Source organism: Microbulbifer sp. GL-2 (assembly GCF_007183175.1).
Lineage (GTDB): Bacteria > Pseudomonadota > Gammaproteobacteria > Pseudomonadales > Cellvibrionaceae > Microbulbifer.
This window is the reverse complement of the sequence record NZ_AP019807.1, coordinates 4,695,643-4,753,313: the sequence shown is the minus strand read 5'-3', so window position 1 is coordinate 4,753,313 and position 57,671 is coordinate 4,695,643. Positions and strand designations below refer to the sequence as shown.

Genomic DNA, 57,671 nt, shown 5'->3' with positions numbered 1-57,671 from the left:
GGGATAAAAAAGGCCGCTTAGATTTCCAGAGTAGAAAATTGCTTGTGTAACAAGGGTGGCAAAAAAAGACAGAAGAAGTTTATTGGTTCTGCTGTTGTAAATGTTTAATAATTCTCTCTAAAGTTGGACGGTTATCTTCAATAAGCTGGTCGGCATAGGCTCTTAGGTGCTCTTTAGAGTGGGCATCAAAGATGCCAACAAAAGGTTCGGCAATATCTATATCGAGATAATCATATTCGATGCGACCCTTGGATGAGAGAGATTTGGCAATTTCCAGTGTAAAAATTTGCTGGTGATCCATGGATATCTGAATATTGGAGAAAGCGTCCCTCAGCCAGCGTAAACGTCCCCAGTTTTTTATTTGGTCATAGCTGATTTTGGCACCCGCGAGAGGTGGGTTGCCAGCACCCAGGATCAGAAAATAGTAATTTTTACCAGGGAATTCTTTAATGATATCCAGCAGAATTAAGCTGGTAGGGTTATTAATGGCCATACCGGCATCAGCGAAAAAACGGTGTTTTGTCTCCCCGTCAGCTGCCCTGAATATCACTGGTGGAAACGCTGTCTCAGCACTTACAGAAGCTGTAACCAGCTGGTATGTGGTGTTGGTTGGCAGATCGGTGACCGAAGCCCCTCGATTTTTAAACAGGTGAATCTTCCCACTGTGTACATCCAGGGCGGGAATAATGACGTAGTTTTTTAGTTCGGTAAACGGCAGGTTTTTGGAGTAATGCTTGACCAGAGTCTTGTGTAGACGATCACCGAGAAAAGAAGGAGAAAACAAACCTCCAGCAGTAAGTAGCTTGTGGTACCAGGGAGATGAAAACACGTAATCGGTATCCTCTTGATAGACTTTAATCATGTACTCTGTGGCTGTTAGGTCACCACCGCGGTATTCGGGGATAGACTCGAAGGGAACGTTAATTCCGCTGGCGATTGCTGCTCCAGTGGAAACACCACTATATACGTCGAACAGCTCGCTAATTGGCTTGCCAAGGCGGGACTCCAGGTACTGGATGATATATAGAGGAATAAGCCCGCGGACCCCGCCTCCTTCAATAATCAGAATGTTAACCGTATCTTTTTTTTTGATATCTTCCGTGCTTTTTATAAACTCTTCAGTCACAGATGTCCTATCAAATATGGCTGTCTGAGTGAACTGAGTATTATAGATATATGCAATCGTGATATAGAGAGCGCCTAAAAAAAATAGACTGATCAGTACTTTTCTGGTCATAGTGTTTTCATCGAATCTTGGAAGTAAATATTCAGTATGCAACTCTATATTCAGCGTTGCTGCTAAGGTCTCCTTCACTTAAGCACTTGAATGGTATTCTGGAGTAGAAGCGTTAGTAAAAAAACTTCCCCGCGATCAATAGATATCCTGGGTGGTGAATGCAAAAGATGTTGAGGAGGGTATAAAGATCTGAGTAAATTTGTTTGGCTATACTTGCACCAGGATATATCATTCGCTTTTGACCGACCAAAATGCTTTTGCCTCCGCTGGTAAGGTGTCCAGCATTCGATCGAACACTTCTTCATTAACATGCTTTCTTAGCGCCCAGGCAACATCCTGGATAGCGGTGTCAGTGGAAAAGTTATGATCCGGGCGAAGGTTCCTGACCTCCTGCGTCATAGTCTGTAAATCTGCAAATGGTTTTTTCTTTTCTGTGACATCCCACTGTTCAATAAAGAGAGCGCGCAGGCATGGAGGAAGGGTTTGGGAGAACCTGATTGCATCCGCCAGGGATAGGCGGCGTCGGAATACTTGAAAGACACCTTGAGTCATTGTGAAAGTAACATGGGTGCTCCAGAGGTTGGCTTTATTCCGTGCATCGATAAGATACTCATAGAATTTATCGCGGGAACGTTGATATTCTGCAGGAACTGGCAAGTTCTTAGGCCCCCAGGGTAGAAATGGTTAGCTTCTTAAGAAGATTATACCGAGCAAAGAAGAGTTGGCCTCTTCGTTCCCCGGTATAATAATGCTTTGCAAGTATTAATTTAGACATCCTGGGTTGGCACTTCCAAACTGATTTCCTTCCCAAATATTGCTTCCTGTGCAATCGGGATCAAAAGGGTCGGATAAATCAAATTGTTCGTTGTTGAAAACTGTGTTTCCAATAATCTGATTCCCAGCAGCCTCGTCGCCTGTAATGACAATTCCGCCAAATTCCGCTGAAAGCTGTGATCCATTTTCAAGTATGGTGTTGGAAGTGATTCTGCTGCCCAGAGTGTTGCGAATGTCAACACCTATTTCCCCGTTAAACCTGATAATGTTTTGCCCCACAGTGGTAAAGTTGCCGTTAATTGTTACTCCACGATCAATATTATTTTGAATAACATTTTGAGTGATGTTGGAGTAATCTCCGTTTACTTCTATACCCTCTTCTTCATATCCAGAGATATGGCAGAAGGTAATATTGGTGTAATCTCCCAGGATTTCTATTCCTTCGTCACCATTGCCGCCAACTATGCAGTTGGAAATACTATTGTTATTCCCCTGCACAGAAATGCCGTCCGCTAAGCCTGAGCCGGCAAGCCCTGTAAGCATTACATTCGAAACCGTATTACGATTGCTGGCCAGGCGTATACCGTCTCGGTTAAAGTTGACAATCTCAATACTGGAAATCGAGTGACTTCCTTGCCCCTCAGCAGAAACACCATTCTCACAATTGGAGATCTTTCCTCCTGATACACTAGCGTTGATTCCCTTTAGAACTACGCCAAATGTTTCACTGGCAAGTGGGGCCTGAATTGAACATAAAATTTCAGCATCCTCTATTGTCAGACTGCCGAATGGCCCCATTACGGTTAAGGCGATAGGGTTTTCCTCTGTTAACTCACAGTTGAGATCTTGTGTGAGAATAGTGGGACTGACAATAGTGGCGCCGCATTCAACTGCTAGTGCTTGAGTGGAAGTGAAAAATACTGATATCAACAAGAATAAAGCGATAATTGGTCCAGGTAGGTTCAGCGTGTTGCTCTTCATGACAAGTTCCTTTTTAAATAGTCAGGGTGCTTAGGCCCTCACTATTAAAGAGTATCAATTGATATGTGGTTTCCTCGGGCCTATCAACACTGAGTTGATCGATATTATTATGGCTGTAAGTACGCCAAGCAAGACACGAGGGGTATAGTTTAGTTATTCCAAATAAGTAACAAATAACGCTACTATAACCGTAACCTGCAATGTCTTAGTCATCTGTGCTATCAGTCACTTGCACGGAATGGCTATTCTGTACTCCTTCGGCCTTGTTGAAAAAATTCCCTTCGGTAGAGTAGTTAAATCAGTGTTAACAGGTCCTAAGCAGATTAAAAAGTATCACGGCAAGTAAGTCTATAGTCAAATGCCTATATTTAGAAAGAATCTAAAAGCTTATCAATATATTTTCAATTGAATGATATATTGAGTGAGTCATTAAGAGTGGCTCTAGCACTCAATACTTGCAATATTCTTTTTATCTCAAAAATATAAGCTTGAAAAGAGTTTTCCATAAATATTTAAATTGATGATCCGGACGCAGGTTTCTAACTTCTTGTGTCATAGTTTATGAATTCTCAAATAGTTTTTCTTTTCTGTGAAATACTATCACCTAAAATAATTAGAGGATGGTGGGCGGAATGTGCATCGCGTGATAATCGATATTTCGTATCAGTTGGTTTACCCTAATGGCTTTAGATGTTTGGCGGTTATTAATTTTACATATAAATAGATAAGCATTTACCCATCTAGTGTAAACTTTACATTGAAGAATTTCACTTCTGATATTATGGGTAGATAAGAAATTGCACACCTTGCCCTAACTTGAGTGGTCACCTGCGGCCCAGTAAAGTAGCTTGCAAATCAAGTCGCGACACAAAAGACCAAAAAGGTAGAAGGATGCATCCAATATAAACCAAGGAACTAAAAAGCTGCCTAAATACTTCAACAAATTATTTTGATTTGCTTTTAGGGTATTGCATAGTGTCCAAGTAGCTGCTTATTGCGGCAGTACTATTACTGAATAAATATATTAGTCGCAGGAAGCATATAAAAGCAGTCTTAACTGACAAGGAAATTTATATGGAAACCATCAGAGCTTTATACTTCACTCTTCCTATTTTTGGTATAACCCTATCGCCCCTTGCCTTTTCGGTAAGCTGTGGAGATACGATAATTACACCCACAATCTTGACGGAAGATCTTGTGTGCACTTTGGACGCCAATAACCTAAATGCCTTAACAATAGTTGGCCCCACAGGCAGTTTAGTGATGAACGGTCATTCTTTAATGTGTATTTTGGACAATATACCTGTATTTTCAGACTCTGCTGGCGTTCGAATAGAGGGAATATCTTCGCTATTATCTAAGGGTGCAATTAGTAATTGTAACTACGGAGTTTTCGTTGTAGGGATCGGTCTTCACACAATAGATGATATGAAGATAGAAAATAATCTAGAGGATGGGATAGATTTGCGGAGCGATCAAAATTTTGCAATAAATAACTATATTAGCCATAACGGGGAAGATGGGATTGATATGCAGGGCGATTTTAATAGAGTTACTAACAACTATATTGAGTTCAGCGGTCGTGATGGTATTGAAGCTGACAACGACTTTGGCACAGTAACCCTAAATTATGTTACGGGAAGTGGTCGTGCAGGTATAGAAATGCAGGCTTCATCCAATAATTACATTTCTCAAAATATAGTAATTGGTAATGGTGATGGAGTTTCAGCAGACTCAGGAGGAATTGTAATCACTAGCCTTTCATCATCGAATAATGTTATTTCAGGCAATGTTGCAAATGGAAATACACCTTTTGATTTGGTAGACAGAATTGACCCTGATTGCACAGGAAGCAACATTTGGACTGGTAATTTTTTTGACACAGCAGATCCTTCTTGCCTGGATTAGGCCTGGAATTTTAATCGAATGCACACTGAAAGGCCTCTAGAAAATTAAAAAGGGGCCTGTAGTCTCACTTGGGCAGTTAACTTTTTCACTTCGCTTACACCTACCTTGGTTACCAGTGCCAGGGTATCTTGTTTGTACACCTCAGAGTATTATTTACGAGTGGTTTTAGTTGATTTACTTGATCTTGTCATAGGGCATCTCTGCTACGTAGTTTATCGCTTAAGAGAGTGTCCGTCGTTAGTGAGTAGGATCAAGCCTCAATAGCCGCGCTGTAGGAGTTGAACTTAGCGATGGAATAGATGTGGACGAAAACAACACAGAAATTCAAGGAAATTATACTGCAAGAGCTGAAGGTGAGGGTATAAAAACAGCAAGAGACAATATTTTTTCTTAGCAAATTACTCTGTAATTAATGGAGGTTAAGGGGTAGATATCACGAGCTACAATACTGTAGTAACAAACAATATTTCAAAGAATGATGCTGAAAGTGGAGTCAGAGTTTATGGAGAGCACAATGCACTTATTCAGAACTTAGTAGAAAAGAATAGGAAGACAGAAATACAAATAGGAGACTCTGGTATAAATGCCTCCGATAACACGGTTAACTCTACCTTAGGAAACGGCACGAACCCAGTGTCAAACCCAGGCGGAATTGTATTTAATGGAGAGGAAAGTGCTAATAATGGAATTATAAACAACCTCTCTCAGGGCAACTTTGAATTTGACTTATGGGATGACTTCGATCCAGGTGGCTGTAGCTCAAGTAATATCTGGCTACTGAATACAGCCTGTACAGCAGAGCCCTCATGCCTTAACTGGCTGCAATTATTTTAGTTAGACCTGACAGTTGCCAGTTTTCATAAGCTATGATCTCAGGTCTACACGGCTTTTGAAGACCCTAGATATCCTTACAAAGCTGTGCCTCTTCTGAAAGCAAAAGGAGGTGTAAATGAATTATTCAGAGCTTCCCTGAATCAATTACGCTAGTGATGGGTATTGCTTTACATTGAGAGTTGAAGAGGTGAAGAGGAAGCAGTTCACTTGCTAGGCGAGTAATAAAAAAAGGGCCTATATCCTGAAAACATAGGCCCTTTATAAACTGGCGCGCTCGGGAGGATTCGAACCTCCGACCGCCTGGTTCGTAGCCAGGTACTCTATCCAGCTGAGCTACGAGCGCGTCGAGGAGGCGCACAATATAGATAGATGGAATCGGAGTCAAGCTCTTTCTTCTTTCCAAGTTGAATTTTGACCTTTGGTGACCAAGTGCGTCATGTATCTCAATGTGTAGACTTCTAAGGGGTGGGTGGGGGGAATCATGTTCATGAGAGAGGAAGTAGGAAGCCCTGCTTTAAAGCTTCCTGGAGCGCGATGGGTGATTCCGTAGTAACTACTTGTTGATAGTACAGCTATTGTTTGATCCAAGCTGGTTGGTAGTTATACTGTTATTGAAGCCCTGAATCTGGGTTGCGTTCAAGCTGTTTTGATTTCCCTGCTGTAGCTGGACTGAATGATTGCTGGTTGCATCTATATGAGTCAGAGAAGATTGATTGTCACTCCCAGTTTGTAATAAATTGAAGGCGCTGTCCTGGGAATCCAGTTGGATTGCCGCAAACAGGTTCCCGCCACCGCTTTGTAAGATAGTCAGAGTTACTGTATTACTATTTTCCTGCTCTAAAGACACTGAAGTATTTCTATTACCAATTTGGATATGATTGATTACGCTTTTCTGGGTGTTGTTTAGCTGAGTGGCACCAGAGAAATTATTTGTTCCATTTTGAGTCTGAAATATCGTATTGCCTGAAGTTGAAGGGTAAGATTGATCTGCCATGGAGATATGGCCAATGCCTGATTGCTCCATGACAGAGGTATTGCTGTCCGCTAAGACTTGCATGCTGGTGGTAATAACTACGATTGCTGAGGCTAAAATCTTTGATTTTATGGTGTGCTTCCTTGCTTGCAGTACGTTGTACAGTTTTGATTGAGGTCAACGGGTATAAGTACACTTTAGGCAGGAGTGGTGGGGGTATCTTGGATTCGATGTGAGTGATGCTATTAGAGTTGCGGTTGAATACTACGGAGGAAGCTCCCCATCGATTGGAAGTCGTCACCGATGGACTGCAAATTTCCAGGCTCTACTTTTACTCTGTCAAATACCTCACGGGAGCACCATGGGTAACCCCGTTGTAGTCACCTTTGTTGCGATATCCTGATGAGGTCAATCGGTGTAGGGGAAGTGTTGTTGATGTGAGGCCAGGTTGCCATAGGAGGCAAGTGTCAAATCACTAGGAATAAAGTTTACATTTGGTGTGGTTTTCCGATAGTGATAGTGGCAAAGACTGCGGAATGGATAGCAGATAAGAAAATAGTCCCGGAACTTTCGGTATGGTTTTTAGTGTATGGCACACCCGGGAGGATTCGAACCTCCGGATATTTGGTTCGTAGGCTTGCGAGATTTAAATATTAGAATGATTAAGTAAGAGGTATTTTTGACCGTCGACCACGTGACGAGCTGTATTGTCGAAGTGGCAAACCGCCTGGCTGTGCATTTCGATAGCGTCTTTGGCGATCCCGAGTGGGTGATGAGGTCACCTCGACAGCATCTTATCCTTGAGGATCTCTTACTGCTTAAAAGGAGTTCTAGGTAAAAACAAGGTGACTATATCCAGTCTAGCCATGGATTTAGCACCTATCTATGAGAAAAAAATACCAAATATTTAGGAGTAAAGTTTACGCAATATTACATAGTCCCATATGAACAATTGTGGCTACCGCTCATAGATACCCGACGAAGAAACCCAGTACAATCCAGCTTCCCCATTAATGCAGCAACCATAAAGCCAGCAAGGCTATATTGATTCAATGCCGGCCACAAGCTGGTGTAATCTGGTAAATGCATTCCCACTAATATGTAGAGCGTCATTAATGACAATGCAGTTACTTAAATGGCTGCCCCGAAATAAAAATTTCTTGCGATATACATCTTATTTAGATATTGCATACTGCCTGTAGCCACCATTGATATAGAATGAAAGTCGGATGTTTTTGTTCTTCGGTGTTTTTCTGCCGCAGAACTATATACGAAATAGTTCTTCAGCTTCCGACCTTGACGTTATACATATCGTGCCTCTGTCCTGGGCGCATGACCATGGTGGAGCCAATTGGGCTGTTGAGCCGAAAAGACAGTTTGTGAAATACCCTGAGAATCTGTAGCTGGATGATGATTGGAGCCAGGTGGATGAAGCACGGTAAGCCTATTCGCCCGCCCAGGCCTTCTAAGTGCAGCGGTTTATGGCAATAGCGAGGAAGTATGGGTTGGCAGCTAGTGCATCATAGGAAACCGGAATTTGACATTGCTGAGGGTTGGCTCCTGGCTTGGTCGGTATTCGTATTAGATCCTATTTGGCGTACTTAACGTTCTGTCCCATTATAATTCCAAACTTTCCTCTCACTAATTTAGTTATTCCATCTCAAGATATTTGTCAGTTTTTGGGCAAGAATTACTTTCGCAGTTAATCAGGATTTGACTGTAAGTATCAAGTGTCCTCATTGATCCAGTATTGGGGTTGATAGGCGTTAATAATTAAGTGATGGTTGTATTAATTGTTACCCCGCTCTGTATGGCCTCTGGTTAATGATTGCTAAATATCTTTGCTAACACCTGACGTTTGGCATAACTCCTGGTAGATGGATAACTTATTACTGGGGATCATTATGCAAAACAAATTTCAGTGCAGGCATTGGGTTTTGAATAACTTACTCTCAAATCAGTTAGAGCAGATGGCACCTTCAGAGTAAATGTTAACAGCGGTAAAGGTTTTTATGAGAAAGTTAACCCCCCTGGCTACAGCCATGTTAGTCGCATTTAGTGGTAATGTTTTATCGGATAATAATACGTCGATATTAACTCAGGTTGGTTCCGGTAATTTGGCTAATGCAGATCAAGTGGACCCAACGACCCAAAATAATCTAATTGTGCAGACCCAAGTAGGCACAGCTAATGATTCTGTGGCATCACAAGTCACTGGCACTAGCAGCAGTGTGGCCACGCATTTGCAAACTGGGGAGCTAAATGTTGCGACATCTTCGCAAGCGGATAATACTCATCTTAGTGTTATTTCTATTAATCAGACTGGTTCTTCAAACGATGCTTCTATTGAGCAAGATGGTGCTATTACAAGCACGGCAATAATAAATCAAGCAGGCACAATGAATGAAGCTGATATTGATCAGGAAGATGAACCTATTTTAAGTGTTGCCATTATTAATCAGGTAGGTGTAATGAATGTGGCTGAAATTGATTACGATGGTGGTGTTGCTTCAAGTATCGCCAGTATTAATCAGATAGGCGAAATGAATGAAGCTTTTATTGAACATGATGACGCCATTGCGAGTACGGCATTGATATATCAAACAGGTACACTGAACGAAGCTGAGATCGAGCAAGAGGGCGGGCCTGTTGTCGCAAGTATCGCCACAATCAATCAATTAGGCTCTATGAATGAGGCTGAGGCTATTCAGGAGGAGACAACCTTAAGTAGTATCTTCGTCAATCAGGTAGGCTCTATGAATGAGGCTGAGGCTAGTCAAGAAGAAGTGAATGCAAGTAGCATCTTCCTTAATCAAGTGGGCTCCATGAATGAGGCTGAGGTTTCTCAAGAGGATGTGAATGCAAGTAGCATCTTCTTTAATCAAGTGGGCTCTATGAATGTGGGTGAAGTTAGTCAACCAGAAGAAGTGAACGCAAGCAGTATCTTCTTTAATCAAGTGGGCTCTATGAATGAGGCTGATGTTTCTCAAGAGGAAGTGAATGCAAGTAACATCTTCTTTAATCAAGTGGGCTCTATGAATGAGGCTGGGGTTGGTCAAGAAGATGAGGTGACCGCTAGTAGCATCTTCGTCAATCAATTTGGCTCTATGAACGGAACCGCAGTTTTTCAGGAGGGGGCAACCTTAAGTAGCATCTTCGTCAATCAATTTGGCTCTATGAACGTAGTTGAGGGTGGGCAAGAGGATGGGGTGACAGCTAGTAGCATCTTCGTCAGTCAAGTAGGTTCTATGAATGAGGCTGGGGTTGGTCAAGAGGATGGGGTGACAGCTAGTAGCATCTTCGTCAATCAAGTAGGTTCTATGAATGAGGCTGGGGTTGGTCAAGAAGATGGGGTGACAGCTAGTAGCATCTTCGTCAATCAAGTAGGTTCTATGAATGAGGCTGGAGTTGTTCAAGCTGGAGCAACACTTAGTACAGCAATGATATCTCAGGTAGGTAGCGGTAATAGTTATATAACCACCCAGACAGGAGTTGGTCAGACATCTATTGTTGTACAGATTGGTAGTGGCAATATGGGCTCTATCATGCAGTAGTAGCCATTATTAAACATCTCCCTATATATGGCCGCAGCATTACCTGCGGCTTTCTCTCTCCAGCAAATGAACAAAAAGAGGCTGCCCTTAGCCTTGATAAGCATTTAATAACCAATCCGCCCGCTACCTTTATGGCTCGGGCCAATGGCGGTGCTATGCAGGGGCGGCATTTTCGATCGTGAGACTCTCATTATTATCGTCTTTAACGCCAATAAGCGGCGATGTTCTAGTGGCTGTACTTGAAGGCCAGCTGACCTGCAAAAGACTAGAAAAACGCTGGAAGCAATTCATGTTCGCTAATGATAAGTACTTAACCAATTCCGGTATGGGAGGGGCAGGAGGCGATTCTGGGGGAGTGGTTAAGGCATCGATCCGGTACCATTGGGGAAGGTGAAGTGGTGCTATTTGAATGTGTGGGCTTTGAGTGATTGCCTATTTAATTTGCGCCATAACAAAAAAGGGCTTACGCCGTGAGACGTAAGCCCTAGATTTGTATGGCGCGCTCGGGAGGATTCGAACCTCCGACCGCCTGGTTCGTAGCCAGGTACTCTATCCAGCTGAGCTACGAGCGCGTTACGGGTGCGGATACTATAGAGGCGCTTCGCCTAAGTCAACTACTTTTTTACAAGAAAGTCTTTATAAATCATTGTCTTACCCAGTAAGCGCAACTAGCCGGTCGCTTTCAGGGGACAGGCTCTGGGAGTTGGGGGCCTGAGAAGGCTGCGTTGGCGTAGAGGTTGGGGGCTTGTTCAAGGGTTTGTAGAAAAGCGACCATTAAGAGGGGGCTCCCGGTATTAGACAAAGTTAAAGTAGCCGGGTACTTGTGATAACCATCAAAATCGGTAGTGGTCCTCCGGGAGAGGAAGCTATCCTCTATGAATATAATGCCGCTGATCACAAAAGTTTTGTAAATGCGGGTTTGCTGGCTTTACAGGAAGTTGAAAACCCAAGTCACTACAATGCACATTTATAAGAAGCTCTATCGTATTGAACGTAAGGCCAAAGACAGCCATCTGTCATTGATACAGAGGTACAAATTACGGCGGCAATAATCTAAACCCATTATAACTGCCTTTAAGTGCTGGCTGGATAGTGACCATCCGCAAGTACTACCCAAAACCCCGCTGGGTAAGGCTATAAATTACTGTCTGAAATATTGGAATGGCTGTGTGTATTTCTCAACGAAGGTCATTTAGAAATAGACAACAATTTAACTGGACGGGAAATCTGGTCCTTTGTGATGGCTCGCAAAAATTTTCTGTTCGCAACTTCCATCAATGACACTAAAGCACTGTGCCTGCACTTCAGATTGATTCGCACTGCCAAGCTCCACGGCCTGACTTCTACAGGTATTATGTGGAGATGCTTGAGCAGATTCCTCTCTGCCAGTGTGTTGAGGGTTATGAGGCACTGCTACCCTGGAATATCGGGCTTGCGAGAGTATGGTTGGCTGCCGCGGCGTAACTAAGAGCATAGCGTGAAAGCTTTGCACACCGTCACGCCTGCCGTTTGGCGATACGCCTTTTTGAACTTTCACCGACCGGACATTACTTACGATCTGGTAAGACCGCTTACACTCAGCATCAATGCCGTTAGCGAAGTAATACTCGCTCGACATTTTACTGGAATAGAGCGAGTTTTCACGGTGAATACCTAACCTGTATAGAAATCAGTGATAGTCTGCATTCTATTTTTGAGTAGTAAGTAACTCGGTGAAGACGTTGAGGAAGAGGAGGTTCTTTAAAAAAGAAGAACAATATTCAGCAGTGCTTACACAAATGTTTGCTGGGAAGCTTGCTATAGCGCCTCAATTAAATATCAGCCGGCCTCTCCATTGGCCAGCATACGTGCGTTGAAATCCAGAACTATATGTGGTTCGTCGGTAAACACCCCATCCACACCCTGTTCTGCCAGCAGTTTCAAGTCGCTTGGATTATTGACGATAAATATATAGTTTTTCAGTCCGCGCTGCCTGGCATCGATAAGCAGATCGGGGTTGAGGAAGTCCAGGGCAGAGTGTAGGGAATAGGCTTTAAGGGGGGCCGTGCAGGCGGCTAAGTCGAGAGGTATGCCAACTGCTATTACTCCGCGGCGTACCTCTGGCAGTAGGCACAGGCATTCATACAGCTGACGTTGATCAAATGAGGAAATAATATATTGATCAAATGTATAGCCCTTATCGGAGACAAATGCGCGAACTTCCTGTGCGAGCAACTCAGCACAATTGGGTCCTCTAATCTCTATATTCAGTTGCGCTCTGTCACCAATCAGCTCCAAGACTTCTTGCAAAGTGGGAATGATATTGCCGCAGGGAAGAGGTCTTTTCCTAAGGGTTTCTGGGCGCATACTGGTAATGAGCTCACTTCCAGGCTGTAAACGCCCCAGCCGCCTGTCGTGTGTGACCAGAAGCTGTCCGCCGACTTTCCAGATATCGATTTCAATGCCTCCCACCGCCAATTCCAATGCACAATCAATGGCTTGAAGGGTATTTTCGCTAGCCAAGCGCTGGTAGCCGCGGTGGGCGAAGCAGAAAAGAGTGCCTGGTGTCATTGCCTGGGAATCCGCCTAGTAGAGTTGCGTGAGTCTGCCAAGTAATTATTACGACAGGTTATACCGTTAGTATAGAATTTTTAAGTGAGAACTTTTACAGCATAAGTTCACCAGGGAATATTTGTTTCTGGGTTGGGGAGGCGGATATCAAGGGGATATCAAGATACTTAAAAAACCAAGCTGTTATGATTCAAAATAAAATTTCAGTAAATGTTAAATGAATTGCATAAATGATCATCTGATGGGATACCGCTATACCCTCTTGATTGAGGGTAGCCAGAAGACTTACCGATAAATACCCGGCGTATGTTTATACCGCGTAGTGGTTTCGGTGATTTGTAATCTTAAACGCCATATTCGTAGATTGTTTAAGGCGAGTCATATTATATGAGTTTGAGAATATATCTATTTTTTAAGTTCTATGATAAGGGTGGATATTGTATTGATTATGGAGTGGGAATGTCACGTATTTTGGTTACTGGCGGTGCGGGTTTTTTAGGGTCTCACTTGTGCGAGAGGTTATTGGAAGTTGGGCATGAGGTGTGTTGTACTGACAACTTCTACACAGGAACGAGGCGCAATATTTCACACTTGTTATCGAATCCTTACTTTGACCTGATTCGGCATGATGTACAACTCCCATTACACTTGGAAATTGATGAAATCTATAATCTTGCCTGTCCAGCTTCGCCGATTCATTATCAGCTTAATCCCATACAGACGCTGAAGACCAATATAAATGGCGCTATCAATATGCTGGGCCTTGCTAAATGTAACAAGGCTAAGATAGTCCAGGCTTCATCGAGTGAAGTTTATGGAGATCCCGAAGTACATCCTCAGCCTGAGAGTTATTGGGGTAAGGTTAACCCTGCTTGTATACGCTCATGTTATATCGAAGGGAAGCGTTGCGCTGAAACTTTGTTCTTCAGTTATTACCACCAGCATGGATTGCAAATCAAGATTGCGAGGATTTTCAATACTTACGGACCTCGAATGCATCCAAATGATGGCCGTGTGATAAGTAATTTTATTGTTCAGGCCCTGAAAGGTGACGATATCACTATTTATGGAGTAGGAGAGCAGACAAGGAGTTTTTGCTACGTTGATGATTTAATAGAAGGACTAATTGGCCTGATGGGGACACCGGCAGGGATAACTGGACCGGTTAACCTGGGTAGCCCTTGTGAAATTTCGATTGGCCAGCTGGCTGAGCGTATACTGGCATTAACCGGATCATCATCAAAATTGGTTTACCTACCACTGCCTCAAGATGATCCTCAGCAGCGTCAACCGGAGATTAGCCGGGCAAGAGCACTGCTTAATTGGCAGCCTAAAGTAATGCTCAATAATGGACTTAGGAAAACCATCAACTACTTTGAGCACCTGCTTAGCAAGGGAGGGGACGGTAACGTATAAGGAGGTCACCACAAAGACTCTGATGCCTCAGTATAAGAATATTTCCCATCGCTGTAGGTGAAAAAATTCCTACTACATTTGAGGTGAGAGCCAGGAAACATCAAATGAAGTAAGGTTCTTTTTCATACGTTTGAACGAAATAATTGTTGCTATAGCACCATTAATTTTAGATGAAGTGTCGTTGATAGAAGATACCAAAGAGAGTGAAGATACTATAAAGTTTTCTCGCCGATCTTCTTTGGGGGCCTCATATTTACTGATTTTCTTAGTCTATTTCTTTTGTGAGGTGTGGGGTAGAGGACTATCTTTGATAGTCAGCTAGGGCAAGTCTGAAGCTGTCTCGCATTTCATTCAGTCGTACAATTTCACTTGTTGATATTTACGAGGTTAAGTACGCCTTGAGAAAGGAGATAATGGCCAGTATCCACGCAGAGCAAAGTTTGCCACAATTTTTGCATTGTCTCCGAGGGAAAATATACCCTGGGAAAGTTGTTTGTTGAAAAATTCCGGTGGGATTTTATTGGTGATTACAAGTAACTGGGAAAGGTGGTGGCAAAGAAGGCTCTTAATGGATGACGGCATTGTATTCTATGGTCAGTATGGAGGAACACGCGATCAAAACCTGCCCCTCCCACTAACAGTCAGTTAAAAACGGGTTTCTACAGAAAGGTGTAACCCTTCGAGCTCTAGATTATCAATATCGATGGTTTTCCACTGTAGTTTGCCGGAAAAGCGCTCAGTAAATGCGTAGCTGGCTCCCACTCCGTAAGTAAATCCAGTTTCGCTATCTGAATGGGATATTGACGGGGCTTCACCGCCAAACCAGTAATTGTCAATGTCGGCATAGATAAAGCCGGCTAAAGCGAGGACTTTTAGGTTTTCAGCTATCGGATAGCTGAGGACGCTATTTAGGGAGAGAGTGTCAACCTCTAGTTCTTCCAGGTCGTTAGGTGCAGTTATAAAATCAACCGTAGGGTCAATATCGTAACGTTTTCTTGCCTGATCGTAAGTGTTGTAGTTGAGCTCTATAGAGAAATAGCTGCTGAACTGGTAACCCGCATATAGATCAATGGAGTTGGTGTCTTCGCTAAAACTTTGCCCGGAAGTGAAATAGGAGGGCAGTGCTTTATCACTTTCCAGTTCTGCAAAGCTATACCCCAGGCCCAAGTAGAATGGTTTTTCTTCGGCTTGAGATAGGCTAGATAGAGCCAGGGCGGGCAATAACCACAATACTTTTGAGAGTCTCATAGGTGCGTCCTTGCTTATGCTGTCTTATGTTTTTTAAAAAGGAATATTTCGTTAGAAGCTGCTTACATCCTGGTCGCCAAGAATTGTATCTAAGCTGTATTAAAGGTCAATCAGGACAAAATCTTATTGTGAGGTTGTTCTTATTACATTAAATACTGCGACAAAGTATCCCAATCAAAGCGCCGTGGTTTACCGTCACTAAACAGTATCTCTATTCGCTGGTCTTCCCATTTCAGCACGCGCCCGTGGCCGAGCTTGCGGTGGCGCAGGCCTTCGCCGGGTTCAGGCTTGCGTATGGGCGCGCGCGGGGCACTGATATTGGGGTTGTAATCACAGGCTTCCAGGTAGTGGAGCGCCTGGCGGGAGACGGGAATATCCGTGTTGATTTGCTCGGGACGCTCGTGCAGGGATTTCGCCATCAGTTTGCTCAAAGGCAGCTGCATCTCATTGATAAACAGTGATGGCTGGGAGGCCTCAGGGTCTTTTTTCTTTGCTGTATCTGTAGGTGTCAGCAGGAATAGTCTGCTTTTCGCCCTGGTCATGGCCACGTACATCAGACGGCGTTCACTCTCCAGGGAGGCTGGAGTGTTGAAATCCCGCTGGGGCTGGTAGGGCATATTGTGCTGGGTGAGGGTGGGAATAATCACCTGCTCCCATTCAAGCCCCTTTGCCTGGTGCATGGTTGTGATCTGGATAGCATCGGCCTCAGTTTGTTCGCCCTCGCGGTGCTGACGTTGCAGTTCCTGCAGGTGTGCCAGGGCTTCTATAGGGGGCTGCTTGAGTGTGTCCAAATACTGGCAAAAAGCGAGAATCGTTTGCTGTCGCTCCTCCCCCTGCTGACGGGTGAAGGCGTCATCGGCAATGCCAGTGAGAAGTTCCAGTTCGCCGATATGTCTGCGCAGCAACTCGCCGGCGTGGCCGCGCCAGTTTTCAATTTGCGTGAGCAGGTCCGCACGCTGGCGCAAGCGTTTGGTTTGCGGTTTGCTCAGGTTTTCAGGCAGCAGGGTGATCAGCTGTTTGCCCCAGCCTTTATCCTGGGCTGCAAGGGCAGAGCAAATAGGCTCCAATACTTTGCGAGGGATGCGTACATGGGGTGCAGTCAGCCATTCATAGAGCCCCTGCTGGCGCCGCTTGGCCGGTAGTTCAGCAAAACGACCTGAGGCAATATTCAAGCTCCAGAATAGTGGGCGTAATTCGCGGCGGGATAAAACCGTGTTGCGGCTGGCAGACCGATACGGAATGTTGTTGGCCAATAACGCCAGTTCAATGGGAGCAGCAATAGACCAGAGGCGCACAAGCACAGCGATATCATTGAGTGACTGCTCTTGCTTTTGGCAGCGGCGCAAATGCTCTACCAGCCAGTGGCCTTCTTTATCGGTACTCACAAGCTCGATTTCGGTGTGTCTCTCACCATCGGCGGAAACACAAAAAATATCGGCGCGGTCGCGGTTATTTTCGATAAAGTGGTTAGCGGCCAAAGAAAGCTGGTGGCCGTAGCGAAAGGTGCGGCTCAGGTGATAAATATTTGAGGGCGGGAAGTCACCGTCAAAAAAAGTGAGTAGGAAATCAGGCTTGGAACCGCGCCACTCGTAGATGGTTTGGTCCGGGTCGCCAATAGCGATTACGTTGCCGGATTTTCCATATAGCACGCGCAATAAAAAATGCTGTATTTCATTGATGTCCTGGTACTCGTCCACCAGGATATCTTCGTAATAGCTGCCGTATTGTTCTGCCATTTGTTCGTCAAGGCTGAGCAGCATGGCCGGATCGTAAATCAAGTCCGCGTAAGTGACGGCGCTCTGGCTGCGGCGCCAGGCCTCGAAGGTGCGAAATACCTGCAGAAAATACATGTATTCATCACCGAGTTTCAGCTCCTGGAATGCGCTGAGGTCCCCGGACAAAATGGTCTTGGTATAGTCGATAAAAAATTCAGCAGCTTCAATCTCCGACTGCTTGCGCGCACGGATTTCTTCCAGTTCATGGGTGGGGGCGCATTCCTCAATCGCTTTCCAGATTTGAAGTTGAACTGTGGATTGGGGCAGGGGGCTCAGGTTGGCTGCGGCGATGTGATCGTTAGCGATCATACGCTGGTACAGGCGGTAGCCCATGCTGTGGAAAGTATGCACCGAAGGAGTGTGGCCAGCAGCCAGTTGCCGCATACGGCGATCGAAATCTTCCCGTGCACTGCGGTTATACATCAACACCAGCAGCCGCTCCGGGGATACACCTGTATCCAGGCGGTTCTTCACATAGTGCAGCAGGGCGGTGGTTTTGCCAGAGCCGGCAACGGCAATAATCTTGGCGTGGCCACCAGCGTGGTCTGCGATTGCCTGCTGCTCGGAAGTGAGAGTATTGCCGCCCATAGCGTACTTCGCCCAAATACTGGATATTTTGCCAGTGTTTGGTTGGCGCTTACAAGTCTGTAGCTTTTGTTGTCAGGCGGGATCAGCAGGAGAGTTGGGTTCGTCGGCCTGGTTGTCATCGTGGATCTTGTGGTGGCGCAGGGCCAGCTCGGCGATATAGGAGGAAAGAAATACCCTGCCGCTCAGTTCCTGTAACAGTTTGGAGCGCCCCAGTCGGTCGAGTACTGGCCCTTTTACTTCTGCCAGGTGTAGGCAGATGTTGCGCTCCAATAGGTCGCTGTTGATTTGTTGCAAGCGTTCTATGGCAGTACTGTCGATACGGTTTACTGAAGAGAGGATCAGCACCATATCGTGCAGGTTGGGGTGGCGTTTGACCTCCGCCAGCAGACGTTCCTCAACGGCACTGATATTACTGAAAAACAAATTTTCGTCGATGCGCAGGAAGAGGATATCTGGCAGGGTTTTGACGGTGTGGCGCAGTACATTGCGGAATTGCTCAGTACCCGGCACTCGTCCCACCACAGCGATGTGGGGCCGACTGGTACGCCAGATCAGGGTGGCGAAGGAGAGCCCCACACCCAGGCCGATACCCGCTTCCACCCCAAATAAGATAACTCCCAGAAAGGTGCCGCCCATGGCGAGCCCATCGGTGCGATCGTAACGCCAGTGGTGGGCCATTGCACGCAGGTCGATCAGGTTGGCTGCCGCCACAATAATCGTGGCGGCCAGTACGCAGATTGGCAGCTCGGTAAAAACCTTGGTGGCATACAGCAATACCAGCGCGATTAAAATGGCAGCGATGATCCCACTTAGCGGAGATTTTGCTCCAGCTTCATCGTTGACCGCTGTGCGCGCAAAGCTGCCAGTGACTGCGAAACCGCCGGAAAAAGCACTGAGAAGGTTGGAGGCGCCCAGGCCGCGCAGCTCGGCATTCGCGTCGAGCTTTTCCCCCCGGCGCAGGGCAATGCTATGGGCTACGGATAAGCTTTCGACAAAGCCGAGCAGGGCGATAATCAATGCAGGCAGTAATAGCTGGTAGACCATGGCCAGATTGAAAGAGGGTACTTTTAGTGCCGGTAAGCCCGAGGGGATCACACCGACCACCGGCAGTTCTTTTTCCCAGTGAAAGATCGTGGTGAGGAGGATCGAAATCAGCACGATAAGCATTGGTGCCAGGCGCGAAAGCAATTTTGTACGTTGCGGGCTGGCCCCCATTTTACGTAGTAAGAATGGCAACCCCAGGCGTGCTGCAATCAGGCTGGCCAGGGCCACCAATCCCAGAAGCGCCGCTTCGGGATCTGTCATGGGGGAGTTACTCAGGGTGCTAACCAGGATTTCCAGGGCTGTGTGGCCCTCTCCTTCAATACCCAGTAGCGGCGCAATCTGCCCCACCATGATCAGGATTGCCGCGCCAGAGACAAAGCCGTCCACCACCGGTAGGCTCAACAGGTTGGAGAGACTGCCGAGACCGAGAAACCCCATAAGCAGCAGAATGATCCCACTGAGCAGAGCGAGGAGAATGGCGCCGCTGATATATTCAGCGCTGCCCGGTATGGCGATGGGGGTGAGGGCCGATGCTGTCATCAGTGCCAGCACTGCCACCGGGCCGACGGAGAGTACCGAACTGGAGCCAAACAGCGCGTAACCGACCAGGGGCAGCAGCCCGGCATACAGGCCCAGGTAGGGCGGCAGACCAGCGAGGGCGGCATAGGCTAAAGCCTGGGGGATCAGCATCATGCTGGCGAGGAGTGCAGCCACGGCGTCGCCCACCAGCCACTTGGGCTGGTAGCGTTTTAGCCAGGGTGGAATCAGGTGCTGTGCTCGCATTCCCTTTTCTGCTGGAGGTCGCAGCGGTGTCGCCTTGTTCCAACAAGATAGACGGCTTGTGCCTGGCGAGTGATTAAAGCGCTGGGTTAAATCTGAGCAACTGCATTTTTGCGTGAAGCAAACTGGAAAATCCCCATACCGGCGAGCATTGCCAGGGTAAAGACAAGGGCTTTTTCCTGTCCTGCTCCAGTGGCAACAATCGCCGGCCCCGGACAAAATCCCGCCAGCCCCCAGCCGATGCCAAACAGCAATCCACCTGTAACCAGGCGACGATCAATGTCGCTGCTTGTCGGCAGTTGCAGTACCTCTCCCAAAAGGGAGCGGCTGCGCCCCTTCATCAGTTGAAATACTGGTAGGCCAATGGTGATAGCCCCGATCATTACCAATGCCAGGGATGGGTCCCAGGCGCCGGCGAGATCTAAAAATCCCAGTACTTTTTCCGGGTTGGCCATGCCGGAGAGCAGCAGGCCCATCCCGAAAATCAGTCCAGCCAGCAGGGCGGTAATTCTGGATTTCATACGGTTTTCCTCCATCAGGATGCCAGCAGGTGGCGTACAACAAATACAGTGGCAAAACCCGCTGTCATAAATACCAGCGTGGCGACCAGTGAACGGATAGATAGGCGTGATAATCCACAGACCCCATGGCCGCTGGTGCAGCCGGAGCCGTAGCGGCTGCCGAACCCCACCAGCAGGCCGGCGGCGATCAGGGTTGGGTAGCCGGCTTCAATTTCAATGGTTGGTAATGCGGAAAACACTTGCCAGGCCAAGGGAGCGATTAGCATTCCTGCGATAAAGGCCAGGCGCCAGCCGATACCGGAGGCTCTATCCAGCAGGCCGCCAATGATTCCGGAAATGCCAGCGATGCGGCCATTGAAAAGCAGCAAAAGGACACTTGCGAGTCCGATGAGTGCGCCGCCAGTAAATGCTGTGGCGGGGGTAAAGGCCGTCCAGTCGATCGTCATGGGTCTACTCCGCGCAATAAAGTTGGTATAGGGTTTGCAACAGGGTGAGAACCCGCCGGTCAGCTACCCGGTAATACACGTGCTTGCCTTCGCGACGGGTATCTACAAGTCCCTCGCGGCGCAAAATGCCCAGTTGCTGGGAAAGGCTTGGCTGGCGAATCCCTAGTCGCTCCTCAAGTTCGCCTACATTTAATTCTTCCTGGCTCAGCTGGCAGAGCAGGATTAGGCGGTCCTGATTGGCGAGTGAGCGCAGCATTGCCGCGGCCTGGCCGGCGGATTCGCGCATCTTGTCAAAGTCGAGATTGTTGGGGTCTGGCATAGGGCTGGGCCTGCGAACAATTTACAAAATAACAATATATTGTTTTATATATTATCAGAATGTATATTGATAGCATAGTGAATGCTGGAGGGCATGAAATGCATCAAGAAAAGCAAGGCGCTCAGGTACAGCCATTTCTCGATAAGGACACGGAAACCTGGAGTTATGTGGTATACGACAAGGAGGGCGGTTCCGCTGCGGTAGTGGACGCTGTTCTGAATTTCGATACGGTATCCGGCCGCACCAGTAGCAAAGGTGCAGAGGAAATGGTTGCGTTTATTCGTGATAAGCAGCTGACGCTCGAATGGATACTGGAAACCCACGCCCATGCGGATCACCTCTCGGCGGCCCCCTTTTTACGGGAGCAACTGGGTGGGCGTATCGCTATCGGTGACCAGATTTGCCAGGTGCAGAGAATTTTTCGCGATGTCTTTAACCTGGAGCGGGAGTTCCTCGCAGACGGCAGCCAGTTTGATCATCTCTTTAAGGATGACGACACCTTTAAGGTGGGGGAGCTGGAGGTGCGAGTGATGTATAGCCCTGGGCATACCCCAGCGGATATGGTTTGGTTAATCGGCGATGCCCTTTTTGTGGGAGATACCCTGTTTATGCCGGATGTTGGCAGTGCCCGCTGCGATTTTCCTGGGGGTGATGCTAGGCAGTTGTATCAGTCAGCACGCAAGATATTGTCTCTGCCGGAAGAAACCCGCATGTTTATGTGTCACGATTATCCGCCCAAAGGCAAGCGGGATTACCAGTTTGAAACCAGTGTAGGGATTCAGCGCAGGGAAAATATCCACTTGCGCGAAGGTGTCAGCGAAGAGGAATTTGTAGAAATTCGTAAAAAGCGCGATGCCTGTTTGAGTATGCCGAAGCTGATAATTCCCTCTGTGCAGGTCAATATCCGCGCGGGGCAAATGCCGCCGGCAGAATCCAATGGTACTGTCTATTTAAAAGTACCGCTGAACCAGCTTTAAGCGTCTGTTACTGTGGCACCAATGACTGGGACTGAAATAATTTTGAGGCGAATATGAATATTAAAGAACTGGATGACCAAGTTAGTGTTTCCGAGCATATTAATTGCGAAGCTATAATATCACTGGCGCAAAGTGGCGTGCAGGTTGTGGTCTGTAACTGTCCGGAAGGGGAAAGTGAAGCGCACCCCAGCTACACAGAGATGGAGCAAGCAGCGGAAGAGGCCGGTATTAAGTTTGTAGCTATTCCCTTTACCCGTGGGCGTATGATGCGTGAGCACTGCGAAGCATTCCGCGATGTGCTGCAAGCAGCGAGTAAAGTGCATGCGTTTTGCCGAACCGGTAACCGCTCCAGTCAGGTTTGGGCGGGAGCCAAAATTCTGATGGGTGCCGACAAGCAGGAGTTGCGCTCCATGGCTCAGGAGGCGGGTTTTGATATCAGCGCAACATTGATCACCATTGAACCCTAGTCCCGCTTACTTCCGGTAATCAATTCTGGTTGCCACAAAATAAATACTCTATACGGCGGCATAGCTTGGTGCCGTCCCTTATCTTTCTTTGGGCCTGCTAACAGGGAGGGCCGCAGATAGAGAAAATGTGAGCAGTAAATGATGGCTACGCAGCAACTCTTCAGATGGTTTCCCATTCTTGCCACCCTCAACGGATATGATCGGGACACTTTAATCCGCGACCTGTTAGCAGCCGCTATTGTTACGGTATTGCTAATTCCCCAGTCTCTTGCCTATGCATTGCTCGCCGGCCTGCCCGCAGAAGTTGGTCTCTATGCGAGTATGGTGCCGCTTATCGTCTATGGCGTATTTGGTACCAGCAATACTTTGTCGGTGGGGCCGGTTGCAGTGGTTTCCCTGATGAGTGCTGCTGCCTTGGGAGAAGTGACCGCATCGGGCACTGTAGGTTACCTGAGCGCGGCGGCAGCACTAGCGCTGTTATCTGGGGTAATCCTCGCCGTGCTGGGGGCTTTGCGACTCGGGATGCTCGCTAATTTTCTCTCCCACCCAGTGATATCCGGCTTTATTACCGCATCCGCACTACTGATCGCACTTAGTCAGTTTCGACACTTGTTGGGTGTGCCTGCCAATGGCGATACCGCGCCTGAATTGATGGCTTCCCTGTGGGAAAATATTAATGCAGTTAATAACCTGGCTTTGATAACCGGTTTGGGGGTGGTGCTATTTCTGTACTGGGCACGGGCTTATGCAGCAAAACTACTAAAAGCACTTGGTTTGTCTTCAAGCACCGCTGATCTGTTATCTAAAGCCGCGCCTGTTTTGGGAGTGCTGGCAACGATCGCATTATCATTCTGGATGGACTTTGAAACACAACAAGTAGCGCTGGTTGGTCTTATCCCAGCAGGTTTACCTTCACTCACCATGCCAATAATATCGTTGCCGCTACTTGAAGCGTTATTGGTGCCGGCATTGATGATTGCGATCATTGGCTATGTGGAATCTGTATCTGTTGCCAAAACGTTAGCGGCCAAGCGTAGGCAGAGAATTGATACCAATCAGGAATTGGTCGCCCTGGGTATGGCCAATGTGGGGGCTGGCTTCTCTGGTGGATTTCCTGTGAGTGGCGGCTTTTCCCGTTCAGTGGTAAATGATGCAGCTGGAGCACAAACGCAGTTTGCCAGTATCTTTACCGCGGTAGGAATCGCCCTTGCCGCGCTTTTCTTGACCCCATTCCTCTACTACCTCCCCAAAACAACCCTTGCCGCCACCATTATTGTTGCGGTTCTATCATTGGTAGACTTCTCTATTCTGCGTAAAACCTGGCGTTTTGCGAAAGCAGATTTTATCGCGGTAACCCTAACCATTGCGGTAACACTATTATTTGGTGTAGAGCACGGTGTCGCTTGCGGAGTAGGGACTTCACTACTCCTGTTTATCTATCGGGCATCGAACCCCCATATTGCCGAAGTAGGGTTAGTGGAAGGCACCGAACACTTCCGCAATATTCACCGACACAAAGTAAAGACTATTCCAGAAATTCTTACCTTTCGTGTGGATGGCCGGTTGATTTTTTCCAATATTGGCGTTTTAGAAGAGCGTATCTACACAGGTCTCGCCACTAATTCACAAGTAAAGCATGTAATTCTGATGTGTAGTGCTGTGAACGAAATAGATTGGAGTGCTCTGGAGGTGCTGGAATCTATCAATGCCAATTTGTTGGATAGGGACATTCAACTCCATATGTCGGAAGTTAAGGGGCCGGTGATGGATAGTTTGGAGAAGAGCAGTTTTTTGCAGAAGCTTTCTGGGGGGGTGTTTTTGAGCCAGTATCAGGCGTTTAGTGCGGTACGAATAAGTTAAGAAATAATGATAGAAGATATATCATAGCGACTATTGGCGCTAGCTTTGGGGTAACTAATTAGTTGTCTAACATTCTTAACTCTATAAAATCTATAAGAAACAGATAGGTTTTAGCTGATTGTGGTTTTAAAGTTGATGTTTTCGTTTGGGGGGGCTGAGGTAGGGGGTAAAGGAGTGGAATTACCTTTATGAAAAATTGACAAGATAATCCTAATGGAAGGCCTTATTTTCGGGATTTAAGACTTGATCTGACAGTTTCCGGTTTTTAAGAAGGTTCTCTGTCAAATCAAGTCTGAACTACTACAGTTTAGGAGTGGTTCATGGTATAGGTCGCCATGAACTTGATTTAGGTGAGCACATAAAATACAAATGCTCATCCATATTTTGTTAGAAGTTATCCTGCTGTCTTACTTGCTGCCAGTTGGCGCCAAAGTCAGTTGATTCATAAAAGTCCCCATTAGCACCATCACAGGACACTAATAGGCGGTCGGCAACCTGAGGAACTATAGAAGTACAATAGTCTTTTGGTGGTTCATTATCAGTCTTCATCCAGTTCTTTCCGCCATCAGTGGTAGTCAAGATTTTGATCTCAGTATCACGATATCCCCCAGAAAAACTACTTAGTGCAAAGCTGACAATGGCAATAGCATCATTTTCACTTGAAAACCAGGGGATGGATCGGAACGTAAAATTCTTCTTGCGGCAGAAATTTTTTGAGGACCTTTTCTCCGGACAGTTTTGAATGTATGTTGTGATTTTATTTTGACCGCCATTTTTGTCGATTTTGTGGTAGGTTGGCTTTCCACTCCATGACCAAAAACCAGCCTTCTCAATTCCTAGCTGAACAGCACCTGCATCAATAATTGCTGTAAGTTCAAAGTCATCAACAGATCTTTCGATCATCCAATTATCAGGATTATAGGCGAAAACTTTGTTATTGATATTTGCAAATATAATATTTTCGTAGATTGAGTGATTGCGAACAGTTAGATAGTGCTGTCCATTAAACTCAAAGAGTGTTGTGTTGTATATATGACGATCAGCTTTTTTTGAGTGAGCCTGCTTATTTTTTATTTCAGCCTCTAACATATGATCCCACCCTTTACCCGACTTAGTGGAATAACGGTTTAAAAGTCCCCATTGCACATCTGAATCAGATACTGTGCCTCGTAGAATATTTAACTCAAAATCGCGAGTAGCTAAAAGCTCTATTTCTCCAGTATCGGACAATCTTAAGTGCTCGATATGAGAGTCGTGCTCTAGTGATATATCTTCCCAATCCCCATTATCGGGACGCCAGAAAAGGGCACCTTCACTACCACCTACCACTAGGTCGCCATTTCTGTTCTGAGCAATGGCGGTTAGTTCATGATTGGTGTCAACAGCATCAAGCTCCCACTCTCCTTCAGGAGTGCGCTTCATAAATACACCAATCTTTCCCAGAAAGTAGATAGAGTTATCTGGTGCAACATACTGCTCATTGTATGTCAAAGGGTTCTGCGCAATAGATATATACGTTGATTCACGTTCCTCATCCTTTTCATCAATGTGCCATCCATTAAGCACCTCAGGGTCGTACTTGAGGAATGGAAAATACTTAGTAAGTACTTCACCTTCTTCTAATTCTGGAGCTCGAATCAAGAGATCAAGATACCTATCACCTTGTGGTTTTGGATAATAGATCAGTGTGCCGAGGTCTGTTACCTCTCCCTGATTTACAGCGAAGGTCCCTAATTTTTCATCTGCACTGACAAATCGACTGTACCATCCATTGCCGTTGGTGTAGAACGCTCGGATGCTACTCAGAGAATAGTTCCCAGGTTTGACATAAGAGGCAAATACGGTAGTACCATTTAATTTTGGTCTTGCGGCTAGGAGCCGATCGGGATTTATGGACTTCGACTCATTAAGGTTTTCAGGATTGATTGTAAGCTGATTAAAGGGTAGGGCATTACCTGAGGCATTGATAATCCGAGCGACAACGATTCCATCTTGTTCATTAATAGGAGTGGTCTGTTCCAGGGCGGGTAGCATATTAATCTGCCCTGCACAACCCTGTAGAATTATCATACAGGCCATAAATATAAGTGGGTAAAACTTAATGCATGTGAGGGGTTTTATCCCTGACATATTACTCTCCAAAATTTAGGTCAACGCCTGCTAATTGTATTGCAACTAGCTCTAAGATAATATTCTCAACGGTATAATTAATTTACAAACTCGAATACATGGAAGCGGTATCTTGACGCAGAGCTTTGAGAATAGAAGACTAGTAGGGTGCGATTCAGACCGAATTGGTCCGATTCTAAAGAGCGCGGTTTTGATAGCGCTTTTTTTGTCTAAGTCGGCAATTGCACGAACTTTATCATTGGTTCCCTATGATAGTCCGCCTGATTTGGGAAGTAGACAGGGATATGCATTGGTGAAGCTTGATGTGGATGGAACAGCGCCTTCTATTGAACTTTCTAAAATGTATACCAGCGGAAGTGCTTACTTAGAAAGTGGGGAAAAAGCCAAGCTGCGAAAAAATAGCCGTTACAGTATTAGCCTTAAGGATAAACCTGAGGGCTTTTACTTGATGGCGATTCCCGCAGGCCTCTATCAGATTACACAGATAAATGCACCTTATTTTAATCTACCCTATAAGCTTGATACGGCTAGTCGACGTACTTGGCGTTTTCATATTGAAGCGAAGAAAACAAATTATATCGGTAGCTTGTTTATAGGTAAGCAGAGGAAATCCGATACGATTGAAGTTTATTTAAAAAATCGTATAGCAACAGAGTTTAGTGAAATTCAAGAGTCTATTGGTTCGTTAACTGAATTGTACCCTTTGGTATCTGGTGTGGGAGTACAGGATTCGTTCTTTCATAGTTGGATGGGCCCATTGGAGGTAGAGCAGTGAAGGTTGTTTCTAAGGTGATTCAATTAGCTCTATTGAGTTTCGTATTTAATATTGGGTCGGCAGTTGCGATGCCCGCAGAAACTTACTTCAAGCCTATAGAAACTATGACTGCTCAGATTAGCCCTGATGGTAAGTTTGTAGCTTCTGTAGCTCAGAGTGACGAAAGTCAGAAGTTGGTTATTTGGAGTGGTGTGGATGGATCTAAGAGGACGTTGATTGATCTCAACACCTTAACACATAGGGATGCGTCAATTCGATTCATTCGCTGGATCGGCCCTAGATATATTGTTGCGCAGTTTAAGGAAATAAAGAAAGGGGTTAGAAATTTACTCGATACCAAGCCCGCTTATCGGTTATTGGTGCTTGATGTTTTAGGTCCTGAAAGTCAACCGCCAAAAATACTTGAGGTAAAAACATCAGGTTGGTTAGTGCATGCCTTACCGGGCAAGCCCGGTCATTTTCTATACGCTAAGAGTGGTGTTTATTCCAAAGTATACAGTCTCGACGTGTCAAAGCTTAACCCGCTTAATCAGAAATCGAGCAAGCTTATACGAAAAGATGGCGGCCAATTTACAGCTAAAAATGAAGTAGCCTCAGTTGAGGGGTATGCGGTACGGTGGTTTTTCGACCTGAAAGGTCAGCCAGAATCTGTCTTGTATTTCAATGAAGGGGAGCTTCGCCTAAGTAAGATTGCCGACGGTATTTCTGCAACTGCAATAAAAAGCTGGACCAAAGAAGGTATGGAGGAGGAGCCAAATCCAGACGAGGAGTATGGTATTCTTATTCCTGTGTCTAAAAGCCCGGAGGCTGATACTTACTTTTGCCTGGATACAGGTGCAGAGAAAGATCGCACCGTTTATCATTGTAATTTTTCCACTGGAGAAGAAAGCGTAGTTTTTCGATCAGATAGCTATGATATCGTTGATCTGATTATAGAAGAATCAACCGGGGGATTAATTGGTGTAAAGGTAGTCCGGGATGGAAGGTTAGAGTATCAGTATATAGATGAACGTATACAGTTAAATGATGAAATGGCTAGTTTGCTGAAAACAACCATAGGAAATAGTATCGATAATGCGGTAAAGCTTTACTATAGTGAGACACACGAACAGCCTGGACGCTATTTCATCCGAAAGCAAGGGCAAAAATCTGACCAGTTTGTTGCTTCCAAGTATCCTCATTTAGATGGTTGGCTTGAGAGCCGCCAGTACCATGATTGGATTAAGGTAGAGGGAATGGATATTCCTTACGTGTTGACCATGCCGAAGGGAAATGGGCCATATCCTCTTATTGTAATGCCGCATGGCGGCCCGCTGGGCATTTTTGATCATCAGTATTTTGATTACTATACACAATTTTTCGTAGCGAATAAGTACGCTGTTCTTAGAGTAAATTACCGAGGATCGAGTGGCTATTCAGCGGAGCTGGAAGAGGCTGGTATTCAACAGTGGGGTAACTTGATACTTGAGGATATTTACCAAACCACAAAGGCGGTTAGTGATCGTAACGATATTATGTCCTCAAAAATTTGCGCAGTGGGGATGAGTTATGGTGGTTATGCAGCATTGATGATGGCTATCAAACACCAACAATTATTTCGTTGTGCAATCAGTGTAGCTGGCGTTACAGATGTTAACTTATACTTAAACTCTCCTTACGCAACAGAGGCTCAGAGTAAATGGTTGCTGGAGAATGTTGGCGACACTGTTAAAAATTACAATATTTTGAAAGATGTTTCCCCTGTATACTTGGCCCAAGATCTCAATCGCCCAGTATTTATTATTCATGGCGAGAAGGATGAGGTTGTCGATATAGAGCATATGCATCGCATGAATATGATGTTGAGTAAATTTGATAAAGATTATGAATGGAAAGCTTACCCAGATATGGCTCACGGCCCTACTGATAATGAGCATCATGTAGCTGTTTTTCGCTCAATTGTCGACTTCCTTGAAGAAAATATGAAGTGATTTATCATCTTGAGGATTTTCTAGGGGACGCCTGAATAATTCCGTATTACCATGGCTGAAGCCTTAAGGTCTTCAGCCAGCGAAGAATCACTTTAGCATCAGACATCAAGGCGCTGCTTCTTTTTCGATATAAAGTACGATTTGGCAGTGATCGTTCATTACGGCATAGTCAGTAATATATAGCGTAAATATTCTAGCCAGTTTTAACACCTAAAAATCAATCCATTCGCGGCAATGTTCATAGTCAATACCAGATCTCATGTCTCTATCGTACAGAAATGCCCTGCGTGCCCAGCGAGTGATGCAAATACGATTCTGGACACTCATAGATCTTCCATAGATCTGCGCGCCACATGAGTATTAGGGTGACTTGAAAATAAAAATTTGATGATTTTTAGAATCAATCATAAATAATTTATTCTCATGATCGATTTCCACCGGTGGTTGAGCCATACCCTCAATTACCTTCCCTTCCTTATGATCCAATCCGATTAGAAATCTCCTTCAAACGAATAACCTGCTGAACATAGAGTGGCAACGCAGATACCTTCCCAATAAAGTCGAAAACGTACATTAATAAGGCAATTATTAATCCGTAGTTAACCAGGCCTTCATCGATTGCCGCTATGGGGGCGTAAACAAATAAAGCTAAAATCCCAGCCCATAATATTAAGTAAGTGCCCGTTTCAAGGTCACTCAATTCAATATTCCATCGCATAAGGCGTCGGAAATGTGCTTTTGCATGCTCAGCATTTGGCTGCTTAATTGCGTCAACCTGATATTCCAACTCATTATTATAAGATTCGTTCAGTTGGTAATTGGCATTTCCGATTACGAAATAGATCAGGATGATCAAAGCTAGTAGTGCCAGGCAGGCCAGAAAGATATTAAGATTAATAGCGCTAATAATAATGAGCAGGCCCACCATACCAATAGTGGTGGTAATTACTTCTGGCATGGTATTTTCAAAGAATTCGACAATTTCAGTTAATAAACTGGAGCGTGCGGTAATAGTCGATACTGACTGCCTCTTTGCTTTTTCACGGGTTACCATTTCCGATATAACAACTTGGTAAATATGTGCATAGATTCTTGTGTCGTAGAACCGTCGGGCACTTCCTATAAGGACAGATATGGTACCCAAGCCTGCCAATAGATAAATGCCAGCATAGGAATGCTCTAATAGGCCATTGATAGCCCAGCCGATAGAAAGTGGGAAGAGTAGCTCAAGGAGTGTTTCAATAACAACCAATGATAAGGTCAGGGATACTCGCCACTTAAATCGAGTAAAAATCGATAGTAAAGAGTGTTTGCGTCTGTCTTTCGTATAATCATCAGCTGTTGATTTTGAAACTGTGGTAACTGGCTGTGTCATTTAACAACACTCTCAATGGTCAACGAGCAACACCATTGCAAAATGTGTGAAATGCCAAATCGGCCAGCGTTTCGTGATCTATGGATTCTGCATTTTTTGTCAGCCAGGATGTATACAGCAGGCCCTCTACCAGGTTTACCACCCAGGAAGTAGGAAGTTTCTTGGATAAGCTCCCTTCGGACTTGGCGTATTCCACCAATGTCGCAATTTCCTTTTCTTGCTTCTCATAGATGGCGGTGAGCTCGGAATCATCTTCATCAAAGTCTCCCAGCTTCATTAAAAACTCCATTTCAGCCGACAGCGGAAAGATTGCCTTGAACATCAGGTGAAAGGCCTGTAGAGCCGATTCAGACTGGCTTTCCAGGTGAGCGGTAGCTTTATCAAATGCCTCCAGGCAGTGAATAGCAACAGCCTTAATCAGTTTTTCTCTCGTGTCATAGAGGCGATAAAGGGTAGTGCGCCCAACTCCAGCCGCCCTGGCAATATCACTAAGGGATGCCTCCCTGTTTTTACTCAAGAGGTCCATACCAGCCTGCATGATTGCAGTTTGTGACTTCTGGATACGCGCATCTAGGTGTTCAGTCATGGAATTGTCACCCGAACTTTATGGAACATACTTGTATCATAATCTGCCGTTGGTTATGGTGCAAGTGTGTTCCATAACTTGTAAGTTGCCTAGGCATGATGAAAATTGCGGGAATCTGGTTAAAGCGGCGGGCCGCAGGTATTGTCGCCACCAGCTTGCTGATCCTGGTAGGGCTCTGGCTTATGGCCGAGCAACAGACAGCAGCTATGGTGGAGAAGCCCAAAGAGTTGGGCCTTGCTGTTACTGTTGTAGAGGCAATACCGGCGGATGCTCAGCTTGAAGTCAAAACAACGGGCATAACACAACCCCGCTGGGCGACTGAAGTTATCGCATCAGTCAGCGGGCGAGTCACCCATATTGCCAACAACGCAATGCCGGGCAGCCTTATTAGGAAAGGAGAAATACTGGCATCGCTACAGGATACTTTTTACCAGTCTGAGCTAAGTGCTGCTCAAGCCAGAGTGTCAGAGGCTGAACTCAACTTGGCCGAGATGTTAACGCGTCAATACGTGGCAAAAAGAGGGGATAAAGCGAAGTCATCATTTGGCCGACTGGAGCCGCATGTCAAAGCCGCAGAGGCACATCGAGAAGCGGCAAGGGGAGCGCTCGCTTCCTCCCTGCAGAGGCTGGCCGAAACGCAAATCAAAGCGCCTTTTGACTCGGTGGTTATTGCAGATTTAATCCATCCTGGCCAATGGATTAATGAGGGGGATGTACTCTTTCGAGTAGCAGCCAGTGATTACCTGGATATCAAAGTTGAGCTTTCCGAGCAGGCTTGGCAGCGCTTTAACAGCCTTCAGCAAGGTCCCTACAAAATCACTATAGAAGCGCCTGACGGACAACAATGGCAGGCCTCAGTCCGTTACTTAAGCCCTATCATGGATGCGGCCACCCGCCAGCGTAGCCTCATGTTGCAAGTGGCTGACCCCTTTCAGCGCGAGACACCCTTGCTCGCCGATCAGCAGGTTGATGTAGTGTTTGGAGGCAATACACAGAGTTATATTGTAAGCGCACCGGCATCGGTTCTTACGGAAGATGGGAAAGTATGGAGCGTTTCTGAGCAATCCCTGCTTTTGGAAGAGATAGAGCTACTGGATATGCGGCCGGATTCGGTTCTATTTCGTTACAAGAATCAGCCCCACCAGAATCGTCAGCTTGTTCGCTTTCCTTTGACCAACTTTGTAGAAGGTCAAGCGGTTGCAATGACTATCCACTAAGGCCTTCGCATGAAAACACTCTCACGTTGGTTCCTGGATAACCCAGTTGCCGCTAACCTGCTCATGGCGTTCATTCTGGTTGCGGGTTTGCTGACCTTTCAAAATCTGCGGGTGGAAAGCTTCCCACAAATTCCACCCATGGAAGTCGAAATCTCCGTTGTCTACCCCGGCGGCACTGCCCGCCAGGTCGATGAAAGTATTACACAGCGTATTGAGGAAGCTATCAGTGGTGTTGCAGGGATAAAGCGCATAACCAGTCAATCGAGCAAAGCTTACGCTTCATTGGTGGTGAAAAAAAATACTGATGTGAAGTTGGAGCGTTTGATTGAAGATATTCGTAATCAAGTTGAAAGTATCGAAGGCTTTCCTGCATTGGCGGAGCGGCCACGTATTTATCGCAGTGAATATACAAATCTTGCGGCGTTTGTCATGGTTTACGGTGGTGATAATGATGATGCGCTTCAACAGGTATCCTCAAGAGTAGAGCGAGCGCTTAAGAAACATCCTGCTATCTCTAAAGTGACAAACCTGGGTAAAAGAAAGCAACTATTGGCTATAGAGCCAGACCTCAGGAAACTTCAACGCTACGGTTTATCTCTTGAAAACCTAACGGAACGTATTCGCCAATGGTCAGTGGAATATCGCAGTGGTGAATTAAGAACGGCAAATGGCAATATTGTGCTGCAGGGCAGTTTCCTGGCTGACAACTTGGCGGAACTTAAGAGTATCCCCATTATCACTACATCGACGGCACGAGTGAGGCTCGGTGATATCGCTACTGTTAAGCGAGATTATGAGCAAACCGACAGTATTGTTCGATATCAAGGGTTACCTGCGGTCGCACTGATGGTATCCACCGGCCAAAAGGACAACCTGTTTCATATCCATGAAGCCACAAAATCAGTATTGGAATCTTTAGAAACGACATTACCCAAGAAGATGCAGTTAGACGTAATGGCGGATATGTCTCCGTATATTTCCGAGCAATTGGACTTGCTTAGTACCAATGCGTTGCAAGGATTATTAATCGTCTTATTATTATTGGTGCTTTTCTTAGATACTCGGCTGGCCTTTTGGGTCGCTTTAGGTATTCCCATATCCCTGGCTGGTGCCATTACATTGATGGGGTTGCCTTCCCTGGATTACAGCATCAACGATATCACCATATTCGGTATGATTTTGGTGCTGGGGATATTGGTAGATGATGCAGTTGTGGTCGGCGAAAGTATTCACCAGGCGAGGCAAAATACAATTGACACCAAAGAAGCTGCCTGGAAGGGGGTTGAAGCCGTAGCCGTGCCCACAGTTTTTGGCGTATTGACTACAATCGCGGCCTTCTCACCGATGCTATGGATTGAAAATGAGCTGGCAAAGGTATTGTCAGGATTCTCTGCTGTAGTGATATTTGCACTGATATTTTCGTTAATTGAAAGCAAACTTATCTTACCCGCGCATTTGAGCTACCCAAACACGCGCACTCAAACTAAAGGTATAATAAGGCGATGGATTGAGATTGCCAGGGAGAAATGTAACCGTTTATTAAGTCAATTTTCGGATAAGATCTATCTTCCGCTTTTGTCATGGAGCCTGGAAAACCGGAAAACGAGCATCACTCTGTTTGTTACCTTTTTGCTGCTGGCCTATGGGGCTATGTTTAAGGGGCATATCGCTTCAGTATTTTTCCCCGAAATTCCAGGACGCTATGCCACGGTTAAAGTAACCATGCAGCATGGTGCTGCAAATACTTTAGCGGAGCGTAATACCGATCAACTTGAAGATGCTATCAAACGCACTGCAAATAGTTTGCAACAGGAATATGGACTTCCGGAGTCACCTGTTAGCAAGTATATCGTGTCCAAAGACGACACCAAGACTATAGAATTGACAGCGGAGTTGACACATAACGCCCTGGCTAAAGTAGCGAGCAACCGCTTTTTAGAGGAACTGCGGCTGCAAACAGGTATCCTGGAGGGTAGTTATGCAGTGAAGTTTAGCCTTACGGAAGAGCCGGCGGGCGATACTGCCATTGCGGTTTCTGCCAGCAGCCGGGATCAGGCGAAACAGGTGGCTGACCGTCTCAAGTCTTCACTGGCAGAGTTATCTGGTGTGAATGATGTATACGATGATAGCCAACTTGCTAAAAGGCAGCTGAAAGTCACGGTAAATGAGCGCGGAGCCAGCCTGGGTATTGATCAAAGCCACTTGGCTGCGCTGATAGGAGGAGCGTTCGGTCAAATTGAGATACATCGCCTGCTGGATAGAGGTGAGGAAACTTTGGTGTTGGCTCGTTTTCCACAAACGCAGACTAAAACAATTGAGCAGTTAAAAGCTACTCCTATTAGCCTGGATCATGACAGCTATGTAAGCTTAGGTGAAATTGCACAGCTTAAGTATGAGCACGAGCCTGAGGTTATTTATCGGCGTAATCGCGATGAAGTGGTCAGTATCTACTGGCGTCAGAATCGTTCTGTCAGTTCACCGGAAAAAACCTGGGAGCGGCTAAAAGAAGAGCTGGTGCCAGAACTGGAGCGCCTCTATCCGGGTGTCCAAATTAAAGCCGTTGGTGAATTCGCCGAAATAGTAGAAGTACAGGCTGGATTTAAAAAGTCCATGTTGCTGACGCTTTTACTTATCTATGTTTTGTTGGCGATACCCTTAAAATCCTATTGGCAACCCTTGATTATTATGTCGGTGATTCCAATGGGCTTTGCAGGGGCAATTATTGGGCATGGCCTGCTGGGCTTCCCAGTAAGCCTATTATCCTTATTTGGAATGATGGCAATGACTGGGGTAGTGATTAATGATTCCCTAGTGTTAATGAGCAGATTTAATCAGCTCTACGAGCAGGGCGTACCAGTAAAAACAGCGCTACTTCAAGCTGGAAAAAGTCGCGTAAGGGCAATTTTCCTAACCACGGTGACCACTATCTGTGGGTTGTTACCATTATTAGCTGAGACCAGTGAGCAAGCCCAATATTTAAAGCCAGCGGCTATATCTTTGGTGTTTGGGGAGCTATTTGCTACACCAATTACCTTGATCTTGATCCCTCTATTGCTTTCTTTTACACGGTGCAAAACAACTTCGAACATCGATAGTAATTCTTATCCTGAGCAGGTCTTGCTTAGGTAACAAATGCTGTAAGTTTCAGTTTATTAGTGAACGTTTAGAGGGGGTTCCACTAAACGTTCATGTAATTGTCACTAAAATCCCAGCGCTTTTATGTAGTCCGTTAGGCTGTTTACCTGTGAATGCCGTACGAATAGGCTGTTGAATCGAAGTGTAACCAGTGTTTTCAAGAATCTTGGCGTTATTGGCACGGACAGGATAGAAATCCATATGAGCTATACTGGCCGCAAGAGATCTTCCATCTGATAATCGAAAGTATTGTCTTGAAGATAACGCAGGGCCAAATTCTCAACGACCGCCAGTGCCCATTTCTTTCTTGATCCGCACATAAATCTCTTCACGGTGAACGGCTAGGGACTTAGGTGCATGTATTCCTATCTTTACCTGATTACCTTTAACTTCCAAGACTGTGACAGTTACATTTGTTCCGATTCTTAGATTTTCGCCAGTCCGGCGCTTCAAGATTAACATATTCAATTCCTACTGAGGCTCAAGCAGTGGGTCGGCATTCCGCAATGGGGAAGCTTTGAAAGTCGTGTTTGCAGGAAATGTGAGGTGGGGCACGAGAACGGTAGGGGCAAAAGAAGAAAAGGCGGGCGCTACGCTCCCAGAGCTTGGGGAATCGCTCCAAGCTGCTGAATGTACTCGACTTTATTGAAGACGAGCGGGTTTCTAGCGTACTATGCATATAGCCACTTTGATACTCTGAATATCAATTTGGTTAGCTGGCCCCTGGTGTTGGTAGCACCCTGGGTCAGCGCCTTTTACTTACTCTTACGGCACGCTACTGTTCTCCTATAAGGAAATGGATCATTTGGAAAGGTTTTGGGCTTTTTAATCTTGAGCTATGTGCCGATTGAAGCTCGCTCAGTTACAACCCAAAATACCGATAAATATCTACCAATTCTACGCAGCTTTGACACTAAAACAAACTTAATAAAATCCATTAAGATCATTTTCGTGCCTATATTTTGGTTCTCGTGTAGGGAATCTTAAATTTTCTTTTAAGGATTACAGGTTAACTTGATACTTTTATTGGTTTCAGCTTTAGAGCTCAAAATTAAATTTACCAATATTGATCGTTTGTTGGCGATATTGAAGAATACCGGTACTGAAAGTGATTTTACGTATAAAGTTGGCTTTTGAGCCTCCACTTAAACGACGAAGCGATAACTTACAACAAAGCTGCAGTTTCGCCCCTTCGATACTCTGTGCCAGAGTATCAAGCCGAGTTCTGAGCTGCTGGCTAACGTTAATACGTAGGTTCCTTTAATTGAAAAAAGGTTTGCTGTTATTTGTCGAGCAATAGTAATAGAAATACCTGAAAAATCGTGGCGAATATGCCTTGGGAAAGGATACTAAGCGTTGATTTAGGTTAGCGGTTTTATCGCTCGTTCGATTTCCCTCGCTATGGCTAGAAGTGTTAAGTCTGCGCCGGGCACTCCATCCAGTTCCAGCCCTACCGGTAAGCCATTATTGCCTCGCCCAATGGGGATGCTTATTCCCGGAGCACCGGTGACTGCTGCTATGACATTGTTGTGTATCAGCGTATCCAGAGTCGGAACCATTTTTCCGTTCAGTTCCAGTTGGTTAGATGACGTGCTAATGGGTTGAGCCTCAATTGGTGCAGTTGGGAATACAATCGCGTCTAGTTGGTGCTGCTGGATGATTTTCAGGTAGCTGTCGCGCACTCCAGGCACCTTATTTAAAGCGCTCTGATAGTCGGCAGTTGATGGTGCGTTGGGGCCCAGTACCGACTCCTGATAGACAGCCTTTACATCTTTACTTTTGATCATTGTAACCAACTCAGCTAGTTGGGTGTTAGGCTGGTAGCTCGCCAGGAATTGGGTCATAGCGGTTTTCATTTGATGAAATCCAATAGGAAACCCTACATCAAGAACTGCGCTTACTAACGAGGATAAGTCGACTTCTATTAAGGTAGTTCCCGCGTAGTTAAGGGAATGTAACGCAGCTTTAAAAGCTTGGTATACACCTGGTGAGAGATTATCAAATAGCGGGTGGGCAAGTCCCAGGCGCAGCTGATTGAGTGGCTTTGCCTGGGGTAGGGCAGCTCCTGTTAATATCTCAAACAGATAGGCGGTATCCTCTACGTTGGCGGCCATGGGGCCTGGGGTATCAAACGCTGGTACAGAGGGCACTATGCCCTCGGTGCTGAGGCAGCCAGTGGATGGTCGAAAGCCCACAATTCCTGTGAGGGCTGCTGGCAGCCTGATTGAACCGGCGGTATCCGTGCCCAGGCCTGCTGATACGACCCCGGCGGCAATGGCTGCTGCGGTTCCCCCGGATGAACCACCTGGAAAGCAGGATTTGTCCCAAGGATTTCTGACAGCGCCATAGGCGGCGTTATTAGAGGTTACGCCGAAGGCGAGTTCGTGCAAATTGGTTTTTCCAATGACGATAGCTCCGGCCTTCTCTAGACTCTCAATTATTGGGGCAGAACTCTTGGCCTTGAAGTTCATACCAGGCGTGCCCGCAGTAGTTTGCATACCTCTCACATTGATATTGTCTTTGACGACGATGGGAATACCAGCAAGAGGCCTGTTATTGCTGCCTTCTTTCAGTTCGTTATCAATGCGCTGTGCTTTCTGTAATGCGCCCTGCCTATCCAGGCAGATAAAAGCATCCAGCTCTGAGTGGGCAACCGCATTATCGCAGGCTTCTTCAATTAAGGATGTCGCTGTGATCTTTCTTTTACGGACCAACTCTGAGAGCTGGCGTAGAGACATTGTCATGGTTTGGCTTACTGGCAGCTACTAGTTACCCTGGATATTAGAGTATCCACGGTGGAGTATTAGCGTAAGCACCATTTTCACTGGAAATAATTCTTCTCTCGAAAACAAACGCCGCGCACTTAGTAGAGTAATTAATGGAAAAAGTTTGACTGTTTTTCCATCTATCCTTGCGCTTCTCCAGGGGCAAAACTTAATCGTTCAATTGATGAAGTTTCTTGAGAAGTATTATCACAGGTAAAGCCAAAGCTTTGTTCCAGAATGGGCTGCAATTGCTCATCAGGAATATAACCCCTTAGCCAGCGCAGCGGCTTGCCGTTAGGTGCTACCAGCAAGCTAAAGGGAGTGCCGGGAATATCGCCCAGCGCTTGGCGGAGTTGGCGGCTCGCTTGTAACGTAGGAAATTCCGGGCGCAACTTTCGATACTCAGCCAGTAGTGCTTTGCGCGATCCGTTGATACCCAGGCCGATAGGTTGGAACTGTTGTGAGCACGTGTGCAATAGTCGGTTGAGCGCGCGAACCTGGCGAAAACACCAGGGGCAGTTGGGTTCTACCAGTACCATCAGGCTTGGCTTGTTTTTGAAGTGCTGCAAGTTGATACGCTCAGGCCCGGCGAGGCTGCGCAGTTCAAAATCGTATAAGGAAATGGGAGCTTCTGCCGCGCCAGTGGACGCGAACAGAAGTGTGAGAAGTGCAAGCCAGACTCGCATTACAGGTTCCAGTCGAAGCCCAGGTAGAATTCACGGCCGCGCAGGGGGCCATAGATATAGGCTACGTCGTAGGCACCACTGGCATCCCAGAATAGCGGTGTCTCTCCTTCCTCGACCTGGGTGTAATCCGTCAGGTTATTGCTACCTAGGTACAGGCTGAGGTTTTCACTGACATCAAACGTTAATTTCAAATCCAGTGTCCAATAGGCGTCTGCGTTTGTGCTCTTAAGTGTGGAATCGCCCAGCTGGTTAAAGCCTTCGTAGCCAAATTCAGCCAGGTCACGAGATCCGATCCAGGTGGCGCTGGCGTATAGCATCCAGTAATCGGCTTTGTAATCCAGATTGAATAGCGCACGTTGCTCCACTGGGGCAATGGCAAAGGATTCCCGGAAAACATCATCGTAGTCGTAGGTCTCCAGAGTGCCGCCGATGGAAAGATTGTCGTTCAGTGCATAGCTGAGAGTAATGTCGGCGGCACCTACTGAGGCGTTTTCCTGCATTTGGGTAAGCAGCGGTACCCCGTCCTCGGTTTCACTTAATGCGGCGAGGTTATCTACCTCGGTAAATGCCAATGACAGGGTGCTGTTAAGGCGCTCTCCTTCGAAGCTCAGCGCATAAGTTGCAGATAGAGATTTCTCCAGGCTTTCAATTTCAATGGCGAAGCCGTCTCCAGCATCAAGGATGCCGTGATCTGTTTCGAAGAAAGAAAGGGGGGCTCGGTAACCGCGCCCCAGTGCTACCCGGGAGGTCCACTGATCATAGTGGAGATAGCGCAGGTCTATGCGTGGGGCCACCACGGTTTCATCGATTTCAGTGCCAAGTTTTTGCTCGGCGACGAAATCGGCTTTGGCATTATCCAGGCGTATGGCCAGTGCCACTTCGAGGTCTGGTGAAACTGTCCAGGTATCCTGCAGGTAAAGGCCGGTAGTTTGGTAGTCGAAACTATCTTCGATGTAGTTGCCGCTTTCCTCTCCTGCAGCAGAGTCGGAGCGCATGGATTCATCGCGAAGGTCGAGACCAAACGTCAGCATATGCTGGTCATTCAGGATCAGGTTATTGCGCAGGTCGAAGTAATTGAGCGTGTCGGTAGCGCTGTAGTCGAACCCCTCGTAAAAGGAGTCCTGTTTATGCTCAGACCAGGCAACTGTCAGCAAAGTGTTATAGGACTCGTTAAATTCGTGTAGCCAGCTGCCGGAAATTTCACTGCGGGTGGTGGCGATCCATTCGGTGGTTTCCCAGGGTTTACCGATATATTGTTGTTGCACATCGTCGTCGACAAATAAGTGGCCAGACTCCACACCATCGTATCCGTGCAAGACTGAGCCAATGCTGTCTCCCTGGGGTCCACCAAAAATATTGGAGTCGGTGTATGCCGTGCGAAGGATCAGGTTGTCCCTTTCGCTCAGGTCTTGCGAGAGACGCACCACGTAACTGGTATTTTCCTGTAACGGTGCTTCGCTGACGCCGTTATCATCGTTGTCCATCTGGTGATGTTTGTCATCCTGGATGACCAGCGATGTGCGGGTACGTTCATCATCGCTTAGATAGCCTGCCATCAAGCCAAGAAAATAACTGTCGTTGTCCTCCATGGAGGCATTTATATTGACGCCAGTTTCTTCTAACTCCTTGGAAATCACATTGATGGTTCCGCCGATTGCTTCGGGTGCCAGCAGTGATGCGCCAGCACCGCGGGCCACTTCGATACGTGAGATGCCGGTGGTGGCCAGTGCATCTACCGCGTAGTAGCCAGCCATCATGGTGTGCAAGGGAACGCCGTCGGTGAGGATGGTGGAGTGCTCCCCACGCATACCATTCAGCATTATCCGCTTAACCCCGCACATAGAACACTCATTGGAAACCCGTACACCGGGGGAATTCTCAATGGCATCCGTCAGGTTTACCGCTTGTAGGGACTTGATCAGGCTCTCGTCTACGACTTCAGTCTTTTGTATGGCATCCAAAAGGGCGCCGCGCTCATATAGACGTTGGCGTACACCCACTACCACGGTTTCTTCCATTACGGAGGATTGGGACTGGCCGGTAGCGTTGTCGCTGGTAAAAGAGGCAGGGATTGCTGCGGTTAGGGCGAGTGCTATCAAGCTTTTGCGAAACATGAGGGGTAATTTCCCGGGAATTAACTTCTCCTACATGATAATGTTTCTCATTCGTGTTTCAAGTGGGCAAAGGTGGTAGTTTTCTACGATGCAGGGCTTATATGGCTGGGTACCTAATCCGGCCAAGCCAGGAAGTATGCTTTTAGTACTTGTGGGAAAGAAAGTAACCTGGGACACACCGGTATGGTGAATAGGTAGAGCATCTCGACCTTGATATTGAAATTGCCTCAAAAGCGATAGCGATTTAGGTCTCCTGAATATTAAGTCTTCAGGAAAGTATAAGAGCCATCAGAAAGACTTAAAGAGTCGATGAGCCAGGGAAAACGGACTTCCCTATAAAAAATGGAGAGCAGGGCTCTCCATTCTATTGAGTTGGACGTGAGTTACTGCTACTCAGTTAGTTGGCACTATTTGAGTGGTAAATCATCGCTTGCCATACATTTTGCTTGCCACCTCCGTAATTATCATAGGTGGGATTTTTGATGTAAGACCAAGCCACTTTACCGTTGCCAAGGAAAACGGGTTCATCAAGGCCGCCCCAGCCATACTTTGTCAGTTTGACTGGGCCTTGCAATACGTTAAGGTCTGCGTCAATTTCCATAACATAGTACGCTTTAGGGACCAGCATACGCATTGCACCATTTTTAGCAGAGCTGCGATTGTATGACAGGTTATCGGAGATACATTGGAATTGAGCGTAACCAAACAGGTAGCGGCCATTTTTCAAGTCGATAAGTTGCGGATCGCTGATTTGACAGTCAGGCTCTTCTACTAACCATTTAAACCCTTCACCTTCAATACTTCCGTTACCATCCACTTTGGCAATACCAATACGGGTTAACGAGGAGGAGTCCAGAGCATCACCACTGCGCAGGCCTTGCCTGGAAATGGTTGGATTGCTGCTGCTCGACATATAGGAAAAGAAGCAGTTGGTGTTATCGGAGCACTGCTCGTCAAAGGGGCCGCCACTACTTGTATCAATACCGTATTCGCTTTGCAGGAAGCGATTCATTTCCGCGTCATCAATATATTTGGGGGAGACGATAAGGGACAGGTTGGTGTCCTCATCTACCGGGATTACTGTGTGGCCACCACCATTTGAGAAAAACGCATTATCCGAAGGCACAAGATAGTTGTAGTTGCCTTCAAAACTACTAGTAGAGGATGTGTCCTCCATCTTGATAGCAATTGTATTTAATCCGCGTGCTTTATAATATTTGCCACCATCGCTGGTGCAAATTGCTCCATATTTTTCATTACCGGGATTATAGAATGCCCGGATATTTAGTACGTGGCCATAGCCGCACAGCCAATACCAACCCCGATTGTTACTACCGCTCATGTTTAGGGACCAATTATCACGATCGATAATAGTCATTCCCGCGGAATAGTGGGAGCCACCATAGCTGCCGTCAAAAACCCGAGCCGTTACAGAGAAGGCATAGCTGGTGCGGCCTTTGCTATCAGATTCGACATAGATAAGCTCCTGGGCACCTGCGTGTCCACCACCATGCATCTTGTTTACCACATAGGCGGCGGGCTTTTCGCTGAGGGCTTTGTTATCCCACTCCATTAGCCAGATTTGGTCGTTGTATTTATAGCCTTTCTCGCGAATATACTCGACCATCGCATTATAATCTGTCTCTGAGAGCTGGCTGACGATGTAGGCCATCTCCTCCTGCATCTCGTTACCTTTAATGGTCTTAAAGGATGGAGAATCACCAAAATCGGTATCGGGGAAGTTGGTTTTCAACCCGGGCAGGAAGTCCTCAAATTTCAGCGTAGGATGATCGGTAAAGTAGCCGATATATTGACTGTGGTTGGTAGATATCATCAGGCCGATATCCCTTTCAATACGGGCATCAATCGGGCTGATATTGTCCTCCATTTTCATCCAGTCGCTACCGTATTGCTCTACCAGGTCACCTTGTACCTCGTAGCGCTCGTTTGCTCGGTATTCTGTGTTGCATAGAACTGCGACCCGGGAGCAATCAGCACTGGCCGAAATACCGTGTGACTCATAACACTGCTTTAGTATTGTGGTATTGCCGGTTTGATCGAAGCTCGAAGTCTCGGGGTTATATTGCAGCTCGTAAACTGTGCCATAGGTGACTTCATCATCTCCGCTGCCTTCGCTGATAGTCTTGGAGACAAACATACGAGGCTTATCGGTATCGGTTGCACAAGCCGCGGTGTAGCTTCGCATGGGGACTGACTTCAGGTTATCGTCCTGGGTGCTATCTGTTCTGGAGATATAGTGTGGTAGTCCGTGAACTTCTTTAGCGTTGGGTTGACCATTTGGCAGGGTGATATCCCGAGAAGTAATCCGGGCAAAGCCCAGGTCTGCAGTTTCAATATCGCCTACGATAACCGTGCCAGGTTCATTGTCTGGAAGTGGTGTGGTGTTACCTGACCCACTACCGCCCGTGCCACTGCCATCTGTGCCACCTCCTGAGCCCTGACCACTACCATCTCCCCCGGTGGATGGAGCCGGGTCGGAATCCGAATCTGAAGAGGAGCCCCCACCGCCACCGCATGAAGCCAATACGACAGTAAATGCCAGTGCTAAAAGTTTCTTGCTGAATAACTTATCCATAATTTGCCTGAAGATGCGTTACCTAAAGTGAATGCACATTTTGCATTCGTTGATTGACTCATTGTTTTTGACCGAAAAATTACGGGCATCATTTTAGTTTTCTTTAATAACTTTTCTGTGCAGTACTTAATATATTTCCTACTTTGTCATGCCTCCGGAGTGTAATTGGAAACCAATTTAGTCAGCTTCCTGATGACTTTCCCTTGATCATATTCGGTAATTTCTAGATGCCTGCTTGATGAGCGCCTATGAGGTAAGCATTCAGGGGGCTGAGATGGCAGGATTGGCTTCACTATGGTTTGAAAGCTGCTTAGATACTCTATCGACAGATATAGCCGTTACTTATGCTTATTGATCCTACCCATCAACAACGGACACACTACTAAGCGACTAGTTGTTCCTCAAACGCCTCAGGGCTGAGATAGCCATTGGCGCTGTGTAGGCGATTTCGATTGTAGTCTATCTCTATATACTCAAATACGGTTTCTCTCATGAGGCGCCTTGTAGGAAAGCGGTTACCATGGATTGCTTCTACTTTAAGTGAGTGGAAGAATGTTTCTGCACAAGCGTTATCATAGCAATTACCTTTGGCGCTCATGCTGCACCGCAGATCATACGCTGTAATTAAAGATTGATAATCTTTAGAGCAATACTGGCTTCCCCTGTCTGTATGCACGATAACATTCGTAGGTTTCTTACGTCGCCATAAAGCCATTTGAAGGGCGTCACAGACCAATGTAGCCGTCATCGTTTCTGACATCGCCCAACCAATAACCAGCCGACTATATAGGTCTATCACTACAGCCAGATATAACCAACCTTCTTCCGTTCGTAGGTAGGTAATATCCCCAGCCCATTTCTGATTCGGCGCTTCAGCATTAAAGTTCTGCTCGAGCAAATTTGGAGCTACTGGCAGACCATGTTTTGAGTAGGTTGTGGCTTTATATCTCCTGCCTGCTTTAGCCCGTAGGCCCTGTCGATGCATGCTGGCAGCAATTGTTTTCTGGTTATATTTACTCCCCTCACTGGCCAACTCCTTCGTCAGACGAGGGGCGCCGCTACGTTCTTTGCTGGCTATAAAGCGCTGCTGTACCAAGCTATCGAGCTGCATTCGGTACTGCTGGTACTTGGATTGGTCAGCCGATCTTGACACCCAGTTATAAAAGCCACTGCGAGATACGCCCAATACCTTGGCCATCGCTTTGATGCTGAATTCATGCCTGTGCTTTTGCATGAAGGCGTACCTCATTTCAGGCTCTTTGCAAAGTACGCTGCGGCCTTTTTTAAGATCGCCAGCTCCTCTGCCTGCTCAGCCAGCTGCCGCTTAAGTCGAGCATTTTCTGTCGCCAGCTCTCTCTCGGCATCCCCTCGGCTCTGATGTAACTGAGCCTTACTTCGCCATCCGTAAATCTGGGAAGGATGCAACCCAAGCTGTTTAGCGGCAACGCTTACCCCGACCTTGAGCGCCAGTGCCAGAGCATCTTTTCTATACTCATCTGAGTATTGTTTACGAGTGGTTTTGGTTGGTTTACTTGATCTTGTCATAGGGCACCTCTGCTGCGTAGTTTATCGCTTAAGAGAGTGTCCGTCGTTGGTGGGTAGGATCATATCCCTGGTATCAGCAGGGGAAATCAGGGGCCAGTCTCAGTTGATGTTTGATATTTGCTTTGATGGGGGAGGGGCCTGCCTGAGGACATCGGCCATCCTTATAGAAGAAAGTAACTATCAGCCGGGTAGAGATACAGCACGTAAAATAGGCCGATTAGCTGTTGGGGGAGGTGAGCTGACCTGGCAATCAGTTATGGCTTTCCTCCCTGTATCCTGCCTGAGGGGGTGTCTGGTGTGTGGCGACTAGCAAATTGGTCCAGTACAGAAGCTACTAACACAAACCCTGGAGCGCGACAGAACTTGGATTCTGCCACGCACCCGATTTAAGTGGCCCCGGGGGAAGGTAACCCCAAAAGCCGAGTATAGGTAAGAGGAAGCGAACCAAATGTGGCTATTTTAGAATGCCAATTTGCTTCAGAAATCCATATTTATCCCATGTGACCCAGGTCTCAACGATTTTTCCGTTCTCAATCTTTACGAATTCCACAGCGTCCCAAGTGATTGTTTTATTGGTTGGAGTCTCACCCATAAATGAACCAACATGTTTGGCGCTGATCATCACATGAGTAGCGACCATGTCTCCTTCTGCTACCTGCTTAGTATTAAGCAGTTTCATATCTTTGAATGCAGCACGGAATTTAGTAACTTCAGCCTCGAATTCCTTTAAGTTACGTTTTTGTGGGCCAACTTCGGTGCTAACGGATGAGTCAAGATTATTCACATAATTTGAGGCAAAAATCGTTGTCAGATCAGCTTTTGAATCACTTTTCCAGATTTCAATCGCGTGCATTGCGATTTTTTTATTGTCTTGCAGGTTGTTAGGTTGCGCGATAACGCTACCGGTAATTCCAGTTAGGAAAATACATATCGACAAAATTACGGAGAATGAGCGTTTAGACATTGAAAATACTCCCAGGTATTAAAAAGCCAATTGATAGTAAACATGTCCACATATATTGATATTTCTATATCAACATACTGAGCCTTTCCATGGCGTTTAATTCATTTAGAGAAGGGGAACATCCGTTATCAGCAGATCTGAGGCGCAAATTCACACAAAAATCCCAGTACCTTGTGGCGTGGAATGTTGCGTGTATTGTGAGCATCTTGATAGCAGTTTAGGCCCTTGCCGTGAAAAACTACCAGGAATATTTCTGTTAGGAAGTTCTTAAATAAGAAACAAGTTTTCTATTAAATCCAGTCATAACTGGATGGTTTGATTTCCAGGTGTAGGATTTGCTGTGGTTTTACTAAATGTAAGGTGGCAGGTGCAGCTTAATTGGCAAGGGTTACTAGTCGTTATTTCACTATGAGGTGTGGACATACAGGCTATTTTGGTCTGATCGCTAAATGAACTCAATTGTGGTTACTCTCCACCATGTTGTGGGCAGAGAGTAACCAAGATAGAGGTTAACTATTCATCGCAAGGGATTATTTGTACATTCAAAAGTAGTTCTGCCCCTACATCCGCAGCGCGCAAAGAAAATAGGCTGTCAGCACCAATCACAGTTGCCGCGGTATCTGCTCTGGCAATGAGGGCTTCTCCATCGCAGCCAGAGTAATAGACAAATGGTGGGCGATCATTTAAAAGGAAATTCTCGAATTCCGAGCTATTCCAGTTATTATCATGGCTGGGGCCCTGATTGCCTGAGAAGAAGTATTCACGGTGGAAGTTGATAAGCGATCCTGGAGCAGAGTAAACCGTGCCACGCCAATCAATATCCAGGATTCCAACTGAAAAACCAGGCTCAACACTCAAAGGGATTGCGAGATTGCAATCAGAGTTTGCAACTGGATTTGCTGAGTTAGTAATAGCACTGTAGCTGCTAAATAGAATGGCAATATTTTTATTGTCATCTGTTGCTGTAGCCGCTACTGATCCTACAGGGCAGCCAGTGCCGTTTACAGCGATCTCGCCGATTTCAATTTGCTGGCCGTCAATCATAATTGACTTTGCCAGAAGCGGTCCGGAAAAAATTGCGCAAAACGCGAAGGTTACAAGTTTGTTAAACATCTATGTTCTCCATTTCCTGGTTAATAAAAATATACAGTACTTCAGTGAGTCAGATGTATGTTGCTTAAATAAATGGCCTTTTGTTGTGATTTGTCCTGGTTGCCTCAGATGCTTTACACTCTAAAATTAAAATTACCGATGTCAACAACTTATAATGGACACGTTTAGGTGGTGGGTTAACTTTGATTATGTTTGCGTATGGCATCACGAATTGACTCAGGAATAATCTACTAACGGGGGGTGTCTAATAAGAATTTGTCTGTAGTGTATATAACACTAATGTATGGATCTTTGATGACAAAAATAAAAAGAATGTAATAACATTTGAGTTGTTTTTTATGAGGCATCCGCCTCCGATTATCAGTTGTGTTTTAGGTTTGCCTTTAGGAAAGGTAATTCCGAGTTTGCCTTTGCTGCTGGATATCTTATAGGTTGATATTTCCTGATGTTGCAACAACTACCTAGGTATTCTCTACTTGATAGGTCTTTAAAATAGTGAAGGAGTAAAGTGAAAATTTTTTGCTTTGGGTAAGCAGCCTAAATTATATTTAGTAATAAGCTATTTCTATTCCAGCATCTTGGGATACTTCTGTTTTGTACAGATTGTAGTCTGCTTACCTGTAACTATAATTCGAGCCTGTTGATACTCTTTATGTCATGTCGAGTATATGTTTATGGGTTTGAAGCCATTTTCCCGAGAGCTCGGACCTCAAGAAGCTCTTTTCTGCGAGATGACCAGGCAGTCTCATGGTGGGCTACAACTCATCTCATTTATAAAGGTCTGTGAGCCCCTGAGAGTAGAACCTTTGCGTAAGGGCTTGGCATACTTGCATCAACGTCATCCTCTCCTACGTGCTCGTGTACAAAGGGGGGAGAAACTTTGCTGGGTCTGTGACGTCGATTTTAAGGATATTCCTCTGCAGATATGCCGTGTTGATAAACCTCTAAATTTAGAGAGTGAGTTTATTCATCACGGAATGAATTGTTTGGATAGTGAAAAATATGTATATAGTTTAACTTTTTATCTTGATCAAGACGGACTAGTAGAGTGGATTTCTGTCCTCAATGTACATTCAGTGATGGACGGAAGATCAATAATGACTCTATTTTCTGATTTAGATAAATATCTTCGGAACGAAAAAAAAGATAGATTCCAATCTCTTCCCCTTCTAGAGAGTATTGCAAGCCGACTGGAGGCAGCTGGATACTCTGGAGAGAATGAGGTGGAGCATAAAAATAAGGGTAATTTTCAATGGGCGGTAGAAAAAGAGGCTCCACCATCTGAGCGAACAGCCTGCGCAATATCATACCTGATGCCATTAGAGGCTATCAGATTGTTGGCAGAAATTGGTAAAAAAAATCAGGTAAAATTAACAGCAATTTTCTGTGCCGTCGCTGCGATTGCAGCGCGAGTGGTGCCCGTATATAAGAATTTAACGGAAATAATTTTAGCACTGGATGCTCGCGGGTTTTGCAGCCCTAATATACCCCTTGATCATATTGGCTCATTTTCTGAAACGACAAGTTTGCAACTTCCTTCGAATATTGAATCGACTAATGTTATTGATATTGCCAAAATTTTTCAGGAACAGATTGATTCAGTTTTACTTAAGCAAAGTCCACTGACAAAAAATCTGAGATCGGATTACAAGATGGAAGATATAATCCGCATGGCTGCGGAAATTACAGCTCCTCAAAATTCATTTTCTGCTGGTATAGTTGTCTCGAACGTAGGTGATATGACTCGTATGGCAGAAAAAATTAAGTATTTTGAGATCAGGGAGGGAATGGTTACACAAACCAATGGTATAAATCCGATTATGGTTATAAATTACACGACATTCCGAAATTCGGTTTTTGTATTTGGGTATTGTGAGCCTTTAATAAGTAGGTGCAGTATCTCCATGTATGCCAATGAGTATATGGATATCATAAAAAAAATGACCTGGGATATTTGAATTCAATTACGGCTTTAGAAGGTGGGATGTTTAGTGGTTAATATCTAAGAAATCTCTCAAAATGGAAAATTATGGATAGTTTTTCTGGTAAACGCAAGGAAATATAGTACCTGGAATTCTATAGTTGATGAGTTTTAGAAAGCCTCGGGGTTTCCGAGGCCTCCTTTTAACTTATAAACTGGAAAGGGTTTAGGGGGCTATGTCAGTTGTCATAATTCCCCCTAAGTCAGTGAAATACAAGTTACTAATAGGGTGGCTTAGCGCCAAACTCCCCATTGCCCAGTTGTGCCAGGTTCCTCGCCCCTTGTCCACCAGCCAGCAGTCCAGGTTTTACCGTCGTGCGTTACAGTGTCACCGGCAGTGTAGACTTGATTGCTATCCCATGCCTGATCAGTTGGGTCCGTTGGATCAGTGGGGTCAGTGGGGTCAGTGGGAGTTGAGGGTTCAACTACAAAAGAGTAGACCTCATCATCTGTCGCAGAGTCACCGCTTACGGTTAGCTTGAAGCTTAACTCATGGCGTGCATTTGTCAGGCTTGACGTATCAATAACCAGCGCACCACTAGGTCCAGTTGCAGTTTCAACAGGGCTTCCACTTACCTGTGACCATTCGGTATCAGTGATATTTCCTGTGCTTTCTCCCGGTGAGAGCACCAGTAAATCCCCGTGTTCCACCTTGGCTATGTCGAGAGGTTTTAAAACCTTAGGCGTGATAGCGGCTATTAACTCACTTCCATTGCTCGTGATAGTGAACTCGCCGGAAGCACGTGAATCTTTGGAGTTGAAGTAGTTTCCATGTAAATCACCCTGGAAATACATGTAGTGATTCATCTCCTCATGCCAGCGGCCAATAAAGACATTTCCATTGTGATTTGATTGATACCAACCGGTAACCTGAGAGGCCAGCAGTCTATCCCAATCATTTTTATTGTCTTCGGTAATTGCCAGTGAGAATGATGAATGTTCCTCTCCATTTTTATTGAATACTGTATAATTTACTGTGTCACCGACTTCAACTGAGTCTAAATTAACTTCTTGAGGAATAAAGGTGTTGCCTTGGATAAGGTATGGCTGACCATCATCGGGGTCTGGCTCAGTGGGGGGCTCAACGTCACCATTTACAATGGTGATGTCACTACAGTTATAGAAGCCTTCTCCAGCTGCGTCTTCTCGCTGCCAGCGTACAAATAAAATTGCATCGCCGACCCTGTCTTGGGGGATAGTAACATTCATGCGATATTGACCATTCACGACAGGTACATCGCCAACTTCCTGAATAAGTTCCAGGTCATCCCAGGCCAGAGATTTTGACAGATCAGCATTAGGTTTCGTTAAATAAAACTCCCAGAATGAAGGGTTGTGCGGGGCTGTTGCAGTGAATACATATTCGAATGTTCCCGCGTTGACTTCAACCCGAGTCCAGCCTTCAGTTGCTGCACCCATGCCCTTTTTTTGTGGGTCATTGGCATAGCAGAGAGTCCCATCGGGGATAGCACTTTTTACAGCAGAAAAGTTATTGTAGTCAGGTATGTTAATTGAGAATTCATTGTGCTGCTGGAAGGGGTAAGACCCAGAGATAGATTTAGCTTGTGCACAAGCGGGATTTGGTGGTGTCCCAGACCATATATTACCCTGGTCATAGCAGATTTTTTGCCTGGCCTTAGGGTATTCAGACCAGCCATGAGCTTGCACCTGCAGACTGAAAGGTATCAGTAGTATTGTTGCAAAGGCACATTTCGTTCTTAATTGCATAAAATTACTCCTGGTTTCTATTATTTTCATGAGCCTTTTTAAGGCTTAAAAAAATTTAAAAATTAATCTATGGCAGTGTTTGAATTGCTGCCTGACATTCTGCATTGCTCAGGAAATCTCAATAATAATGCGCTGATCAAGCCTGAATGGTATTTTAAATGTAATTTCTCGGCATAAACTGTGAAGCATGTTGGTTTTTACGGGCCTGCAATTATTGTTGCTTAGTTATAGGTTCTAACTGAATGACGCCTTTGGCTAAATTTATGAACTCGTTCACTAACGCTAATTGAACAGACCAGTAGTTTTAGCTCGGGTTCCCTTTGGTGGGTAGAGATTCACTTATCCAGTTAAATTTCTTTCTAAATTCTCGGGGGGAAGTATTTAAGGGCGTCTCTGATGTATTGGATTTATTGGCATTTTGTGACAGAGGTAACTGTGGTTTGGGAAGGTAATATGTAAGTAATTGGAATAAAGTTCTGAATTTTTATCTTAAATTAGGACAATGCGAGACAGTGTTCAGTATCGAACAGGAGTTCTTGATTACCAAGGTGGCGGTGCTTGCATTGAATTGAGATTGATCTTTTACCCCTGAAGATTATTAGAGTTGAGGTCTTGCATAAAAATAACTTGACAGTAAGGTTTTTCAGCGAAGCAAGTGTTGATGTCGCATCGGATTGATATGATGGGCTCTCAATAAATGGATTGAAAGTGTTTTTAGCGCCTTTATATGGATCTATAGCGGAATGCTCCAATAAAGCTATCAGAAATTTTCATAACTGCTCTATATGGTCCACTGGAGCTCTGTGCGTTTATATATCTATTTTGCTGTGAGCTTATTGAAATTATTCAAATTTAGTATTATTGATAAAATGTAATTAATATTATTTGTGGTATTTTTCTTCAGTGCTGTCAGATGCTTTCAGTCTCTGGCTGGGTATGTTTGTTGGCATTGAATACTTTTAAACTAAAGGGAATTTATCATGAAGATTATGGTTTCTAATTTAATTAAACCACCTGTATATGCCTCTGTACTGATGTGTGCATTTTTTCAATCCTCTTATGCGCTTGCCGTTGAGTGTGGCGAAACTATTTTTACTCCAACTTTCCTGTTGGAGGAATTGAACTGCCCATTAACAACTGACAGTCCTTATGCGCTAACTGTAGTTGGCCCGACTGGATATTTAAGGATGTTAGGTGGTGGTAAGATAACGTGTGACAACTCTCTCGGTGCTGGTATTGCTGGGGTACGGGTAAAGGGTTTGTCGTCAATTGTAACTGGTGGGGAAATAAACTCTTGCCCAACTGGGGTAATTTTGGAAGGGGTTGGGTCACATACAGTTTTGAATACAAAGATTCTTGACTTCGCGCTTGATGGGGTTGAGGTTGTGAGTAGTTATAATTTCATTTCTGGGGCTAAAATATTGGGACCAGAGGTTGGGGTTTCAGATGATGGGATTTTTATTAAAGAAGGGAGTGATTACAATACTATAAGTAATAATTATATAGATGGCGCCGGAAATGACGGCATCTTGGTTGATGGAGAGTTTGCTGTTATAACACTCAATGAGATAAAAAACAGTGGAAGTGATGGGGTGGAAATTAGTGCAGAAAACACTTCGCTCACTAACAACTTGATAATTCTAAATGACGATGATGGTGTAGACATAGAAACTGGTTTTAATACAATTTCGGGGAACTTTGTTGAGGGGAATAAAGAGGGCGGCATCGATATAGATGCTGCTGTAACTGACAACTTGATAAATCGTAATACTGTTTTAGATAATGCTACTGTAGGAATAGAGGTTTCGAGTAGTGCCACAAATAACACGGTAAAAAATAATACTGCATTGGACAATGGAGAGGATGATTTGGTAGATTTAAGCGAAAATGCAGAATGTACAAATCAATTTAATACTTGGAGTAATAATACAGCAGACACTTCTGATCCGGACTGCCTAAAAGATTTGTAGTTCTTTCAACTCCTCTCTTTATTTTTGCACTGAGAGTAGCAGATAAAGGAGTATCCTTATTGACGGGTATTATTCTGTTTAAGGGTGAGCTACTTATAGTTCGAGGTTGTACCGAGTTAAATAAAGGCCGGTCAAAGACCGGCCTTTATTAGTTGCTTCTGGTTACTTTACTTAGGAGCGAATCAGATAGTCAAAAGCTCCCAGTGCGGCTGTGGCCCCTGCACCCATAGAGATTACAATCTGTTTGTAAGGTACGGTAGTGGCATCACCAGCGGCGTAGACGCCGGGGATGGAGGTTGCTCCGCGCTCGTCGATCACAATCTCACCCATACGGTTCATCTCTATATCGGTTTCCTTAAGGAATTCCGTGTTTGGTACCAGGCCAATCTGTACAAAGACACCGGCCAGATCGAGCTTTTTGCTCTCGCCTGACTCTCGGTCAGTGTAGGCAAGGCCGTTGACCTTGTTGCCATCGCCCAATACTTCAGTGGTTTGTGCATTGACGATAATATCGATATTGCCCATCAGCTGTGCCTTGCGCACTAATACTTCATCTGCACGCAGTTTATCGGCAAATTCTAGTACGGTGACGTGTTCAACGATTCCGGCAAGGTCGATAGCTGCTTCGATACCGGAGTTGCCTCCGCCAATCACTGCTACACGCTTTCCTTTAAAGAAGGGGCCGTCGCAGTGGGGGCAGTAGGCTACGCCCTTGGTACGGTATTCTGCCTCGCCAGGAACGCCCAGCTCTCTCCAGCGTGCACCGGTGGCCAGTATTACTGAGCGGCTGGATAGGGTGGCGCCACTTTGTAGTTCAAGGTCTACCAGCTCGTTGCGCACTAAATTTGCTGCGCGCTGGTCGGTGATAATGTCTACACCGTACTCTTTAACGTGTTGCTCCAGGCTGGCTGCGAGCTTGGGGCCCTCGGTATAAGGTACGGAGATAAAGTTCTCAATACCAACAGTGTCCATCACCTGCCCACCAAAGCGTTCCGCTACTAAGCCTGTGCGAATACCTTTGCGTGCGGCGTAGATAGCAGCCGCGGCACCGGCTGGGCCACCGCCCACAACTAAAACATCATAGGGAGCTTTTTCATTCAGTTCTTCAGTTTTGCGTTCTGCGGAGCCGGTATCCAGTTTGCCGACAATTTCCTCAAGGGACATTCTGCCTTGGCCGAAATGTTCGCCGTTTAGGTAGACCGCAGGTACGGCCATTACATTGCGTTGCTCAACTTCCTTCTGAAACAGGCTGCCATCAATCATCTCGTGAGTGATGTTCGGATTGAGGGAAGCCATCAGATTCAGTGCCTGTACTACATCGGGGCAATTCTGGCAGGACAATGAGATATAGGTTTCAAAGTGAAATACACCTTTCAGGTTGCGCACTTGCTCCAGCAATTCGGGGTCTGCTTTCGATGGGTGGCCGCCAGCTTGCAGTAAAGCCAGCACCAACGAAGTAAACTCATGACCCAAGGGAATACCGGCAAAGCTTACACGGGGTTCTTCTCCGGCAGGGGAGATAGCCATACTTGGGGTGCGCTGGGCTTGGCCTTGCTGCGCAGTAATTTTGCTGGAGAGCCCTGAGATTTCATCGACCAGGGTTTCCAGCTCTTTGGATTTTTTACTATTGTCGGTAGACACACGAATCTCAATCGGCTTGACGATATTCTGCAGGTATGTGTCCAGTTGTTTTTTCAGGTTTGCGTCCAACATCGGTGTGTCCTTTCTCTAACAGTTTCAAGTTTGTTGTGGCCCACCTTTTTGGTGGGCCGGGTCAGAGTTATTCGGGGTTAGATTTTTCCTACCAGATCGAGGGAGGGGGCCAGGGTTTCTTCACCTTCCTTCCACTTGGCCGGGCAGACTTCACCGGGGTGTGCGGCAATGTACTGGGCGGCTTTGATTTTGCGCAGCAGTTCGCTCGCGTCCCGGCCAATTCCTCCGGCAGTGATCTCAACGATCTGGATACGGCCTTCCGGGTCGATCACAAAGGTGCCGCGGTCTGCGATACCTTCTTCCTCAATCATCACACCGAAGTTGCGAGTGATGGTGCCGGTGGGGTCGCCAATCATTGGGTACTGGATCTTGCCGATAGTGTCGGAAGAGTCGTGCCACGCCTTGTGGGTGAAGTGGGTATCGGTGGATACGGAGTAGATCTCAACCCCCAGCTTCTTGAACTCTTCATAGTTGTCCGCCAGGTCACCCAGCTCGGTTGGGCACACAAAGGTGAAGTCGGCAGGGTAGAAGAAGAACACCGCCCACTTGCCCTTTACTTCAGCATCGCTGAGGTCAAAAAAGTCGCCATTCTGGAAAGCCTTGGCGTTAAAAGGCTTCAGTTGGGATTCGATGTAACGTGACATGGATAGCTCCTTACTCATCACTGTCTTGTTGGTCGTTGTCTGGGGAACAGGATCCATACTATCGACTGGGCTATATTGATAGAAATTATTAATATAAATGTCAGTGATAGTTTTTATCAATATATATTGATGGATTGATAGTTGAGGAGGGGTGCTTTATATGTGCCGAAGTGGCTCGGCGACGGAGTAGCAGAAATTATGCGACAGATAAAGCTACGGGTAAGCAGGAAGGAGTGGCGTCAAGGATTGGTGCTCAAAACTAGTAGAAATAGTAGCCAAAAGAGCAATAGTAAAACCCAGTTAGGTCTAATTGTATTGGGCATTTAAGCGAGGGCAACCTAGGCTAAATTAATGAGTTCCATATGCGATTATATGGAGGTTTATTTGGGGGATAAAGTAAATGTAGATGACCATGCTTTTCTGAGGTTGATAGTTTTGAGATGAGTGAGGGTAAGATGAATCTACCACTTAATGTTCCAGATTTAGGGGAAATACTAAGAAAGGATAAATATTTATATCTAAGGTCGGATTCAAATCCACTTACTCAGGATAAGCTAAAGGAAATAAACTCCATTGCAGGCAACCTGGACTATGAAGAGGTTTTAGATGGCGATGCAGGTGATAAACATAACCTGTTAGTCGGAAGGCTCAGGAATGATATTGGCCTTCCTGAAGATAGTTCGAAATACATGCAGCAGGTTGATGCAGTTATTAATGACGAGCGGATGCAGCATTTTTATCGGGAGATAACTGGATTTGAGAATGTGTGTATTAGAAGGTGCCAAGTAAATAGGCTAAAGAAAGGAAATTTTGTTGGCTTACATTCCGACATGCAAGGAGATCCAGATAAGCCAGATAGTCACCTGGATTACCTGTTTGCAATAGTGGTGCACTTGGATTCTCATCAGCAGGAGGGGGAGAGACTATTCTTCATTGTTCTGGAGTAGATAAAAAAATAAAAATAGAACCAGGATCTATGTTAATTACTGATGGTAACCTTCTGCATGAAGTTACTCCTTTATCGAAAGGCTATAGGACGACTTTGGTGTATTTTTTGTCCGACAACTTCGGCTTGCCCAGAGAAAAAAGTTTATATAATGATGAGTTACTGAATTTTAAGCATGAACTATTACACCAACCATTGTTTTTCTCTAAGAAAAAAATTCCGTTTACGGATTCTGAATGGCAGGTACTGCGGCAACTTTCTAATGAAGTTGAATATGAAGAGGTGACTCTTAGTAATACTGGTGATACTCATAAAACCCTTGTTGGTAGGGTGGCGTATGACCAATTTGAAAATTACACGCCTAAAATCATTAATCATGAAATTGCGTCAGAGGTGTTCCAAATTTTGTTGTCTGAAAAAATGAGGAAATTCTATAGGGGGATAGTGGGAAGTGATCAGTGGGCAATACCGCGATGTCAATTCACCATTTTGAAAAATGGAGGATTTATTTCTGAGCACCTGGATACAGATACAAATCCACATTATTTTGCCTCGATAGTATTGCATTTTTCCAGTGAATATTCTGGCGGTAAGTATATCTATATGAATTACTTAAGGAATGAGGAGGTGGAACTGCATACAGAGGAAAATTCTATGGTTATCGCTTTAAGCTCAAGATTCCCTCATTATGTTCAACCTGTGAGCAGTGGGGAGCGGCGTGCATTGACATGTTTTTTAACTTTCCCATATTTTCATGGATTTAATGAAAGTTAAAATATTGGGCTCAATTGTAGTGAGCGGGCTACTGAGATGAGAGCCCGTTATGGTCAAGATAATACCTGCTATTAATTTTTGTCCTCTGATAAGTAGAGATGTTAAATATTCAGAGCTTTGGGAGAGGCTTTGGTTCTTGTAGGTTGTTTTTAATAATTTAATGACAATGCCCACCAAAAGGTGGGCAAAGCCAGTTCCAATCCTGTGAGGGCTTGGGAAATCTTAAATCTTACCTACCAGATCGAGGGAGGGCGCCAGGGTCTCTTCACCTTCTTTCCACTTGGCCGGGCAGACTTCACCTGGGTGCGCGGCAATGTACTGGGCGGCTTTGATCTTACGCAGCAGTTCGCTGGCGTCCCGGCCAATGCCACCTGCCGTGATCTCAACGATCTGGATACGGCCTTCCGGGTCGATGACAAAGGTGCCGCGGTCTGCGATACCTTCTTCTTCGATCATCACACCGAAGTTGCGAGTGATAGTACCGGTGGGGTCGCCAATCATCGGATACTGGATCTTGCCAATAGTATCTGAGGAATCGTGCCAGGCCTTATGGGTGAAGTGGGTGTCGGTGGATACGGAGTAGATCTCAACCCCCAGCTTCTTGAACTCTTCATAGTTGTCCGCCAGGTCCCCCAGCTCGGTGGGGCACACAAAAGTGAAGTCGGCAGGGTAGAAGAAGAATACCGCCCACT

General features: G+C 45.7%; 42 protein-coding genes, 2 tRNA genes and 1 pseudogene (2 of these 45 only partly in view). 17 read left to right on the top strand and 28 right to left on the bottom strand.

Annotation, left to right across the window (positions count from 1 at the left end; all coding sequences use genetic code 11):
• Window positions 1-50, top strand: partial view of a hypothetical protein gene (locus GL2_RS20510; protein WP_143732583.1) — the end only. The gene continues 286 nt to the left of window position 1, outside the view; 50 of the gene's 336 nt are visible here — the last part of the coding sequence; its start codon lies beyond the left edge, outside the window; it ends in the stop codon at window positions 48-50.
• A gap of 29 nt (window positions 51-79) precedes the next feature.
• Here the strand turns inward: GL2_RS20510 and GL2_RS20505 are convergent, their stop codons facing one another.
• From GL2_RS20505 to GL2_RS20495, 3 genes are all read right to left on the bottom strand, one after another.
• Window positions 80-1,237 carry a patatin-like phospholipase family protein gene (locus GL2_RS20505; RefSeq protein WP_143732582.1) on the bottom strand — a complete coding sequence of 386 codons (1,158 nt, stop codon included), beginning with the start codon at window positions 1,235-1,237 and terminating at the stop codon, window positions 80-82.
• Window positions 1,238-1,465: 228 nt separating this feature from the next.
• Window positions 1,466-1,894, bottom strand: coding sequence for a DUF2267 domain-containing protein (locus GL2_RS20500; RefSeq protein WP_143732581.1), 429 nt, complete (start codon window positions 1,892-1,894; stop codon window positions 1,466-1,468).
• Between the two features lie 105 nt (window positions 1,895-1,999).
• Window positions 2,000-2,992 carry a right-handed parallel beta-helix repeat-containing protein gene (locus tag GL2_RS20495; RefSeq protein WP_143732580.1) on the bottom strand — a complete coding sequence of 331 codons (993 nt, stop codon included), beginning with the start codon at window positions 2,990-2,992 and terminating at the stop codon, window positions 2,000-2,002.
• Between the two features lie 1,074 nt (window positions 2,993-4,066).
• On the opposite strand from GL2_RS20495, the gene GL2_RS20490 reads away from it, so the two are divergent.
• Window positions 4,067-4,900 carry a right-handed parallel beta-helix repeat-containing protein gene (locus GL2_RS20490; protein ID WP_143732579.1) on the top strand — a complete coding sequence of 278 codons (834 nt, stop codon included), beginning with the start codon at window positions 4,067-4,069 and terminating at the stop codon, window positions 4,898-4,900.
• Window positions 4,901-6,000: 1,100 nt separating this feature from the next.
• Here the strand turns inward: GL2_RS20490 and GL2_RS20485 are convergent.
• A tRNA-Arg gene (locus GL2_RS20485) sits at window positions 6,001-6,077 on the bottom strand.
• Between the two features lie 210 nt (window positions 6,078-6,287).
• The gene (locus GL2_RS20480) at window positions 6,288-6,758 is read right to left on the bottom strand and encodes a hypothetical protein (RefSeq protein ID WP_143732578.1); all 471 of its coding nucleotides are present in this window, start codon (window positions 6,756-6,758) and stop codon (window positions 6,288-6,290) included.
• A 1,937-nt stretch (window positions 6,759-8,695) separates the two neighbouring features.
• Between GL2_RS20480 and GL2_RS20470 the strand changes: the two genes are divergently transcribed.
• Window positions 8,696-10,261 carry a hypothetical protein gene (locus tag GL2_RS20470; RefSeq protein ID WP_143732577.1) on the top strand — a complete coding sequence of 522 codons (1,566 nt, stop codon included), beginning with the start codon at window positions 8,696-8,698 and terminating at the stop codon, window positions 10,259-10,261.
• 495 nt (window positions 10,262-10,756) lie between these two features.
• Here the strand turns inward: GL2_RS20470 and GL2_RS20460 are convergent.
• Window positions 10,757-10,833: transfer RNA gene (locus GL2_RS20460), tRNA-Arg, on the bottom strand.
• A 251-nt stretch (window positions 10,834-11,084) separates the two neighbouring features.
• On the opposite strand from GL2_RS20460, the gene GL2_RS21590 reads away from it, so the two are divergent.
• Together GL2_RS21590 and GL2_RS20450 are read left to right on the top strand one after the other, a co-directional pair.
• Window positions 11,085-11,234 carry a hypothetical protein gene (locus GL2_RS21590; RefSeq protein ID WP_172621223.1) on the top strand — a complete coding sequence of 50 codons (150 nt, stop codon included), beginning with the start codon at window positions 11,085-11,087 and terminating at the stop codon, window positions 11,232-11,234.
• An 88-nt stretch (window positions 11,235-11,322) separates the two neighbouring features.
• Window positions 11,323-11,729, top strand: a pseudogene (locus GL2_RS20450) (transposase).
• 350 nt (window positions 11,730-12,079) lie between these two features.
• Here GL2_RS20450 and GL2_RS20445 read toward each other — a convergent pair.
• Complete coding sequence (locus GL2_RS20445) at window positions 12,080-12,811, bottom strand: glycerophosphodiester phosphodiesterase (protein WP_143732576.1); 732 nt, start codon at window positions 12,809-12,811, stop codon at window positions 12,080-12,082.
• Between the two features lie 387 nt (window positions 12,812-13,198).
• On the opposite strand from GL2_RS20445, the gene GL2_RS20440 reads away from it, so the two are divergent.
• Window positions 13,199-14,227: a UDP-glucuronic acid decarboxylase family protein gene (locus GL2_RS20440; protein ID WP_232053697.1), complete on the top strand. Its 1,029-nt coding sequence runs from the start codon at window positions 13,199-13,201 to the stop codon at window positions 14,225-14,227.
• A gap of 645 nt (window positions 14,228-14,872) precedes the next feature.
• Here GL2_RS20440 and GL2_RS20430 read toward each other — a convergent pair.
• The 6 genes from GL2_RS20430 to GL2_RS20405 form a co-directional block, all read right to left on the bottom strand.
• The gene (locus GL2_RS20430) at window positions 14,873-15,475 is read right to left on the bottom strand and encodes a porin family protein (RefSeq protein WP_143732574.1); all 603 of its coding nucleotides are present in this window, start codon (window positions 15,473-15,475) and stop codon (window positions 14,873-14,875) included.
• A 143-nt stretch (window positions 15,476-15,618) separates the two neighbouring features.
• Window positions 15,619-17,838, bottom strand: a complete 2,220-nt coding sequence (locus tag GL2_RS20425; protein WP_143732573.1) for an ATP-dependent helicase — start codon at window positions 17,836-17,838, stop codon at window positions 15,619-15,621.
• Window positions 17,839-17,910: 72 nt separating this feature from the next.
• Window positions 17,911-19,665 carry a SulP family inorganic anion transporter gene (locus GL2_RS20420; protein ID WP_143732572.1) on the bottom strand — a complete coding sequence of 585 codons (1,755 nt, stop codon included), beginning with the start codon at window positions 19,663-19,665 and terminating at the stop codon, window positions 17,911-17,913.
• Between the two features lie 86 nt (window positions 19,666-19,751).
• Entirely contained in the window at window positions 19,752-20,183 is a 432-nt protein-coding gene (locus tag GL2_RS20415; RefSeq protein ID WP_143732571.1) for a YeeE/YedE family protein, read from the bottom strand.
• A gap of 14 nt (window positions 20,184-20,197) precedes the next feature.
• Entirely contained in the window at window positions 20,198-20,629 is a 432-nt protein-coding gene (locus tag GL2_RS20410; protein WP_143732570.1) for a YeeE/YedE family protein, read from the bottom strand.
• A 4-nt stretch (window positions 20,630-20,633) separates the two neighbouring features.
• The gene (locus tag GL2_RS20405) at window positions 20,634-20,948 is read right to left on the bottom strand and encodes a helix-turn-helix transcriptional regulator (RefSeq protein ID WP_143732569.1); all 315 of its coding nucleotides are present in this window, start codon (window positions 20,946-20,948) and stop codon (window positions 20,634-20,636) included.
• A 98-nt stretch (window positions 20,949-21,046) separates the two neighbouring features.
• On the opposite strand from GL2_RS20405, the gene GL2_RS20400 reads away from it, so the two are divergent.
• From GL2_RS20400 to GL2_RS20390, 3 genes are all read left to right on the top strand, one after another.
• Entirely contained in the window at window positions 21,047-21,925 is an 879-nt protein-coding gene (locus GL2_RS20400; RefSeq protein ID WP_143732568.1) for an MBL fold metallo-hydrolase, read from the top strand.
• 53 nt (window positions 21,926-21,978) lie between these two features.
• Window positions 21,979-22,392, top strand: coding sequence for a TIGR01244 family sulfur transferase (locus tag GL2_RS20395; RefSeq protein ID WP_143732567.1), 414 nt, complete (start codon window positions 21,979-21,981; stop codon window positions 22,390-22,392).
• A 138-nt stretch (window positions 22,393-22,530) separates the two neighbouring features.
• Window positions 22,531-24,252 carry a SulP family inorganic anion transporter gene (locus tag GL2_RS20390; protein WP_143732566.1) on the top strand — a complete coding sequence of 574 codons (1,722 nt, stop codon included), beginning with the start codon at window positions 22,531-22,533 and terminating at the stop codon, window positions 24,250-24,252.
• A 387-nt stretch (window positions 24,253-24,639) separates the two neighbouring features.
• Here GL2_RS20390 and GL2_RS20385 read toward each other — a convergent pair whose 3' ends face one another.
• Window positions 24,640-26,286: a hypothetical protein gene (locus GL2_RS20385; RefSeq protein ID WP_143732565.1), complete on the bottom strand. Its 1,647-nt coding sequence runs from the start codon at window positions 26,284-26,286 to the stop codon at window positions 24,640-24,642.
• A gap of 388 nt (window positions 26,287-26,674) precedes the next feature.
• Here GL2_RS20385 and GL2_RS20380 point away from each other — a divergent pair, with 388 nt between their 5' ends.
• Window positions 26,675-27,157: a hypothetical protein gene (locus tag GL2_RS20380; RefSeq protein WP_143732564.1), complete on the top strand. Its 483-nt coding sequence runs from the start codon at window positions 26,675-26,677 to the stop codon at window positions 27,155-27,157.
• The gene (locus tag GL2_RS20375) at window positions 27,154-29,127 is read left to right on the top strand and encodes a S9 family peptidase (RefSeq protein ID WP_143732563.1); all 1,974 of its coding nucleotides are present in this window, start codon (window positions 27,154-27,156) and stop codon (window positions 29,125-29,127) included. The genes GL2_RS20380 and GL2_RS20375 overlap by 4 nt, the downstream gene beginning before the upstream one ends.
• A gap of 475 nt (window positions 29,128-29,602) precedes the next feature.
• Here GL2_RS20375 and GL2_RS20370 read toward each other — a convergent pair whose 3' ends face one another.
• Together GL2_RS20370 and GL2_RS20365 are read right to left on the bottom strand one after the other, a co-directional pair.
• A complete protein-coding gene (locus GL2_RS20370; protein WP_143732562.1) occupies window positions 29,603-30,502 on the bottom strand; it encodes an ABC transporter six-transmembrane domain-containing protein in 900 nt (299 codons plus the stop codon).
• A gap of 19 nt (window positions 30,503-30,521) precedes the next feature.
• Window positions 30,522-31,088 carry a TetR/AcrR family transcriptional regulator gene (locus GL2_RS20365; RefSeq protein ID WP_143732561.1) on the bottom strand — a complete coding sequence of 189 codons (567 nt, stop codon included), beginning with the start codon at window positions 31,086-31,088 and terminating at the stop codon, window positions 30,522-30,524.
• Window positions 31,089-31,183: 95 nt separating this feature from the next.
• On the opposite strand from GL2_RS20365, the gene GL2_RS20360 reads away from it, so the two are divergent.
• Complete coding sequence (locus GL2_RS20360; RefSeq protein ID WP_143732560.1) at window positions 31,184-32,305, top strand: efflux RND transporter periplasmic adaptor subunit; 1,122 nt, start codon at window positions 31,184-31,186, stop codon at window positions 32,303-32,305.
• A 9-nt stretch (window positions 32,306-32,314) separates the two neighbouring features.
• Window positions 32,315-35,434: an efflux RND transporter permease subunit gene (locus tag GL2_RS20355; protein WP_143732559.1), complete on the top strand. Its 3,120-nt coding sequence runs from the start codon at window positions 32,315-32,317 to the stop codon at window positions 35,432-35,434.
• A gap of 285 nt (window positions 35,435-35,719) precedes the next feature.
• Here the strand turns inward: GL2_RS20355 and csrA are convergent, their stop codons facing one another.
• The 8 genes from csrA to GL2_RS20315 form a co-directional block, all read right to left on the bottom strand.
• Window positions 35,720-35,902, bottom strand: coding sequence for a carbon storage regulator CsrA (csrA, locus tag GL2_RS20350; protein WP_143732558.1), 183 nt, complete (start codon window positions 35,900-35,902; stop codon window positions 35,720-35,722).
• Between the two features lie 899 nt (window positions 35,903-36,801).
• On the bottom strand, window positions 36,802-38,184 hold the full coding sequence (locus tag GL2_RS20345) for an amidase family protein (protein ID WP_143732557.1): 1,383 nt from the start codon (window positions 38,182-38,184) through the stop codon (window positions 36,802-36,804).
• Window positions 38,185-38,345: 161 nt separating this feature from the next.
• A complete protein-coding gene (locus GL2_RS20340; RefSeq protein ID WP_143732556.1) occupies window positions 38,346-38,891 on the bottom strand; it encodes a hypothetical protein in 546 nt (181 codons plus the stop codon).
• Window positions 38,891-41,005 (bottom strand): TonB-dependent siderophore receptor, encoded by a 2,115-nt coding sequence (locus GL2_RS20335; RefSeq protein WP_143732555.1) that lies wholly within the window; start codon window positions 41,003-41,005, stop codon window positions 38,891-38,893. The genes GL2_RS20340 and GL2_RS20335 overlap by 1 nt, the downstream gene beginning before the upstream one ends.
• Window positions 41,006-41,402: 397 nt before the next feature.
• Window positions 41,403-43,601 carry a hypothetical protein gene (locus GL2_RS20330; RefSeq protein ID WP_143732554.1) on the bottom strand — a complete coding sequence of 733 codons (2,199 nt, stop codon included), beginning with the start codon at window positions 43,599-43,601 and terminating at the stop codon, window positions 41,403-41,405.
• Window positions 43,602-43,983: 382 nt separating this feature from the next.
• A protein-coding gene (locus GL2_RS20325; protein WP_143728718.1) for an IS3 family transposase occupies window positions 43,984-45,146 on the bottom strand; the annotation gives its coding sequence in 2 pieces (ribosomal slippage) (window positions 43,984-44,888 and window positions 44,888-45,146; 1,164 coding nt in all).
• A gap of 454 nt (window positions 45,147-45,600) precedes the next feature.
• Window positions 45,601-46,110, bottom strand: coding sequence for an ester cyclase (locus GL2_RS20320; RefSeq protein WP_143732553.1), 510 nt, complete (start codon window positions 46,108-46,110; stop codon window positions 45,601-45,603).
• 513 nt (window positions 46,111-46,623) lie between these two features.
• Window positions 46,624-47,223, bottom strand: coding sequence for a DUF4360 domain-containing protein (locus tag GL2_RS20315; RefSeq protein WP_143732552.1), 600 nt, complete (start codon window positions 47,221-47,223; stop codon window positions 46,624-46,626).
• A 986-nt stretch (window positions 47,224-48,209) separates the two neighbouring features.
• Here GL2_RS20315 and GL2_RS20310 point away from each other — a divergent pair.
• On the top strand, window positions 48,210-49,181 hold the full coding sequence (locus GL2_RS20310; protein ID WP_143732551.1) for a hypothetical protein: 972 nt from the start codon (window positions 48,210-48,212) through the stop codon (window positions 49,179-49,181).
• A 257-nt stretch (window positions 49,182-49,438) separates the two neighbouring features.
• Here GL2_RS20310 and GL2_RS20305 read toward each other — a convergent pair whose 3' ends face one another.
• On the bottom strand, window positions 49,439-50,932 hold the full coding sequence (locus tag GL2_RS20305) for a lytic polysaccharide monooxygenase (RefSeq protein ID WP_232053696.1): 1,494 nt from the start codon (window positions 50,930-50,932) through the stop codon (window positions 49,439-49,441).
• Between the two features lie 980 nt (window positions 50,933-51,912).
• Between GL2_RS20305 and GL2_RS20300 the strand changes: the two genes are divergently transcribed.
• The gene (locus tag GL2_RS20300) at window positions 51,913-52,902 is read left to right on the top strand and encodes a right-handed parallel beta-helix repeat-containing protein (RefSeq protein WP_143732550.1); all 990 of its coding nucleotides are present in this window, start codon (window positions 51,913-51,915) and stop codon (window positions 52,900-52,902) included.
• Window positions 52,903-53,073: 171 nt separating this feature from the next.
• Here the strand turns inward: GL2_RS20300 and ahpF are convergent, their stop codons facing one another.
• Both ahpF and ahpC (GL2_RS20290) read right to left on the bottom strand, forming a co-directional pair.
• Window positions 53,074-54,615: an alkyl hydroperoxide reductase subunit F gene (gene ahpF, locus GL2_RS20295; protein ID WP_143732549.1), complete on the bottom strand. Its 1,542-nt coding sequence runs from the start codon at window positions 54,613-54,615 to the stop codon at window positions 53,074-53,076.
• A 77-nt stretch (window positions 54,616-54,692) separates the two neighbouring features.
• Window positions 54,693-55,259 (bottom strand): alkyl hydroperoxide reductase subunit C, encoded by a 567-nt coding sequence (gene ahpC / locus GL2_RS20290; RefSeq protein ID WP_143732548.1) that lies wholly within the window; start codon window positions 55,257-55,259, stop codon window positions 54,693-54,695.
• A 455-nt stretch (window positions 55,260-55,714) separates the two neighbouring features.
• Here ahpC (GL2_RS20290) and GL2_RS20285 point away from each other — a divergent pair, with 455 nt between their 5' ends.
• Together GL2_RS20285 and GL2_RS20280 are read left to right on the top strand one after the other, a co-directional pair.
• Window positions 55,715-56,206 carry a hypothetical protein gene (locus GL2_RS20285; RefSeq protein WP_143732547.1) on the top strand — a complete coding sequence of 164 codons (492 nt, stop codon included), beginning with the start codon at window positions 55,715-55,717 and terminating at the stop codon, window positions 56,204-56,206.
• A 29-nt stretch (window positions 56,207-56,235) separates the two neighbouring features.
• Window positions 56,236-56,979: a 2OG-Fe(II) oxygenase gene (locus GL2_RS20280; protein ID WP_143732546.1), complete on the top strand. Its 744-nt coding sequence runs from the start codon at window positions 56,236-56,238 to the stop codon at window positions 56,977-56,979.
• 222 nt (window positions 56,980-57,201) lie between these two features.
• Here GL2_RS20280 and ahpC (GL2_RS20275) read toward each other — a convergent pair whose 3' ends face one another.
• Window positions 57,202-57,671, bottom strand: the 3' portion of a protein-coding gene (gene ahpC / locus GL2_RS20275; RefSeq protein WP_143732545.1) for an alkyl hydroperoxide reductase subunit C. The gene runs 97 nt beyond the window's last position; only the last 470 of its 567 coding nucleotides appear in the window; its start codon lies off the right edge, out of view; it ends in the stop codon at window positions 57,202-57,204.

Coding starts and splice junctions, on each gene's coding strand:
- GL2_RS20425 (WP_143732573.1), bottom strand. CDS start 17,838: ATGGGCGGCAATACTCTCACTTCCGAGCAGCAGGCAATCGCAGACCAC.
- GL2_RS20360 (WP_143732560.1), top strand. CDS start 31,184: ATGATGAAAATTGCGGGAATCTGGTTAAAGCGGCGGGCCGCAGGTATT.
- GL2_RS20385 (WP_143732565.1), bottom strand. CDS start 26,286: ATGCTACCCGCCCTGGAACAGACCACTCCTATTAATGAACAAGATGGA.
- GL2_RS20395 (WP_143732567.1), top strand. CDS start 21,979: ATGAATATTAAAGAACTGGATGACCAAGTTAGTGTTTCCGAGCATATT.
- GL2_RS20365 (WP_143732561.1), bottom strand. CDS start 31,088: ATGACTGAACACCTAGATGCGCGTATCCAGAAGTCACAAACTGCAATC.
- ahpC (WP_143732548.1), bottom strand. CDS start 55,259: ATGTCACGTTACATCGAATCCCAACTGAAGCCTTTTAACGCCAAGGCT.
- GL2_RS20440 (WP_232053697.1), top strand. CDS start 13,199: ATGAGTTTGAGAATATATCTATTTTTTAAGTTCTATGATAAGGGTGGA.
- GL2_RS20340 (WP_143732556.1), bottom strand. CDS start 38,891: ATGCGAGTCTGGCTTGCACTTCTCACACTTCTGTTCGCGTCCACTGGC.
- GL2_RS20315 (WP_143732552.1), bottom strand. CDS start 47,223: ATGTTTAACAAACTTGTAACCTTCGCGTTTTGCGCAATTTTTTCCGGA.
- GL2_RS20330 (WP_143732554.1), bottom strand. CDS start 43,601: ATGGATAAGTTATTCAGCAAGAAACTTTTAGCACTGGCATTTACTGTC.
- GL2_RS20400 (WP_143732568.1), top strand. CDS start 21,047: ATGCATCAAGAAAAGCAAGGCGCTCAGGTACAGCCATTTCTCGATAAG.
- GL2_RS20305 (WP_232053696.1), bottom strand. CDS start 50,932: ATGCAATTAAGAACGAAATGTGCCTTTGCAACAATACTACTGATACCT.
- GL2_RS20370 (WP_143732562.1), bottom strand. CDS start 30,502: ATGACACAGCCAGTTACCACAGTTTCAAAATCAACAGCTGATGATTAT.
- GL2_RS20415 (WP_143732571.1), bottom strand. CDS start 20,183: ATGAAATCCAGAATTACCGCCCTGCTGGCTGGACTGATTTTCGGGATG.
- GL2_RS20390 (WP_143732566.1), top strand. CDS start 22,531: ATGATGGCTACGCAGCAACTCTTCAGATGGTTTCCCATTCTTGCCACC.
- GL2_RS20495 (WP_143732580.1), bottom strand. CDS start 2,992: ATGAAGAGCAACACGCTGAACCTACCTGGACCAATTATCGCTTTATTC.
- GL2_RS20405 (WP_143732569.1), bottom strand. CDS start 20,948: ATGCCAGACCCCAACAATCTCGACTTTGACAAGATGCGCGAATCCGCC.
- GL2_RS20300 (WP_143732550.1), top strand. CDS start 51,913: ATGAAGATTATGGTTTCTAATTTAATTAAACCACCTGTATATGCCTCT.
- GL2_RS20445 (WP_143732576.1), bottom strand. CDS start 12,811: ATGACACCAGGCACTCTTTTCTGCTTCGCCCACCGCGGCTACCAGCGC.
- GL2_RS20345 (WP_143732557.1), bottom strand. CDS start 38,184: ATGACAATGTCTCTACGCCAGCTCTCAGAGTTGGTCCGTAAAAGAAAG.
- csrA (WP_143732558.1), bottom strand. CDS start 35,902: ATGTTAATCTTGAAGCGCCGGACTGGCGAAAATCTAAGAATCGGAACA.
- GL2_RS20410 (WP_143732570.1), bottom strand. CDS start 20,629: ATGACGATCGACTGGACGGCCTTTACCCCCGCCACAGCATTTACTGGC.
- GL2_RS20320 (WP_143732553.1), bottom strand. CDS start 46,110: ATGTCTAAACGCTCATTCTCCGTAATTTTGTCGATATGTATTTTCCTA.
- GL2_RS20280 (WP_143732546.1), top strand. CDS start 56,236: ATGTTAATTACTGATGGTAACCTTCTGCATGAAGTTACTCCTTTATCG.
- GL2_RS20490 (WP_143732579.1), top strand. CDS start 4,067: ATGGAAACCATCAGAGCTTTATACTTCACTCTTCCTATTTTTGGTATA.
- GL2_RS20355 (WP_143732559.1), top strand. CDS start 32,315: ATGAAAACACTCTCACGTTGGTTCCTGGATAACCCAGTTGCCGCTAAC.
- GL2_RS20470 (WP_143732577.1), top strand. CDS start 8,696: ATGTTAACAGCGGTAAAGGTTTTTATGAGAAAGTTAACCCCCCTGGCT.
- GL2_RS20505 (WP_143732582.1), bottom strand. CDS start 1,237: ATGACCAGAAAAGTACTGATCAGTCTATTTTTTTTAGGCGCTCTCTAT.
- GL2_RS20480 (WP_143732578.1), bottom strand. CDS start 6,758: ATGGAGCAATCAGGCATTGGCCATATCTCCATGGCAGATCAATCTTAC.
- ahpF (WP_143732549.1), bottom strand. CDS start 54,615: ATGTTGGACGCAAACCTGAAAAAACAACTGGACACATACCTGCAGAAT.
- GL2_RS20420 (WP_143732572.1), bottom strand. CDS start 19,665: ATGCGAGCACAGCACCTGATTCCACCCTGGCTAAAACGCTACCAGCCC.
- GL2_RS20430 (WP_143732574.1), bottom strand. CDS start 15,475: ATGAGACTCTCAAAAGTATTGTGGTTATTGCCCGCCCTGGCTCTATCT.
- GL2_RS20285 (WP_143732547.1), top strand. CDS start 55,715: ATGAATCTACCACTTAATGTTCCAGATTTAGGGGAAATACTAAGAAAG.
- GL2_RS20335 (WP_143732555.1), bottom strand. CDS start 41,005: ATGTTTCGCAAAAGCTTGATAGCACTCGCCCTAACCGCAGCAATCCCT.